The 57500-nt window shown below is 74.3% G+C and carries 50 protein-coding genes and 1 pseudogene (2 of these 51 running past the window's edge); 26 read left to right on the top strand and 25 right to left on the bottom strand.

Going from position 1 to position 57500, the window contains the following annotated elements; translation table 11 throughout:
- From ACIQG9_RS08390 to ACIQG9_RS08355, 8 genes are all read right to left on the bottom strand, one after another.
- Positions 1-1679: the 5' portion of an acetyl/propionyl/methylcrotonyl-CoA carboxylase subunit alpha gene (locus tag ACIQG9_RS08390; protein ID WP_400399220.1), read on the bottom strand. The gene continues 364 nt to the left of window position 1, outside the view; only the first 1679 of its 2043 coding nucleotides appear in the window; it begins with the start codon at positions 1677-1679; the stop codon falls past the left edge of the window.
- 11 nt (positions 1680-1690) lie between these two features.
- Positions 1691-3292 carry an acyl-CoA carboxylase subunit beta gene (locus tag ACIQG9_RS08385; protein ID WP_400399219.1) on the bottom strand — a complete coding sequence of 534 codons (1602 nt, stop codon included), beginning with the start codon at positions 3290-3292 and terminating at the stop codon, positions 1691-1693.
- 52 nt (positions 3293-3344) lie between these two features.
- Positions 3345-4541 (bottom strand): acyl-CoA dehydrogenase family protein, encoded by a 1197-nt coding sequence (locus ACIQG9_RS08380; protein WP_400399218.1) that lies wholly within the window; start codon positions 4539-4541, stop codon positions 3345-3347.
- Positions 4538-6211: an acyclic terpene utilization AtuA family protein gene (locus ACIQG9_RS08375; RefSeq protein WP_400399311.1), complete on the bottom strand. Its 1674-nt coding sequence runs from the start codon at positions 6209-6211 to the stop codon at positions 4538-4540. Before ACIQG9_RS08375 ends, ACIQG9_RS08380 begins: the two co-directional genes overlap by 4 nt.
- A 65-nt stretch (positions 6212-6276) precedes the next feature.
- Positions 6277-7068, bottom strand: coding sequence for a TIGR03084 family metal-binding protein (locus ACIQG9_RS08370; RefSeq protein WP_400399217.1), 792 nt, complete (start codon positions 7066-7068; stop codon positions 6277-6279).
- A 25-nt stretch (positions 7069-7093) separates the two neighbouring features.
- Entirely contained in the window at positions 7094-7774 is a 681-nt protein-coding gene (locus ACIQG9_RS08365; protein ID WP_400399216.1) for a TetR/AcrR family transcriptional regulator, read from the bottom strand.
- 182 nt (positions 7775-7956) lie between these two features.
- Positions 7957-8700 (bottom strand): metallophosphoesterase family protein, encoded by a 744-nt coding sequence (locus tag ACIQG9_RS08360; protein ID WP_400399215.1) that lies wholly within the window; start codon positions 8698-8700, stop codon positions 7957-7959.
- Between the two features lie 280 nt (positions 8701-8980).
- Positions 8981-9658, bottom strand: a complete 678-nt coding sequence (locus ACIQG9_RS08355; protein WP_067306583.1) for a Crp/Fnr family transcriptional regulator — start codon at positions 9656-9658, stop codon at positions 8981-8983.
- Between the two features lie 218 nt (positions 9659-9876).
- Between ACIQG9_RS08355 and ACIQG9_RS08350 the strand changes: the two genes are divergently transcribed.
- The 6 genes from ACIQG9_RS08350 (at position 9877) to ACIQG9_RS08325 (ending at position 15337) form a co-directional block, all read left to right on the top strand.
- Positions 9877-10548 (top strand): adenosylcobinamide amidohydrolase, encoded by a 672-nt coding sequence (locus tag ACIQG9_RS08350; protein ID WP_400399214.1) that lies wholly within the window; start codon positions 9877-9879, stop codon positions 10546-10548.
- A gap of 56 nt (positions 10549-10604) precedes the next feature.
- Positions 10605-11765, top strand: coding sequence for a CapA family protein (locus tag ACIQG9_RS08345; protein WP_400399213.1), 1161 nt, complete (start codon positions 10605-10607; stop codon positions 11763-11765).
- 78 nt (positions 11766-11843) lie between these two features.
- Positions 11844-12632, top strand: coding sequence for an endonuclease III (nth, locus tag ACIQG9_RS08340; RefSeq protein WP_400399212.1), 789 nt, complete (start codon positions 11844-11846; stop codon positions 12630-12632).
- Positions 12629-13372 carry a TlpA family protein disulfide reductase gene (locus tag ACIQG9_RS08335; protein ID WP_400399211.1) on the top strand — a complete coding sequence of 248 codons (744 nt, stop codon included), beginning with the start codon at positions 12629-12631 and terminating at the stop codon, positions 13370-13372. The genes nth and ACIQG9_RS08335 overlap by 4 nt, the downstream gene beginning before the upstream one ends.
- A 29-nt stretch (positions 13373-13401) precedes the next feature.
- Positions 13402-14100, top strand: a complete 699-nt coding sequence (locus ACIQG9_RS08330) for an NUDIX hydrolase (protein WP_400399210.1) — start codon at positions 13402-13404, stop codon at positions 14098-14100.
- 58 nt (positions 14101-14158) lie between these two features.
- Positions 14159-15337 (top strand): MarP family serine protease, encoded by a 1179-nt coding sequence (locus ACIQG9_RS08325; RefSeq protein ID WP_400399209.1) that lies wholly within the window; start codon positions 14159-14161, stop codon positions 15335-15337.
- 77 nt (positions 15338-15414) lie between these two features.
- Here ACIQG9_RS08325 and ACIQG9_RS08320 read toward each other — a convergent pair whose 3' ends face one another.
- The 3 genes from ACIQG9_RS08320 to eccCa all read right to left on the bottom strand — a co-directional run bounded on the left by ACIQG9_RS08320 (position 15415) and on the right by eccCa (position 21566).
- Complete coding sequence (locus tag ACIQG9_RS08320; RefSeq protein ID WP_400399208.1) at positions 15415-16149, bottom strand: phosphatase PAP2 family protein; 735 nt, start codon at positions 16147-16149, stop codon at positions 15415-15417.
- 40 nt (positions 16150-16189) lie between these two features.
- Complete coding sequence (gene mycP, locus ACIQG9_RS08315; protein WP_400399207.1) at positions 16190-17548, bottom strand: type VII secretion-associated serine protease mycosin; 1359 nt, start codon at positions 17546-17548, stop codon at positions 16190-16192.
- 73 nt (positions 17549-17621) lie between these two features.
- Positions 17622-21566, bottom strand: a complete 3945-nt coding sequence (gene eccCa, locus ACIQG9_RS08310) for a type VII secretion protein EccCa (protein ID WP_400399206.1) — start codon at positions 21564-21566, stop codon at positions 17622-17624.
- 102 nt (positions 21567-21668) lie between these two features.
- Here eccCa and eccD point away from each other — a divergent pair, with 102 nt between their 5' ends.
- On the top strand, positions 21669-23069 hold the full coding sequence (gene eccD, locus ACIQG9_RS08305; protein WP_400399205.1) for a type VII secretion integral membrane protein EccD: 1401 nt from the start codon (positions 21669-21671) through the stop codon (positions 23067-23069).
- A gap of 70 nt (positions 23070-23139) precedes the next feature.
- On the opposite strand, the gene ACIQG9_RS08300 is transcribed toward eccD, so the two are convergent.
- Positions 23140-23646 carry an inorganic diphosphatase gene (locus ACIQG9_RS08300; RefSeq protein WP_400399204.1) on the bottom strand — a complete coding sequence of 169 codons (507 nt, stop codon included), beginning with the start codon at positions 23644-23646 and terminating at the stop codon, positions 23140-23142.
- Between the two features lie 626 nt (positions 23647-24272).
- Here ACIQG9_RS08300 and dacB point away from each other — a divergent pair.
- Genes dacB through tilS form a run of 3 tightly spaced genes read left to right on the top strand, consistent with a single transcriptional unit; the run spans position 24273 to position 27985 of the window.
- Positions 24273-25739, top strand: a complete 1467-nt coding sequence (dacB, locus tag ACIQG9_RS08295) for a D-alanyl-D-alanine carboxypeptidase/D-alanyl-D-alanine-endopeptidase (RefSeq protein WP_400399309.1) — start codon at positions 24273-24275, stop codon at positions 25737-25739.
- A gap of 55 nt (positions 25740-25794) precedes the next feature.
- Positions 25795-26862, top strand: coding sequence for a zinc-dependent metalloprotease (locus tag ACIQG9_RS08290; protein ID WP_400399203.1), 1068 nt, complete (start codon positions 25795-25797; stop codon positions 26860-26862).
- A gap of 10 nt (positions 26863-26872) precedes the next feature.
- Positions 26873-27985 carry a tRNA lysidine(34) synthetase TilS gene (tilS, locus tag ACIQG9_RS08285; protein WP_400399202.1) on the top strand — a complete coding sequence of 371 codons (1113 nt, stop codon included), beginning with the start codon at positions 26873-26875 and terminating at the stop codon, positions 27983-27985.
- A gap of 151 nt (positions 27986-28136) precedes the next feature.
- On the opposite strand, the gene ACIQG9_RS08280 is transcribed toward tilS, so the two are convergent.
- Entirely contained in the window at positions 28137-29099 is a 963-nt protein-coding gene (locus tag ACIQG9_RS08280) for a GlxA family transcriptional regulator (protein WP_400399201.1), read from the bottom strand.
- Positions 29100-29249: 150 nt separating this feature from the next.
- Between ACIQG9_RS08280 and ACIQG9_RS08275 the strand changes: the two genes are divergently transcribed.
- From ACIQG9_RS08275 to folE, 4 genes are all read left to right on the top strand, one after another.
- Positions 29250-29387: a hypothetical protein gene (locus tag ACIQG9_RS08275; protein WP_400399200.1), complete on the top strand. Its 138-nt coding sequence runs from the start codon at positions 29250-29252 to the stop codon at positions 29385-29387.
- Positions 29388-29488: 101 nt separating this feature from the next.
- Positions 29489-30064, top strand: coding sequence for a hypoxanthine phosphoribosyltransferase (gene hpt / locus ACIQG9_RS08270; RefSeq protein WP_400399199.1), 576 nt, complete (start codon positions 29489-29491; stop codon positions 30062-30064).
- Between the two features lie 397 nt (positions 30065-30461).
- Positions 30462-32468 (top strand): ATP-dependent zinc metalloprotease FtsH, encoded by a 2007-nt coding sequence (ftsH, locus tag ACIQG9_RS08265; RefSeq protein ID WP_400399198.1) that lies wholly within the window; start codon positions 30462-30464, stop codon positions 32466-32468.
- 35 nt (positions 32469-32503) lie between these two features.
- Positions 32504-33166: a GTP cyclohydrolase I FolE gene (gene folE, locus ACIQG9_RS08260; protein WP_400399307.1), complete on the top strand. Its 663-nt coding sequence runs from the start codon at positions 32504-32506 to the stop codon at positions 33164-33166.
- Positions 33167-33170: 4 nt separating this feature from the next.
- Here folE and ACIQG9_RS08255 read toward each other — a convergent pair whose 3' ends face one another.
- Genes ACIQG9_RS08255 through ACIQG9_RS08245 form a run of 3 tightly spaced genes read right to left on the bottom strand, consistent with a single transcriptional unit; the run spans position 33171 to position 36576 of the window.
- The gene (locus ACIQG9_RS08255; RefSeq protein ID WP_400399305.1) at positions 33171-33866 is read right to left on the bottom strand and encodes a hypothetical protein; all 696 of its coding nucleotides are present in this window, start codon (positions 33864-33866) and stop codon (positions 33171-33173) included.
- 2 nt (positions 33867-33868) lie between these two features.
- Positions 33869-34012, bottom strand: a complete 144-nt coding sequence (locus ACIQG9_RS08250) for a hypothetical protein (RefSeq protein ID WP_400399197.1) — start codon at positions 34010-34012, stop codon at positions 33869-33871.
- Positions 34009-36576, bottom strand: coding sequence for an FtsK/SpoIIIE domain-containing protein (locus tag ACIQG9_RS08245; protein WP_400399196.1), 2568 nt, complete (start codon positions 36574-36576; stop codon positions 34009-34011). The genes ACIQG9_RS08250 and ACIQG9_RS08245 overlap by 4 nt, the downstream gene beginning before the upstream one ends.
- 203 nt (positions 36577-36779) lie before the next feature.
- Here ACIQG9_RS08245 and ACIQG9_RS08240 point away from each other — a divergent pair, with 203 nt between their 5' ends.
- The gene (locus ACIQG9_RS08240; RefSeq protein ID WP_400399304.1) at positions 36780-37340 is read left to right on the top strand and encodes a hypothetical protein; all 561 of its coding nucleotides are present in this window, start codon (positions 36780-36782) and stop codon (positions 37338-37340) included.
- Between the two features lie 3 nt (positions 37341-37343).
- On the opposite strand, the gene ACIQG9_RS08235 is transcribed toward ACIQG9_RS08240, so the two are convergent.
- The 7 genes and pseudogenes from ACIQG9_RS08235 to ACIQG9_RS08205 form a co-directional block, all read right to left on the bottom strand.
- Positions 37344-37949, bottom strand: a complete 606-nt coding sequence (locus ACIQG9_RS08235) for a hypothetical protein (protein WP_400399195.1) — start codon at positions 37947-37949, stop codon at positions 37344-37346.
- A gap of 13 nt (positions 37950-37962) precedes the next feature.
- The gene (locus ACIQG9_RS08230) at positions 37963-39129 is read right to left on the bottom strand and encodes a M23 family metallopeptidase (protein ID WP_400399302.1); all 1167 of its coding nucleotides are present in this window, start codon (positions 39127-39129) and stop codon (positions 37963-37965) included.
- Between the two features lie 8 nt (positions 39130-39137).
- Entirely contained in the window at positions 39138-39695 is a 558-nt protein-coding gene (locus tag ACIQG9_RS08225) for a hypothetical protein (RefSeq protein WP_400399194.1), read from the bottom strand.
- Complete coding sequence (locus ACIQG9_RS08220; protein ID WP_400399193.1) at positions 39692-41638, bottom strand: MFS transporter; 1947 nt, start codon at positions 41636-41638, stop codon at positions 39692-39694. Before ACIQG9_RS08220 ends, ACIQG9_RS08225 begins: the two co-directional genes overlap by 4 nt.
- Positions 41639-41640: 2 nt before the next feature.
- Positions 41641-44226: pseudogene (locus ACIQG9_RS08215) on the bottom strand (ATP-binding protein); the annotation flags it as partial.
- Between the two features lie 1342 nt (positions 44227-45568).
- The gene (locus ACIQG9_RS08210; protein WP_400399192.1) at positions 45569-45931 is read right to left on the bottom strand and encodes a hypothetical protein; all 363 of its coding nucleotides are present in this window, start codon (positions 45929-45931) and stop codon (positions 45569-45571) included.
- A gap of 13 nt (positions 45932-45944) precedes the next feature.
- The gene (locus ACIQG9_RS08205; protein WP_400399191.1) at positions 45945-46259 is read right to left on the bottom strand and encodes a hypothetical protein; all 315 of its coding nucleotides are present in this window, start codon (positions 46257-46259) and stop codon (positions 45945-45947) included.
- A gap of 355 nt (positions 46260-46614) precedes the next feature.
- Between ACIQG9_RS08205 and folP the strand changes: the two genes are divergently transcribed.
- The 7 genes from folP (at position 46615) to ACIQG9_RS08170 (ending at position 51263) form a co-directional block, all read left to right on the top strand.
- Positions 46615-47565, top strand: a complete 951-nt coding sequence (folP, locus tag ACIQG9_RS08200; RefSeq protein WP_400399190.1) for a dihydropteroate synthase — start codon at positions 46615-46617, stop codon at positions 47563-47565.
- Positions 47562-47921 carry a dihydroneopterin aldolase gene (folB, locus tag ACIQG9_RS08195; protein ID WP_400399189.1) on the top strand — a complete coding sequence of 120 codons (360 nt, stop codon included), beginning with the start codon at positions 47562-47564 and terminating at the stop codon, positions 47919-47921. The genes folP and folB overlap by 4 nt, the downstream gene beginning before the upstream one ends.
- Positions 47918-48445, top strand: coding sequence for a 2-amino-4-hydroxy-6-hydroxymethyldihydropteridine diphosphokinase (folK, locus tag ACIQG9_RS08190; RefSeq protein ID WP_400399188.1), 528 nt, complete (start codon positions 47918-47920; stop codon positions 48443-48445). The genes folB and folK overlap by 4 nt, the downstream gene beginning before the upstream one ends.
- 19 nt (positions 48446-48464) lie before the next feature.
- A complete protein-coding gene (locus ACIQG9_RS08185; RefSeq protein WP_400399187.1) occupies positions 48465-49007 on the top strand; it encodes a DUF3180 domain-containing protein in 543 nt (180 codons plus the stop codon).
- 100 nt (positions 49008-49107) lie between these two features.
- Positions 49108-50319, top strand: a complete 1212-nt coding sequence (locus ACIQG9_RS08180) for an ABC transporter permease (protein ID WP_400399186.1) — start codon at positions 49108-49110, stop codon at positions 50317-50319.
- Between the two features lie 72 nt (positions 50320-50391).
- On the top strand, positions 50392-50697 hold the full coding sequence (locus ACIQG9_RS08175; RefSeq protein ID WP_400399185.1) for a hypothetical protein: 306 nt from the start codon (positions 50392-50394) through the stop codon (positions 50695-50697).
- A gap of 65 nt (positions 50698-50762) precedes the next feature.
- Positions 50763-51263: a hypothetical protein gene (locus ACIQG9_RS08170; RefSeq protein WP_400399184.1), complete on the top strand. Its 501-nt coding sequence runs from the start codon at positions 50763-50765 to the stop codon at positions 51261-51263.
- A gap of 12 nt (positions 51264-51275) precedes the next feature.
- Here ACIQG9_RS08170 and ACIQG9_RS08165 read toward each other — a convergent pair whose 3' ends face one another.
- Positions 51276-52271, bottom strand: a complete 996-nt coding sequence (locus ACIQG9_RS08165; protein WP_400399183.1) for an ABC transporter ATP-binding protein — start codon at positions 52269-52271, stop codon at positions 51276-51278.
- Between the two features lie 2 nt (positions 52272-52273).
- Here ACIQG9_RS08165 and ACIQG9_RS08160 point away from each other — a divergent pair, with 2 nt between their 5' ends.
- From ACIQG9_RS08160 to ACIQG9_RS08145, 4 genes are all read left to right on the top strand, one after another.
- On the top strand, positions 52274-52960 hold the full coding sequence (locus ACIQG9_RS08160; protein WP_400399182.1) for an ABC transporter permease: 687 nt from the start codon (positions 52274-52276) through the stop codon (positions 52958-52960).
- Positions 52961-52991: 31 nt separating this feature from the next.
- Entirely contained in the window at positions 52992-53714 is a 723-nt protein-coding gene (locus tag ACIQG9_RS08155) for an ABC transporter permease (protein WP_400399181.1), read from the top strand.
- A 157-nt stretch (positions 53715-53871) separates the two neighbouring features.
- On the top strand, positions 53872-54876 hold the full coding sequence (locus ACIQG9_RS08150) for a glycine betaine ABC transporter substrate-binding protein (RefSeq protein WP_400399180.1): 1005 nt from the start codon (positions 53872-53874) through the stop codon (positions 54874-54876).
- Positions 54877-54990: 114 nt separating this feature from the next.
- Positions 54991-56541 carry a hypothetical protein gene (locus ACIQG9_RS08145; protein ID WP_400399179.1) on the top strand — a complete coding sequence of 517 codons (1551 nt, stop codon included), beginning with the start codon at positions 54991-54993 and terminating at the stop codon, positions 56539-56541.
- Positions 56542-56580: 39 nt separating this feature from the next.
- Here ACIQG9_RS08145 and ACIQG9_RS08140 read toward each other — a convergent pair whose 3' ends face one another.
- Positions 56581-57500, bottom strand: the 3' portion of a protein-coding gene (locus ACIQG9_RS08140) for an NADH-quinone oxidoreductase subunit D (RefSeq protein WP_400399178.1). The gene runs 262 nt beyond the window's last position; only the last 920 of its 1182 coding nucleotides appear in the window; the start codon falls outside the window, past its right edge; its stop codon occupies positions 56581-56583.

The raw sequence follows: 57500 nt of genomic DNA, 5'->3' as shown, positions 1-57500 counted from the left end.
GGCCCGGCGGTCACCAGCGTCACGGCCCGTCCCGGCGCTGCGGTGGTCGTGCCGGCTGTGGTCGGGGCGGCGGCCGTCGAGTCGGGCAGTGGGACGGCCACGCCCGTGGGGAGGGCCGGCGGGTCGGTGGACCAGTCGGCGAGCCCACCGGCCCGGTCCAGCCGGTAGCGCACCTCGAACTCCTCGCCGTTCGCAGCGGTGTAGCGGACGACCTGGGGAAAGGCGGGTACGTTCCGCCAGCCGGACGGGAGCCCGGCGAGCACCGACGCGCCCGCCCGACGGCCGGCGGCCCCGGCGAGCGCGGCGGCGAGCGCCGCCAGCGGCACCTGGTCGGCGGGCAGCAGCGGGGCGAACACCTCCTCGTGCCGGTCCAGGAAACCGGTGTCGATCTCCACCGTGCCGAACTCGCGGCTGCGCAGCACCCGGACCAGCAGGTCCCGGTTGGTGGCCACGCCGTGCAACTCGGCCCGGGCCAGCGCCCCGGCGAGCAGCCGGGCGGCCTCGGCCCGGGTCGGTGCCCAGGCGACCAGCTTGGCGAGCATCGAGTCGTAGTGCACGCCCACCGTCGAACCGGCCACCACCCCGGAGTCGAGCCGCAGGCCCCGCGTCGGGGTGAACTCGCCGGCCACCCCGGGCAGCGTGAACCGGTGCAGGGTGCCGGTGGCGGGCCGGAAGCCCTGCCCCGGATCCTCGGCGCAGAGCCGTACCTCGATCGCGTGGCCGTCGGCCGGCGGGGTCGCCGCCAGCGGCACCGCCCCGCCCTCGGCGACCAGCAGTTGCAGCCGGACCAGGTCGAGCCCGGTGACCGCCTCGGTGACCGGGTGCTCCACCTGGAGGCGGGTGTTCATCTCCAGGAAGAAGAACTCGCCGGTCGGAGCGAGCAGGAACTCCACGGTCCCCGCGCCCAGGTAGTCGACCGCCCGGCCGGCGGCCACCGCCGCCTCGTGCAGCCGGCGGCGCAGCTCGGCCGGGACGACCGCCGGGGCCTCCTCGACGATCTTCTGGTGCCGGCGCTGGATCGAGCAGTCCCGCTCGCCGAGGGCGACCACCGTGCCGTGGGAGTCGCCGAAGACCTGCACCTCGACGTGGCGTCCGCGCTCGACGTACCGCTCGACGAAGACCGTGCCGTCGCCGAACGCGGCGGCGGCCTCGCGGCGCGCGGAGGCCACGGCCCCGGGCAGGTCGGCGGCGTCGCGGACGATGCGCATGCCGCGCCCGCCACCTCCGGCGGACGCCTTGACCAGCACCGGGAAGTCGGTGATCTCGTCGCGGTCGGTCCAGGTGGGCAGCATCGGCACCCCGGCCTCGGCGAGCAGCGCCTTCGCCGCCATCTTGTCGCCCATCACGGCGATCGCCTTGGCACTCGGGCCGACCCAGGTCAGGCCCGCGTCGGTCACCGCCGTGGCGAAACCGGCGTTCTCGGCGAGGAAGCCGTAACCCGGGTGTACGGCGTCCGCGCCGGTCCGGCGGGCCGCGTCCAGGATCAGCTCGACCCGCAGGTACGTCTCGGCCGGCGTGTTGCCCGGCAGGCGTACGGCCTCGTCGGCCTCGGCGACGAACGGCGCGTCGGCGTCCGCGTCGGAGTGCACGGCGACCGTGGCGACGCCGAGCGTCCGGCAGGTGGCGAAGACCCGGCGGGCGATCTCCCCCCGGTTGGCGACCAGCAGTTTCCGTATCATGGACGCGCCCCCTACATCCGGAAGACGCCGAAGCCGTCGGCGCCTCTCACCGGTCCGTTGTGGATGGCCGACAGGCAGAGCCCGAGGACGGTACGGGTGTCCCGAGGGTCGATCACCCCGTCGTCGTAGAGCCGGCCGGAGAGAAACAGCGCCCCGGACTGGGACTCGATCTGCTGCTCGACCATCATCCGCATCGCGGCGTCGGACTCCTCGTCGAAGTCGTAGCCCCGGGCGGCGGCGGCCTGCCGGGCCACGATCGACAACACCCCGGCGAGCTGCGCCGGCCCCATCACCGCCGACCTGGCGTTCGGCCAGGTGAACAGAAACCTCGGCTCGTACGCCCGACCGCACATGCCGTAGTTGCCGGCCCCGTACGAGGCGCCCAGGTTGACCGTCAGGTGCGGCACCGTCGAGTTCGACACCGCGTTGATCATCAGGGCGCCGTGCTTGATGATGCCGCGCTGCTCGTAGGCGGTGCCCACCATGTACCCGGTGGTGTTCTGGAGGAAGACCAGCGGGGTGTCGGCGGCGTTGGCGAGCTGGATGAACTGGGCCGCCTTCTGCGCCTCCTCGCTGAACAGCACCCCCCGGGCGTTCGCCAGCACCCCGACCGGGTAGCCGTGCAGCTCGCCCCAGCCGGTGACCAGGGCGGCGCCGTACGCCGGTTTGAACTCGTCGAACTCGCTGCCGTCGAGCACCCGGGCCAGCACCTCACGCGGGTCGAACGGCACCTTGAGGTCGGCGCTGGTGATGCCGAGCAGCTCCTCCGGGTCGTACTTCGGGGGCGACGGCACGGGATCGCGTGGCGGCGGCCCCTGCTTGCGCCAGTTGAGCCGGCGGACGCACTGCCGGGCCAGCCGGATGCCGTCCCGCTCGTCGGCGGCGAGGAAGTCGGCCAGGCCGGACGTCGTGGCGTGCATCGCCGCCCCGCCCAGCGACTCGTCGTCGGTGACCTCGCCGGTGGCCATCCGCACCAGCGGCGGCCCGGCCAGGTACACCTGCGAGCGGTCCCGGATCATGATGGTGAAGTCGGACATCCCCGGCACGTACGCGCCACCGGCGGTGGCGTTGCCGAAGACCACGCTGAGCGTGGGGATCTTCGCCGCGGAGAGCCGGGTCAGGTCGCGGAACACCCGGCCGCCGGGGATGAAGATCTCCGCCTGGGTGGGCAGGTCCGCACCGGCGCTCTCCACCAGATTGATCATGGGAAGCCGGTTGGCCAGCGCGATCTCGCCGGCCCGCCGGGTCTTGGCCAGCGACCACGGGTTGACCGCCCCGCCGCGTACCGTCGGGTCGTTGGCGACGATCAGGCACTCCACGCCCTCGACCACGCCGATACCGGTGACCACGCTCGCCCCGACCGGGAAGTCGGTGCCGTGCCCGGCGACCGGGGACAGCTCCAGGAACGGGCTGTCCCGGTCGAGCAGCAGCTCGATCCGCTCCCGGGGCAGCAGCTTGCCCCGGCCGTGGTGCCGGGTCACGTACTTCTCGCCGCCACCGGCCCGGGCCCGGTCGAGCGCGGCGTCCAGCTCGGCCAGCCGGGCCAGCAGCGCCTCCCGGTTGGCCGTGAAGGCCGGCGAGGACGGGTCGATCGTGCTCTCCAGTGTGGTCACGGGGTTCCCTCCGATCGCGACGGGGCTGGCGGGCCCGGCTCGTGCCACGCCCTCACAGGCCCAGGCCCTTCGCGACGATCTCGTTCATGATCTCGGTGGTGCCGCCGCCGATGCCGAGGATCCGGGCGTCCCGGTAGTGCCGCTCCACCTCGGCGTCGCGCAGGTAGCCGAAGCCGCCGTGTAGCTGCAATGCCTGGTCGACGACCTGGTCGCAGGCGGCCACCGCGACGTTCTTCGCCATCGCCACCTCGGTCACCACCGGTTCGCCCGCCGCCACCCGGACGGCCACGTCGTGCACGTACGCCCGGGCGGCCTCGGCTCGGGTGTGCATCTCGGCGAGCCGGTGCCGGATCAACTGGCGGCTGGCCAACGGCCGACCGAAGGTGGACCGGTCCCGGCACCAGCGGACGGCCAGCTCCACACAGCGCTGCGCGGTCGCGTACGCCTGGGTGGCCAGCGAGAGCCGCTCGGCGGCGAAGTTCTGCATGATCGCCAGGAAGCCGGTGTCCTCCTCGCCGATCCGGTGGGTCACCGGCACCCGCACGTCGACGAAGGACAGCTCGGCGGTGTCCGAGCAGTGCCAGCCGAGCTTCTCCAGCCGGCGGCCGACGGTGAACCCGGGCGTGCCCTTGTCGATCACCAGCAGGTGCAGTGACCCGCTGCCGGGGAAGTCGCCGCAGACCGCCGTGGTGACGAAGTCGGCCCGTACCCCGCTGGTGATGTACGTCTTCGACCCGTTCACCACGTAGTGGTCGCCGTCCCGGCGGGCGGTGGTGCGGATCGAGGCGACGTCCGAACCGCCGTCCGGCTCGGTGATCGCCAGCGCGCCGATCATCGTGCCGGCGAGCGTCGGGCGGACGTACCGCTCGACCAGCGGGTCCTCGGCGGCGGCCGGGTCGGCGGCGAACATGCCCCCGAGCGTGCCGCCGGTGCGGGCGCCGGCCGCGGCGACGATGTGCGGCAGCGCGATGCCGTGCGTGAACAGCGCCGCGACCAGCCCGGACGAGCCGCCCGAGCGGATGATCTCCTCGGTGACCACGATCGAGTCGAGCAGGTTGCCGCCGCTGCCGCCGACCGCCTCGGGGAAGCCGATCCCGAGCAGGCCGAGCTTGGCGGCGATGGCGTGCAGCTCGCGGGGCACCTCGCCGGCGCGCTCCCAGTCGGCCAGGTGCGGTAGCACCTCCCGGGTCACGAAGGCCCGGGTCAGCTCCCGTAGCTGGCGCCGCTCCGGGGTGTGCGCGATGCTCATCCGGCCGCCTCCCCGATCGTGGTGGGCAGGTCGACGACGCGGGAGCGGAGCAGCTCGCCGAGCGCCTTGGCCTGCGGGTCGAACCTGGTGGAGGCGGCCACGCCCGGCCCGAGCAGCCCCCGGACCACGAAGTTGACCGCGCGCAGGTTCGGCAGCTCGTACCGCTCGACGCTCAGCGGGGCGGTCTCCGGCAGCAGCCCGGCCAGCCGGTCGACGGTCAGCCAGTCGCGCAGCCAGGCCCAGGTCGCGTCGGTGCGGGCCCAGACGCCGAGGTTGGCGTCGCCGCCCTTGTCCCCCGAGCGGGCCCCGACCAGCTCACCGAGCGGCCCGCGCCGGCTCGGCCCGGACCCGGCCGGGGCCGCCGCGTCCGTGGGGACGGTGGCTCCGGCGCCCGCGCCGGGCGGTGGTTCGGCGGGGACGGTGGCGCCGGCGCCGGCGCCGGGCGGTGGTTCGGCCACCGTGGTCGGTGCGGGCACCGCCACCCGTTCGCCGTCGGGCAGGACGGCGACGTGCGGCACCTCGGCCTGCGGCACGACGTCGGTGGTGAAGACGCCGTACGGGGTGGCGTCGCCGGGCAGGGTGGTCAGGGTGCAGCCCGGGTACGACGCCAGGGCCAGCTCCACCGCCGCCGCCGAGAAGGCCCGCCCGGCCCGCACCCGGTCGCCGTCGCGCAGGTGTACGTGCAGCAGCGCGCTCGCCGCCTCGGTGTCGGCCGCGTCGGGGTGGTCGGTGCGGGCCAGGGTGAACTCCAGCCCGTCCGCCCCGACCGCCGCCTCGACCTGGCCCCGGACCAGGGCGGCCTTGGCCGGGATGGCCAGCCCGCAGAGCACGAAGGTCATCGAGTTGCGGAAGCCGCCCAGGTTGTTGACGCCCACCTTCAGGGTGGTCGGCGGCGGGGTGCCCCGGACCCCGGAGACCCGGACCCGGTCCGGCCCGTCCTGATCCAGCCGTACCGTGTCCAGCCGGGTGACCACGTCCGGCCCGAGGTAGTCGGGGCCGCCCACCTCGTACAGCAGTTGGGCGGTGACCGTCTCCACGGTGACCGCGCCACCGGTGCCGGGGTGTTTGGTGAGCACCGACGAGCCGTCCGGGTGGATCTCGGCGATCGGGAAGCCGGGCCGGTGCCCGCCGTCGGGCAGCTCGGTGAAGAAGCTGAAGTTGCCGCCGGTGACCTGCGCGCCGCACTCGATCAGGTGGCCGGCGACGGTCGCCCCGGCCAGCGCGTCCAGGTCGTCGCGCCGCCAGCCGAACCGGGCGATCGCCGGGCCGACCGCCAGCGAGGCGTCGGTGACCCGCCCGGTCACCACCACGTCCGCCCCGGCGTCCAGGCAGGCGGCGATGCCGAACGCCCCCAGGTAAGCGTTGGCGGTGAGCGCGTCCGGCCGGGGGAGGGCGTCGCCCTCGACGTGGCCGACCCGGACGGTGAGGCCGAGCCGGTCGGCGAGGGCGCCGATCGCGGCGGCCAGCCCGGCCGGGTTCAGCCCACCGGCGTTCGTCACGATCCGTACGCCCCGGTCCAGCGCGGTGCCGAGGCACCCATCGAGCTGGCGGAGGAAGGTCTTCGCGTAGCCGAGGTCGGGGTCGCGCAGCCGGTCCCGGCCGAGGATCAGCATGGTCAACTCGGCCAGGTAGTCGCCGGTCAGCACGTCCAGCTCACCGCCGTCGAGCATCTCCCGCCAGGCGGTGGACCGGTCGCCGTAGAAGCCGGAGGCGTTGCCGACCCGCAGCACCTCGCTCACGCCGTCGCCCCGGCGCGCGGTTCCCGGCCGGCACCGGGCGGGCCGGCGAACGCCTGGGCCACGTCGAGCCAGGCGTCGGCGGTCGGCCCGTCGGCGACCAGGGCGAGGTCGGCGCGGTGCCGACGCTGGGTCACCAGCAGGCAGAAGTCGACGGCCGGGCCGGTGACCCGGTCTGCCGCGTCGGCCGGCCCGAAGGCCCAGGTCGATCCGTCGGGCGCGGTGAGTTCGACCCGTACCGGGGCGGTGGGCAGCGCGCGGCCGTGGGCGGCGAAGCCGTGCCCGAGGGTACGGAAGCCGAGGTGCGCGACGTGCCGTAGCCGGGCCGTCGGGGTACGCGCGACGCCGAGCGCCTCGGCGACGTCCTCGCCGTGCGCCCAGGTCTCCATGATCCGGGCGGTGGCCATCGAGGCGGCCGACATCCGGGTGCCGTACCAGGGCAGCCGGTCCCCGGCCGGGACGGCGGCGAGGGCGGCGGCGAGCGCGGCCCGGCCGGTACGCCACCGGTCGAGCAGGTCGGCCGGCGGGGCCAGGAACTCCTCCGCGCCGTCGTCGACCAGCCGGCTCGGGTCGGGTGCCGACGTGACCGAGGCGTAGAACGACGTCGGGTCGGTGGCGGCGAGCGCGGCCACGTGGTCGGTCCAGGCGAGGTGGGCGATCTGGTGGGCGATCGTCCACCCGGCGGCGGGTGTCGGTCGGGTCCACGCCGCAGGCGGCAGCCCGGTGACGAGGGCGTCGAGCTGGTCGGACTCGCCGGTCAGGTCGGCGAGCAGTGCGGTCAGGTCGACCATGGTGCCTCCGGGCGGGGTGGGCCGGTCAGGGTCGGGCGGGTGTCGTGCCTCCGGTCGCCGGAGCGCCCGGTGCCGGCGGCGTCTTCCGGTCGGGCGGGCGTTGTTCCGGGGTGAGCAGGGTGGCGAGCTGGCGTTTCCAGGTGTGCAGCAGGGCGGTGCGCCGGGCCGAGTCGTCGCTGAGCAGGTTGGCCACGCCGAGCCCGCGCAGCAGGTCGAGGGTGGCCTGTACCGCCTCGCGGACGCCGGGTCGTCGCTCGTCGACGTCGAGCAGCGCGACGGTGAGCCGGTGCATCTCCCGGCCCACCCGGGCCTCCAGCGGCACCAGGGCACCGCGTAGCTCCGCGTCGGTGCGGGCGGCCACCCACAGCTCCAGCGCGGCGACGAAGAGCGGCCCGGTGAAGGCCGCGCCGAGCAGGTCGATCACCCGGTCGAGCCGCTGCGGGCCCGGGGGCAGCGCCTCGGCCTCGGTGCGCAGCTCCTCGGCGCGTCGTTCGGCGAGGTGGGCGACGGCGGCGGTGACCAGGGCGGCCTTGGTCGGGTAGTGGTGCAACTGGGCGCCCCGCGAGACACCGGCCCGGGTCGCGACCACGGTGGTGGTGGTGCCGGACCAGCCGTGCCGCACCAGGCAGTCCACCGTCGCCTCCAGCAGTCGGGTCCGGGTGGCGCGGCTGCGTTCCTGTTGCGGGACGCGGGTCGATGCGGGCACGGCACCAGCGTGCCGCCGCCCAAACAAACAGTCAAGCCTGACTTTTTCCGGTCCGGGGCGGGCTCCGACGGCGTCGGGTGCGAACCAGGCGGCATGCAGGTCCCGGCCCCGGCGTAGGTCGTCGGCCGGGCGTCGGTGCGAGCCCGAAGGCGACAGTGGAGCCCGGTGGCGAGGGTGCGACCTCAGCGGCCGTCGCGCGGGGCGAAGGCGGCGAGCGCGTCGGTGTCGCTGTGTCGGGAGCGGAGGTACTCGTCGGCCCAGGCGACGGCGTCCGGAAAGCCCGACTCCGCCGTGACCCGGGCGCAGGCCGCGTCGACGTCGAAGGCCGTCCGGCGCAACTGCACCCCCGGGCCGAGCAACGCCCAGTACGCCCCCGGCCCGCCGTACGGCATGCCGACACTGCCCGGGTTGACCACCAGGCGGCGGTCGACCAGCCGGGTGAACGGCATGTGGGTGTGTCCGCAGACGACGGTGCGAACCTCCTCGGGCAGCCCGGCGAACACCTCCGCCCAGCGGGCCGGCCGGGAGTCGACCAGCACGACCTCCTCGTCGTCGCGGGGCGTGGCGTGGCAGAAGAGCACCGGGCCGAGGCCGGCGACCGGGAGGGTGATCGTCAGCGGCAGCGCGGCCAGCAGGGCGAGCTGGTCCGGGCGGAGTTGCGCCGCCGCCCAGTTCGCGACGTCGTGCCCGGACGGCCGGCCGGCGCGGGCCTCGACCAGTTCCCGGTCGGCGTTGCCGCGTACCCAGCGCACCCGCTCGCCGAGTGCGGTCAGCCGGTCCAGCACCTCGACCGGCTGCGGGCCGGCGGCGACGTCACCGGTCAACACGATCAGGTCGGCGGTGGCCACCTCCGGCTCGGCCAGCACGGCCTCCAGCGGGGGCAGCGCGCCGTGGACGTCGGACAGCACCGCGACACGTTGCAGCATCCGCCCACCGTGCCGGAAGCCGGCCGCGGTGGTCGAGGAATTCTGCGGCGGGCAGATCCGCACCCCTGTCGCCGGTCCAGGCGTGCCGGGCGGGGTGGCAGGGAACGCCAAGTAGCCAGGCTCGCCGGGTGGGTGGTGGGGAACACGGAAAGATCCAGATCCGCCGGCTGGGGTGGCGGGGAACGCGGAGAGATCCAGGGCCGCCGGGCGGGGGCGGCGGGGACGCGAAAGAGCCAGGGCCGCCCGGTGGACGGCCCTGGCTCAGTTGCCCGGTGCCGGATCAGACCCGCGCGCGACGGGCCAGGCGCTCCGGGTCGAGGATGATGATGCTCTTGCCGTCCAGCCGCAGCCAGCCGCGCGAGGCGAAGTCGGCGAGCGCCTTGTTGACGGTCTCCCGGGAGGCGCCGACGAGCTGGGCGATCTCCTCCTGGGTCAGGTCGTGGGTCACCCGCAGCACGCCGCCGTCGCGGGTGCCGAACCGGCCGGCCATCTGGAGCAGGTTCTTGGCGACCCGGCCCGGCACGTCGGTGAAGATCAGGTCGGCCAGCGAGTCGTTGGTCCGGCGGAGCCGGCGGGCCAGCACCCGCAGCAACTGCTCGGCGATCTCGGGCCGGTTGTTCAGCCAGGGCCGCAGCGCCTGCTTGCGCAGCCGTACCAGCCGGGTGTCGGTCACCGCGGTGGCCGTGGCCGTACGCGGACCCGGGTCGAAGAGCGACAGCTCGCCGACCATGTCCGACGGGCCCATCACCGCGATGAGGTTCTGCCGGCCGTCGGCCGCCCGACGGCCGACCTTGATCTTGCCTGACAGGAGGATGTAGAGACTGTCGCCGGGCTCGCCCTCGTTGAAGACGATCTCGCCCTTGCGGACGTCGATCGTCTCCATCTCCTTGGCGAGCGCCTCGGCAGCCTCCGGGTCGACACCCTGGAAGATCCCGCTGCGGGCCAGTACCTCGTCCATCGCGCACCTCCGGTTGCGCGTGCCGTCCCTCGGCCGGGTCCGCCGTCCGCTGATCCCTCGCGCGCCGCCAAGTCTAGGCGCACGTGAGCACGAATCAGAGCTGCACCCCTGGAAACTTGATCGTTGGGCGTAACCTTCCTGACCTGGCCGGGCGCTATGATCGCCCGCCGTCCCGGGCGGTCACCGGTGGTCGTTGCCGCTGGTCGTAGGGTGACCGGGTGCTGAGCGACCCCCTGCTGACCAGCCGCCCCGAGGACGGGTGGGACATTCCGCTACTCGTGTGGCGTGCCGGGACGCCGCTGCGGGCGGTCAGCTCCGGCCCGCTCGGCGGCGGCGTCGGCGTACGGAACTGGGTGGTCAACGCGACCGTGCCGATGTCGTACCACCGGGACGACCCGGCGGCGCACCTGGCCGCCCTCGCCGACCGGCTCGGCCTCGACGGACCCGGGGTCGGCCTGCTCACCGGGGTGGACGTCGCGGAGGTGGTGGCGCGGGCCGACACCGGCGTGCGGGCCTGGGCCACCGTCGGCCTGGGCACCCCGGTCTGGGCCGCCGGCCCGGCCCACGCCCCGACCCAGCGGGTCGGCACGGTCAACGTCGTGGTGTACGTCCCGGCGGCGCTCGGCGACGCCGCCCTGGTCAACGCCGTGGCCACCGCGACCGAGGCGAAGTGCCAGGCGATCTGGGAGCTGGGCCTGCCGGCCACCGGCACACCCACCGACTCGGTCACCGTGCTCTGCCCGGTCGGAGACCCGGCAGGCGGCCCCGCCGAGCCCTACGGCGGTCCCCGGTCCACCTGGGGCGCCCCGCTCGCCCGGGCCGTGCGCGCGGCCGTCCGGGACGGTGGCGCGGTGCCCTGCGTCCCGTGGTCGGACCGGCGGCCGGGCTGAACTTCCGTCCGATCGGCCGTCGTCGGGGTGTTACCCACCCGGTACCGTCGCGGGCGATGTATGCTGCCGCGCTCCCCATGCCCCGTCCCCGCCGCCGCGCCGCGCTCGCCGCTGGCGCGCTGCTCGCCGTGCTCCTCGCCGGCTGCGCCCAGCCCGACGCCGACCCCCCGGTCTGGCAACCGGGTGGCGGCGCCGGCACCACCGGTTCGCCGGTGCCGAGCCGCTCGACGACGGCGGCGGCGGGCGGCGATGCCGTCACCCTCTCGGCGACCGGCGACATCGTGATGGGGATGGCCCCGTCCCGGCTGCCCGCCAACGGCGGCGAGGGCTTCTTCGACGAGGTCAAGGGCGCGCTCAAGGCCGACCTGGTGATGGGCAACCTGGAGGAGCCGCTCACCACGGACACCGGCACCGGCAAGTGCGGCGCGGACTCCACCAACTGCTTCCAGTTCCGGGTCCCGCCGGAGTACGCCGGCCACCTCAAGGACGCCGGGTTCCAACTGCTCAACCAGGCCAACAACCACGGCTACGACTTCGGCCCCCGGGGGTACGAGAACACCCAGAAGGCGCTGGAGGCGCAGGGACTGAAGCACACCGGCGCGCCCGACCAGATCACCGTGGTCGAGGTCGGCGGGGTGAAGATCGCGGTGGCCGGCTTCTCGTCGTACGTCTGGTCCAACAGCCTGGTCGACATCGACGCCGCCAAGAAGGTGGTCGAGAAGGCCGCCACCCTGGCCGACCTGGTGGTGGTGCAGGTGCACATGGGGGGCGAGGGGTCGGACAAGACCCGGGTCCGCCCCGGCACCGAGATGTTCCTCGGCGAGAACCGGGGCGACCCGGTCAAGTTCTCCCACGCCATGATCGACGCCGGGGCCGACCTGATCGTCGGGCACGGCCCGCACGTGCTGCGGGGCATGGAGTTCTACCAGGGCCGGCTGATCGCGTACAGCCTCGGCAACTTCGCCGGCGGCGCCCGCTCACTGAACCCGACCGGCCGGCTCGGCTGGGGTGGGGTCCTGAAGGTCTCCCTCAAGCCGGACGGCAGCTTCGCCGGCGGCTCGTTCACCTCCACCCGGATGAACTCGGTGGGCAAGCCGACGATGGACTCCGCCGACCAGGGGCTCGGCCTGGTCAAGCAGCTCAGCGGCAGCGACTTCCCACGGACCGGGGCGCGCTTCGACGGCACCGGCAAGATCAGCCCGCCCGAGGCCGGCTGACCGGTCCCGGCGGCGGGTCGCCGGGCCGGGCGCGGCCGTCCCGGCGGCTGCCCGGCCCGGCGACGTAGGCTGGCCGGCGTGACCATCAGCTCTCCCGGCCGGGTCGAGACGGACCTCGGCCGCACCCGGCGTGCCCGGCGGATCGGCCGGGCGCTGACCGAGGCGCACCCCGACGCGCACTGTGAACTCGACCACTCCAACCCGCTGGAGCTGGCCGTGGCGACGATCCTCTCCGCGCAGTGCACCGACAAGAAGGTCAACGAGGTCACCCCGAAGCTCTTCGCCCGCTACCCGAGCGCCGCCGACTACGCCGGGGCGGACCGGGCCGAGCTGGAGGAGCTGATCCGGCCGACCGGCTTCTACCGCAACAAGACCGACTCACTGATCAAGCTGGGGCAGGCCCTCGTCGAGCGGTACGACGGCCGGGTACCCGGGCGGCTGGCGGACCTGGTGACGCTGCCCGGCATCGGCCGCAAGACCGCCAACGTCATCCTCGGCAACGCCTTCGACGTTCCCGGGATCACCGTCGACACCCACTTCCAGCGGCTGGTGCAGCGGTGGCGGCTGACCGCCCAGACCGACCCGGTGAAGATCGAGCACGAGATCGGCGCGCGCTACCCGAAGCGGGAGTGGACCATGCTCTCGCACCGGATCATCTTCCACGGCCGGCGGGTCTGCCACGCCCGCAAGCCCGCGTGCGGGGCGTGCACCCTGGCGAAGCTCTGCCCGTCGTACGGCACCGGCCCGACCGAGCCGGCCGCCGCCGCGAAGCTGCTCAAGGGCCCCCGCGCCCGGGATCTCGCGGTCGCCGCCGGGGTCGACCCGGACCTGGTGCCCGCGCCGGCCGTCGTCGCGGAGGCACCGTGAAGCGTCGGCTCGCCGCGCTGCTCGTCCCGGTGCTGCTCACGGTCGCCGGCTGCACCGCCGCCGAGGAGCGGGAGCGGTCCGGCCCGAACGCCGGCCGGGCGCAGCGCCCGTCGCCGTTCGCCGACTGCGCCACCCTGACCACCGCACCCACCGGCTCCGCACCCACCGGCTCCGCACCCACCGGCTCCGCACCCACCGGGTCCGCCGGACCGACCGAATCCACCGGACCGACCGGGTCCGTCGCGCCGACCGGGTCCGTCGGGTCCGGGGTCGCCGGGGGTACGGTCGTCAGCCCGGTGCCGGCGCCGGCCGCCGGCAGCCTGCTGCCCGAGCTGACCCTCTCCTGCTTCACCGGGGGTGACCCGGTGGCCCTGCGGGACGTCCGGGGGCCGGCCGTGGTCAACGTCTGGGCCTCCTGGTGCCCGCCCTGCCGCAAGGAGTTGCCGGCCTTCCAGCGGCTCAGCGTCCGCGCGGGCGGACAACTCCAGGTGATCGGGGTGAACAGCCGGGACAGCCGGGACAGCGCGCAGTCCATCGGCGAGGACTTCGGCATCCGCTTCCCGATGCTGTTCGACCAGGGTGAGTCGCTGCAACGGGAGCTGCGCCGCAACGTCTTCCCGCTCACCCTGCTCGTCGACGCCCAGGGGCGGATCCGGCACACCGACACCTCCGGTGCCCTCGACGACGCCCGCCTCGCCGAGCTGGTCCGTCGGTACCTCGACCTGGAGGTGCCCGCGTGACGCCGGCCGGCCCGTACGAGGGTGGCCCGGTGACCCGTCGCCCGCCGTCCTGGTTCGACCCGCTGCTGGGCCGGCTCGGCACCGCCCGCGCCGAGGACTTCACCCGGCTGACCACCCCCGAGGAGGGTGGCCGGGAGAGCGCGGTGCTGGTGCTGCTCGGCGAGGAGCCGGGCGTCGGCCCCGACGTGCTGGTCCTCCAGCGGGCCGCCACCCTGCGCAACCACGCCGGTCAGCCGGCCTTCCCCGGCGGCGCGGCCGACCCGGAGGACGCCGACGTGTCGGCCACCGCGCTGCGCGAGGCGAACGAGGAGGTCGACCTCGACCCGGCCAGCGTGACCGTCCTCGCCGAACTGCCGAAGCTCTGGATCCCGGTCAGCGACTTCCTGGTCACCCCGGTGCTGGCCTGGTGGCACACCCCGCACCCGGTACGCCCCCGGGAACCGGCCGAGGTCGCGCACGTCGCCCGGCTGCCCGTCGACGAGCTGGTCGACCCGGCCAACCGGATGCGGGTCCGCCACCCGAGCGGCTGGATCGGCCCGGCCTTCTCCGTCCGGGGCATGCTGGTCTGGGGGTTCACCGCCGGGGTGCTGTCCACCCTGCTGGAGATGGGCGGCTGGGCCCGGCCGTGGCCCCGGTCCAGGGTGGTCGACCTGCCGCCCACCGCTGCCACCCCGGCTCCCTCGGCCGGCACCGACGAGGTCGACGAGCTGGCCGGACCGCTGACCTGACCGTCACGTTCCGCATGCGCAGCGCCCCCGGAGTGTCCGCTGCCCGTACCCTTGACCCGTGTCCGCCGTTGATCTCGTTCTGCTCCTGCTCATGCTCGTGTTCGCGATCAGCGGATACCGTCAGGGCTTCGTCATCGGGGCGCTGTCGTTCTCCGGGTTCTTCCTGGGCGCGCTCATCGGGCTCCAACTCGGACCACTGCTGGCCCGCCAGTTCGTCGACAGCGGGACCCGGGTGCTGGTCTCCCTGGTCGCCGTCTTCGGGCTCGCCGTGCTCGGCCAGGCGCTGGCCGGGTGGCTCGGCTCCCACCTGCGCCGCACGATCACCAACGACGTCGCCCGGCGCGCCGACGACGTGGGCGGCGCGTTCGTCTCCATCCTCGCGGTGCTGCTGGTGGCCTGGCTGGTCGCGGTGCCGCTGGGCTCCTCGTCGCTGCCCTGGCTGGCCGCCTCGGTCAAGAACAGCGCGTTGCTGACCGTCGTGGACCGGATCCTGCCGGACCGGGCCCAGGAGCTGTCCACCGCGCTGCGGGACACCGTCGACACCAACGGCTTCCCGGACGTCTTCAACGGCCTCGGCCGTACCTCGGCGCGGCAGGTCGCCCCGCCGGACCCGGCGCTGGCCGGCTCCCAGGTGGTGGCGAACAGCCAGCGGGCGGTGGTGAAGGTGCTCGGTTCCGCCCCGAGCTGCTCCCGCCGGATCGAGGGCTCCGGCTTCGTCTACGCCGACGACCGGGTGATGACCAACGCGCACGTGGTCGCCGGCACCCGCTCGGTCGCGGTCGAGCTGCGCGGCGAACGGTACGACGGCGACGTGGTCGTCTACGACCCGGACCGGGACCTCGCCGTGCTGCACGTGCCGGGGCTGCCCGGGCCGTCCCTGCGCTTCGCCGCCGGGCAGGCCGGCAGCGGCGCGGACGCGATCGTGCTGGGCTTCCCGCTCGACGGCCCGTACGACGCCCGCCCGGCCCGGATCCGTGACGTGGACCGGATCGAGGGCCCGGACATCTACAACTCCGCGAAGGTGAACCGGGAGATCTACACGATCCGGGCGCTGGTCCGCAGCGGCAACTCCGGCGGCCCGCTGGTCTCCTCCAACGGTCTCGTGCTCGGCGTGATCTTCGCGGCGGCGGCGGACGACCCGAACACCGGCTTCGCGGTGACCGCCGAGGAGGCCCGGCCGGTGGCGCTGGCCGGCGCGGAGCGTACCCGTGGGGTGGGCACCGGCGACTGCACCTGAGCCGGCCGACGGCGACCGCCCGGCGGGCTGCCCCGGGGCCGCGCCGGCCCGGCGGTGCCCGGCCCGGCACCTCCGGGTCAACGCCGGCCGGTCCGCACCCGCCAGACGCGGAGGGCCGCCGCGGTGGCCGCCACCACCGCCACGCCGAGCAGCCAGCCGCCGAGCACGTCGCTGATCCAGTGCACGCCCAGCGCCACCCGGCTCAGCCCGGTCAGCACGGCGAGCAGCACGGCGGCCGTCCAGAGTGCCCCGCTGGCCGTCGGACGGCCCCGGGTGTACGGCAGGAACACCACCAGCAGCACCCCGGCCGCGAGGGTCGCGTTCAGCGCGTGCCCGGACGGGAAGGAGAACCCGGCGGCCCGGGCCACCGGATCGAGCAGGTCCGGCCGGCTCCGGCCGACCAGCAGCTTCAGCAGCGCGCCGAGCAGCCCGCCGACGGCCATCGTGGCGGCCACCCACAGTGCCAGCCGCCGCGCCCGGCGGCTCCACAGCCACCCCACCAAGGCCAGCGCGGCGACCCGGAGCGGGCCGGGGGAGAAGACGTTCGTCCACACCACCGTCACCCGCACCCAGGCCGGATGGTCGACGGCGTACCGGTGCAGGGCGTCGGTCACCGTCGCGTCCAGCCCGTGCAGTGGCGGCCAGGCCCCGACCACCAGCGCCGCCAGCACCGCGAACGGCACCAGCACCAGGAACGTGGCCGCCGACGCCAGGGTCAGCCGCAGGCCGAGGGGGTGCTCCCGGTCCAGGCGGCGGGCCCGCCAGGACCGGCCCGACGGGCGTACGGAGGTGCGCGGACCGGGGAAACCCATGCGACCGCCCTACCCGTTCGGAACCAGGATCAGGCGCGGCTCAACGGCCCCACTGCCGGAACCGGCGGATCACCAACGCCGCGCCGGCGACCAGGGCGGCCAGGACGGCGACGCCGGTCCACAGCCGACGCGGCGCGGTGTCGTCCGCGCCGCCGGCCGGCTGGGCCGTCCAGCGGGTGTGCTGTCGCGGGGCGGTGAAGCCCAGCGGGTCGCTGCCGGTGCCACCGGCCTGGGCGTCCCCGACCGAGCCGGGGGCCGGGCCGAAACCGACCACGCCGGGGGAGTCGTTGTCGTCCAGCGGGTTGCGGTGGATCAGCGGCACGTCGGCGGTGAGCGCGGCGACCGGGTCGACCAGGCCGTACCCGAAGCGGTCGTCCCGGCCGGTGGGGCCGATGTCCTTCGCGGTGGTCAGCAGCCGGTTGACCACGTCCCCGGCGGACATGTCGGGGTAGCGGGCGCGGACCAGGGCGGCGGTCGCCGCCACCAGCGGCGACGCGAAGCTGGTGCCCTGCACCCCCCAGTAGCTGCCGGGCGGACGGGCACCGACCAGGCCGGTCGCCGGGGCGGTCAGCGTGGTGGCGGGCCCGGTGATCGAGCCGGACCAGAGGTTCTCGCTGTCGCGTTCCAGGCCGGCCACCGCGATCACGCCCGGCTCCCGCGCCGGGTACCAGACCTTCGAGGTGGTCGAGGTGGCGACGTTGCCGGTGCAGGCCACCACCACCACGTCCCGGGCGAACGCGTAGTCCAGCGCGGCGGCCAGCGCCGGGCTGTCGCCGCTGCCGCCCAGGGACAGGTTGATCACCCGGGCGCCGTTGTCGACCGCCCAGCGCACCCCCTTGGCGACGATCATCGCGTCGTCGTAGCGGTTCTGGTCGTCGAGCACCCGCACCGGCAGGATCCGGGCGTCCGGCGCCAGCCCGACCACCCCCCGCCGGTCGTCGCCGCGCCCGGCGATCAGGCTCGCCACCGTGGTGCCGTGCCCCACCGGGTCCGGCTGCTCGCCGCCGCCGGGGGCGACCAGGTCGATGCCCGGCAGCACCTGGCCGGCGAGGTCGGGGTGGGAACCGTCCACCCCGGAGTCGATCACCGCAACGGTCACCCCGCGCCCCGTCGACGAGCGCCAGGCGGTGGCGGCGTTCAACTCGTCGAGCTGGAACTGGTCGTCGCGCACCCGGTCGACCCGGGTGGTGCCCAACGGTGCGAAGTCGGGCTCGGTCAGCGGCATCCGGGCGACCGGACCGGCCACGGTGGCCGGCCGGGACGCCACGGCGGACGCCGGCGGCGGGGCCGCGCCCACCACCGTCACGGTGGTCGCCGCGACGCCGAGCAGCGCCCGCCCGGCGAGCTGGTGCAGCGCCGTCGGGGAGCCCTGCCGAACCCTGGTCACATCCTCAGCCATTCATCGCGGGACACATGCTGATCGGAGATTACCGGTTCCCCGGGCCGGCACGGCATGTTCCCGCACACTCGGATCACGGTGGCGGCAGATGTGCGAGCTGCACGAGGCGTACGCCCTCGCGTCGGGTGACCAGCCGACCGCGTCCCGGTGGCAACGGCCCCGGGCGGACCTGACCGACCAGTTGCCCCTCGTCCGGGCTGCCGCTCATCACCAGACCGGCGGTGGCGAGTTCCCGCAGCCGCTGGACGATCGGCTCGTACTGGGCCCGGCCGGCGCCGCCGGACCGGCGGGCGAGCACCAGGTGCAGGCCGACGTCGCGGGCCTGCGGCAGGTGCTCCTCCAGCCCGCGCAGCGGGTTCGCCGGGCCGCTGGCCACCAGATCGTAGTCGTCGACCAGGACGAACAGCTCCGGTCCGGACCACCACGAGCGGTCCCGCAACTGGGCCGGGGTGACCTCCGGGCCGGGCAGCCGGCGCCGCATGTAGCCGGCCACCGACTCGACCAGTTCGGCGGTGTGCGCCGCCGCGGTGCCGTACCCGATCAGGTGTTCGGTCTCGACGGTGCCGAGCAGGCTGCGCCGGTAGTCGACCAGGATCAGCCGGGCCTGCTCGGGGGTGAACCGGGTGATGATCGAGGTGGCCAGCGCCCGGAGGAACGACGACTTGCCGCACTCGGCGTCGCCGAAGACCACGAAGTGCGGCTCGGCGGCGAAGTCGAGCACCACCGGACGCAGGTCCGCCTCCGCCACCCCGACCGGGAACGCCAGCCCGGTGCCGGCCGTGCCGTCCAGCTCGGCGTAGGGCAGTACCGGCGGGAGCAGCCGTACCCGGGGCGCGGGCGACCCCGACCAGGCTCCGGCGACCGCCTTGACCAGGTCCGCCGTCTCCCCGCCGGTGAGCTGCGGCAGGGCGGTGAGGAAGTGCAGGCTCCGCGCGGTGATGCCCCGCCCCGGCCGCTCCGGTACGCCCGCCGCCGCCGTCCGCTTCACCACCGAGTCGGACGGGTCGCCGAGGCGTAGCTCCAACCGGGAGCCGAACAGGTCCCGGATGGCCGGCCGGAAGTCCATCCAGCGCACCGCGCTCGCCACCACGTGCACCCCGTACGACAGGCCCCGGGTGGCCAGGTCGGTGATCAGCGGCTCCAGGTCGTCGTACTCGCCGCGCAGGGTGGCCCAGCCGTCGACGACGAGGAAGACGTCGCCGAACGGGTCGACGGTGGGCTGCCCGGCGGCGGCCAGCGCGCGACGGCGCTGCCGCCAGGCCGCCATCGACTCCACGCCAAGCTCGGTGAAGCGGCGTTCCCGCTCGGTGAGCAGGGTAGCGATCTCGCCCACCGTCCGGCGGACCACCGTCGGGTCGGCCCGGCCGGCGACCCCGCCGACGTGCGGCAGGTCGCGCAGCGCGGTGAGCCCGCCGCCGCCGAAGTCCAGGCAGTAGACCTGCGCCTCGGCCGGGGTGTGGGTGAGCGCCAGCGCGCAGACCAGCGTCCGCAGCGCGAGCGACTTGCCGCTCTGCGGTGCGCCGACCACGGCGACATGCCCGGCGGCGCCGTCCAGCGCCAGCCAGAGCAGGTCACGGCGCTGCTCGTACGGCTTGTCGACGACCGCCACCGGCACCTGGAGGGCACCGTGCAGCTCCGGATTGGCGAAGCCCAGGCCGCGCTGCGGGTCGACGCCGGGTGTGCCGAGCAGCTCGTCCAGGGTGGGTGCCCGGTCCAGCGGCGGCAGCCACACCTGGTGGGCCGGCGGCCCCTGCCCGGCCAGCCGACCGACCAGCGCGTCGAGCAGGCTCTCGGCCTCCTCCTCGACGGTCGGCGGGGCGACCGGGGTGGCCGGCTCCGGCACCGGCACGAGGTGGGTGGAGAAGGCGAGCAGCCGGGCCGCGCCGCCCGCCCCGCCGCCGGCCGTCCCGCCGCGTCGGCGGACCGGGCCGGAGACGTACGCGGCCTTGAACCGGACCAGCGGGTCGGTGCCGGCGCGCAGGTAGCCGTGCCCGGGGGAGCGGGGCAGCTCGTGGGCGTCCGGCACGCCGAGCACCGTGCGGGACTCCAACGCCGAGAAGGTGCGCAGCCCGATCCGGTACGACAGGTGGGTGTCGAGCCCCCGTAGCCGCCCCTCCTCCAGGCGCTGGCTGGCGAGCAGCAGGTGCACGCCGAGGGAGCGGCCGAGCCGGCCGATCTGCACGAAGAGGTCGATGAAGTCGGGCTTGGCCGACAGCAGCTCGGAGAACTCGTCGCAGATCAGCAGCAGCGACGGCAGCGGGGCGAGCGGGGTGCCGGCGGACCGGGCCCGCTCGTAGTCGCGCAGGCTGGCGAAGTTGCCGGCCCGGCGCAGCAGTTCCTGGCGGCGCATCAGCTCGCCGTTGATGGCGTCCACCATCCGGTCGACCAGGGGCAGCGCGTCGGCCAGGTTGGTGATCACGGCGGCGGTGTGCGGCAGCCGGTCGAAGGAGGCGAAGGTGGCCCCGCCCTTGAAGTCGACCAGGACGAAGTTGAGCTGTTCCGAGCTGTGCGTGGTGGCCAGCGCCAGCACCAGGGTGCGCAGCAGCTCCGACTTGCCGGAGCCGGTGGCCCCGATGAGCAGCCCGTGCGGGCCCATCCCGTCCTGCGCCGACTCCTTGAGGTCCAGTTCGATCGCGCCGCCGTCCGCGCCGACGCCGACCGGCACACGCAACCGGTCGCGGGGCGAGCGGGGCAGCCAACCCTGGTCGGCGGTGAACCCCGCCGGGTCGCCGAGCCCCAGCAGCTCGGGCAGGCCCGGCTCGGCACCGGGGGCGGCCTCCGAACCCCGGCCGGCGGCGGCGAGCCGCAGCGGGGCGAGCCGCCGGGCGACCGCCTCGGCGTCGGCGATGTCCAGCCGGTCGGCGGCCCCCACCTCGGCGTGCCCCTCGGCGGACCAGGAGTGCAGCCGGCCGGCGCGGACCTCCAGCAGCAGGGCGAAGCGGTCGAGCAGGCGGGGCGGCGGGGTGTCCAGGTCGAGCACGGTGACCGCGTCGATGCCGCCGTCCCCGGTCAGCTCGGTGGCGTCGGTGAGGTCGCCGCCGTCGAGGAGCACCAGCACGTGCGGCCCGTCGGTGGCCGGCCCGGCCGGGCTGAACCGGGAGCGGCTGGCCAGCACCTCGGCGAGCAGCCGTTCCAGCTCGACGGCCGAGCTGGTGACCAGGCGGACCGGGCCGAGCGCGTCGGTGCGGGTCGGGTGGTGGGCGTGCGGCAGCCACTTCACCCACTCCCAGTGCGCCCGCCGCTCCGGACCGGCGCAGACCGCGACCAGCAGCTCGTCCGGGGCGTGGAAGACGGCGAGCTGGGTGAGCACCGCCCGGGCCAGCGCCTGGGCGTCGGGCGAGCCGGTGCCGGTCGGTGGCCCGCCGCGGACGAAGACCCGGGCGAAGCCGCGCAGCGAGAGCGCCACCGGCAGGTCCGGCACCACCGAGTACGCGTCGAGGAAGCGCCGCAGCGCTCCCGCGGTCATCGGCTCCAGCTCCTCCAGCGGCCGGGTGACCGGCGGGACCAGCGGGGTGGCCAGCGTCTGCGGACCGACGGCCACCCGGACCACCCCGAAGTCCGGGTCGGCGGGCCGTCGTTCCCAGACCCGGTGGCTGTCCACCGTCGACCAGAGCCGACCCGGGTCGGGGTGCCGGTAGTAGAGCCCGGCCCGCTGTTGCCGGGCGGTCTGCCGGACCCGGCGCCGCAGCGCGGTCAGGTGCCGCAGGTACTCCCGGCGGGCGGCCATCATCTCCGACTTCTTCGGCGTGCCGGCGGCGCTGCCCCAGGTGGTCATCAGCATCGCCACCGAGGAGAGCCCGAACATGCCGCCCACCACGTACGAGTAGGCGCCGCCGCCCCGGCCGAACATCATCGCCATCGCCACCGTGCCGCCCAGCATGGGCAGCACCATCAGGGCCTGCTGCCACCGGCCGCCGGTGACCGCGGGGATCTCCGGCGGGGCCTCCACGGGCAGCTCGCCGACCGGTATCTCCGGTGCGGGCCGGCGCGGTGGCCGCTTGATGACGACAGTGGACACGCCAGCCTCCCTGTGGCTCTCGGTAACCCGAGCCTGGCTCATGGTAGGTAAAGTGCGCGTGGTCCGTCAGCCACCGCTCCCGATCGATATGGAGTCCAGTCGATGACCACCGGGCTGGCCAGGGTCACCATCAGCGCCCCCGGGCGGCGCGTCGACGTGGCCCTGCCGGAGCAGGTTCCCCTGGCCGAGCTGCTGCCCGAGGTGCTACGGCACGCCGGCGAGGGGCTGGCCGACGACGGCGAGCGGCACGGCGGGTGGGTGCTCCGGCGTACCGACGGTGCGGTGCTGGCCACCGCGCAGGCCCTGCTGCCGCAGGGGGTGCGCGACGGTGAGGTGCTGCACCTGGTGCCCGCCCACGACCAGTGGCCCGAACTGGAGTACGACGACGTGGTCGAGGCCATCGCCGACGGCGCCCGCCGCCGGGGCGCCGCCTGGTCACCGGCGGCCACCCGGGCCGCCGCGCTGGCCGGTGCGGGCGTCCCGCTCGCCGTCGGGCTGCTCGCCGTCCTCGCCGCCGGGCCCGGTCAGCCCGCCGGCTGGCCCGTCGCGGGCGCGGTGGCGCTGCTGCTCGTCCTCGCCGGCACGGTCGCCTCCCGGGCGTACGGGGACGGCCCGACCGGCGCGACGCTCGGCGGCTACGCCCTGCCGTACGCCACCGCGGCGGGCGCCCTCGCGGTCAGCTCCGGCGACCCGGTGGGGGCGTTCCGCCCGCTGCCCTGGCTCGGCGCTGCCGAACTGCTCGCCGGTGCGGTGGCGCTGCTGCTGGCCGCCGTGCTGGGGCTGCTCGGCACCGCCACCCGGCTGCGGGTCTTCGTGGCCGGCGCGACGGTCGGCGCGGTGGGCGCCGCGGCCGGTCTCGGCGGGCTGCTGCTCGACCCGGCCGACACCGCCGCCGTGCTGCTCTGCGTGCTGGTCTTCGCCCTCGGGGCGCTGCCGCTGCTGGCGATCCGGCTGGGCAAGGTGCCGCTGCCGCCGATCACCCTGCCGGCCGGCCCGACCGGCGGCCCGGACGGCGTGCGGGACCTGCCCGACCGGGAGCGGGTGCACGCGGCGGTGGCCCGCACCGAGGAGATGCTGACCGGGATGCTGCTCGGGCACGCGCTGCTGGCGGTGGCCGCCGCCGGGGTGCTCGCCGTGGCCGGCGGCGTCGCCGGGCGGCTGCTGGTGGCGGTGGGCTCGGCGGTGCTGCTGCTACGGTCCCGGCTCTTCGTGGCGGTCCGTCACCGGGTGCCGCCGGTGGCGGCCGGGCTCGCCGGGTTCGCGGTGCTCGGCGGGGTGCTCGCCGGCCGGGCCGGCACCCCCGGGATGCTGGCGCTGGCCGGGGGCGGGCTGGCCGTCGCGCTGGTCGCCGTCGCCGCCGGTACGACGTACGCCCGGCGGCCGGTCTCACCGTACGTCGGCCGGGTGGCGGACCTGACCGACACCGCGCTGGTGGTCTCGGTGGTCCCGGTGGCCTGCGCGGTGCTGGATCTCTACGAGGCGGCGCGGGGCCTGCTGGGCTGACCCACGACGGGTGCCCGACCCACGACGAAGGCCCGGGCGGGTGTGCCCGGGCCTTCGTCGACGTGACTGCTCAGTGCGCGTGCTCGCCGCGCTCCTCGGCCTCCTTGGCCCGCCGGTACGACGCGTGGATCTCGGCCTCGGCCTCGACCCGGCCCACCCAGGTGGCGCCCTCGACCGACTTGCCCGGCTCCAGGTCCTTGTAGACCTCGAAGAAGTGCTGGATCTCCAGCCGGTCGAACTCGCCGAGGTGGTGGATGTCGCGCAGGTGCTCCTGGCGCGGGTCCTCGTAGGGCACGCAGAGGACCTTGTCGTCGCCGCCCTTCTCGTCGGTCATCCGGAACATGCCGATGGTGCGGCAGCGGATCAGGCAGCCCGGGAAGGTCGGCTCGGGGACCAGCACCAGCGCGTCCAGCGGGTCGCCGTCCTCGCCGAGGGTGCCCTCGATGAACCCGTAGTCGGCCGGGTACTGGGTCGATGTGAAGAGGGTGCGGTCCAGCCGGATCCGGCCGGTCACGTGGTCCACCTCGTACTTGTTGCGGTGACCCTTCGGGATCTCAACCGTGACGTCGAAATCCATCTCCCACGCTCCCTCGTCTGCCCACGCTGGCTGAACGGAACCACTGACGTCCCCGGTACGGGTGAATGACCACCCGTCGGCTCCGGACGCCGCATAGTCTTCGGACCGAAGTAGTGTCACCCAGGCGGGTTCGGCCGCGGGAGGAGGGGGTCGTGGGGAGGGAAGATTCACACTACCGCCCGGACGGGGTTGACGGACGCGGATCCGGCCGATCCGGGAGCGGCGGTGCCACCGGCCGGGTGCCGGTGCCGGACGCGAGCGTTCTGCGCCGTCCCGAGGCGACCCCTGAACCGCCCTCGGCGTTCGGCCGCTCACCCGAACACCCACCGCCCCCGGCCTGGCGTCCGCCGTCCGCCGACGGCCCGGCCGCGTCCGGTTCCGCCCGGTTGACGCCGTCCGCCGGGGCCGCGCCCGGGCGCCCGACCCCCGGTGTCCCGCCCGTTCCCGGCCCGCCCGGACGTCCGGTCTTCGGCTCGGTGCCCGTTCCGCAGCCGGCCTGGGGCCCGCCGTCCGGCGAGCCGGTGGCCGGGGCCGTGCCGGTGTCGCCGTCCCCGCACGCCGGCTCCGCCCCGGTCTCCCCGCCACCGGCGGGTCCCGGTCCGTTGCCGCCGGGGGCCGGTGGGGCGCTGCCGCCCGTCGCCGCGCCCCGCCGTCGGCGGCGGTTGCCCGTCCTGCTGGCGACCGTGCTGCTGCTGGCCCTCGCCGGGGTCGCGGTGGTGGTCCGGCCCGGCCCGGTCGCCGGGTGGCTGGGGGAGCAGCCGGCCGCCCCGACGGCCCCGTCGCAGGCCCCCGAGCCCGATCCGTCCCCGGTGCTCGCCGGCCCGGACGCCAACGCGCCGGAGCCGACCGCCGCCGGGATCCGCGCCGCGGTCGAACCGCTGACCGCCGCCGCCGCACTGGGCAGCCGGGTCAACGTGTCGGTCGCCGACGTGGTCACCGGCGAGTCGCTGTACGCCAAGGGCGGCGACGACGGCACCGTCCCCGCCTCGGTCACCAAGCTGGCGACCGGGGTGACCGTGCTGGAGGCACGCGGCCCCGGCTACCGGATCCCGACCCGTGCCGTCGCCGGGGCGAAACCCGGTGAGGTGGTGCTGGTCGGTGGCGGCGACCCGACCCTGGCGGTCGACAAGAGCGGCTTCTACCCCGGCGCGGCCCGCCTCGACGCGCTGGCCGCACAGGTGAAGCAGGCGCTCGGTGGCACCGCGCCGACCAGGGTCGTGGTCGACTCCACGCTCTTCCCCGGGCCGGTCCACGGCCCCGGCTGGGACGCCGACATCCCGACCGGCGGCTTCGGCGCGTCGATCACCGCGCTGATGACCGACGGGGCCCGCCGCGACCCGGTCGGGGCGAAGAAGACCTTCGACGACAGCCACGGCGCGGCCGAGCGGTACGCCCAGCCCGACCTGGCCGCCGGCCGCTCCTTCGCCAGACTGCTCGGACTGCCCGCCGGCACCGAGGTGGTCAAGGGCACCGCCCCGGCCGCCGCCGGTACGGCCGGCACCGGCGCCCCGACGCCCGGCACCGAGCTGGGCAAGGTCGAGTCGCTGCCGATGATCCGGCTGGTCGACATCATGATCAGCGACAGCGACAACGTGATCGCCGAGGCGCTGGCCCGGCAGGTCGCGCTGGCCCGCAACCAGCAGGCCTCCTTCACCGGCGGGGCGGCGGCGATGGACGAGGTGATCGGCGAGCTGGGGCTGCCGGCCGACGAACTCAGCCTCGCCGACGGCAGCGGGCTGTCCCGCCGCAACCGGATCAGCCCCTCCCTGCTCACCGACCTGATCACGCTCGCCGGCAACGGCACCCACCCGGAGTTGGCCGCCATCTTCGGCGGCCTCCCGGTCGCCGCCTGGTCGGGCACCCTGGACACCCGTTACCAGGCGTCGGCGACCGCCGCCGGAGCCGGCGTGGTCCGGGCCAAGACCGGGACGCTGACCCGGGTGCACGCCATCGCCGGGCTGGTCACCACCAGCGACGGCCGGCTGCTCACCTTCGCCGTGCTCACCGACCAGGCCCCGCCGGACGGCCTGGACACCACCCGGCAGGCGCTCGACCGGATCGCCGGCGCGCTGGCCGGCTGCGGCTGCCGCTGAGCCGGCCGCCCGCACGACCCGACCGGGGTGTTCCGGCGCGGGTACGGTGGGTGGCATGGCGCAGTTCGTGGACTGGGATCTGGCCGCCGCCACCGCTGGGGCGCTGAGCAAGTCCGGCCCCCGCGTGTCGTACGCGGAGGCCACCGAGGTGGTCGGCGACCTGCGCCGGCTCACCGAGGAGGCGGCCGGGCACGTGGCCGACTACACCGGGCTGCGCTCTCAGGTGAGCCATCCGCCGGTGCGGGTGGTGGACCGGCGGGACTGGGCGGCCACCAACATCGCCGGCCTGCGTGAGGTGATCACGCCGCTGGTCAGCCGGCTCTCCGGCGACAAGCAGCCGGGCCCGCTCACCGAGGCGGTCGGTTCCCGGCTCACCGGCGTACAGGCCGGCACCGTGCTGGCGTACCTCTCCGGCCGGGTCCTCGGCCAGTACGAGGTCTTCTCCGCCGACCCCGGTCAACTGCTGCTGGTGGCGCCGAACATCGTCGAGGTGGAGCGGAAGCTGGGGGCCGACCCGCGCGACTTCCGGCTCTGGGTCTGCCTGCACGAGGTCACCCACCGCACCCAGTTCACCGCCGTGCCGTGGATGCGGGCCTACTTCCTCGGCGAGGTGCAGGCGTTCGTCGACGCCTCGCAGGGCAGCGAGCACCTGGTCGAGCGGCTGCGTCGGGGGGTGGCCACGCTCTCCGACGCGGTGAAGGACCCGGAGAGCCGCACCAGCGTGCTGGACATCGTGCAGACCCCGGCGCAGCGGGCCGTGCTGGACCGGCTCACCGCGCTGATGACCCTGCTGGAGGGGCACGCCGAGTTCGTGATGGACGGCGTCGGGCCGCAGGTCATTCCCAGCGTGGAGCGGATCCGGGCGGCGTTCAACCGGCGGCGCGAGTCGGGCAACCCGCTGGAGAAGGCGATCCGCCGGCTGCTCGGTGTGGACGTCAAGATGCGCCAGTACGCCGAGGGCCGCACGTTCGTGCACGGCGTGGTCGAGCGGGTCGGCATGGCCGGCTTCAACAAGATCTTCGGCTCTCCGCTGACCCTGCCCCGGCTGGAGGAGCTGGGTGACCCGGACGCCTGGGTGGCCCGGGTGCACGGGCCGGCCGGGACCATCCCGACCGCCGGCTGAGCCGCCGGACGTGGCCGCCCTCCCCCCACCGGTAGCCGCGATCCGGCTCGCGGTGCGCCGCGCGCTGGCCGGGCTGCCGCCCGGCGGTCCGGTGCTGGTGGCCTGCTCGGGTGGGGCGGACTCGCTCGCCCTCGCCGCCGCCACCGCGTTCGTCGCGTCCCGGCTCGGCCGGCGGGCCGGTCTGGTCACCGTCGACCACGGTCTGCAGGCCGGCTCCGCCGACCGGGCCGCCGGGGTCGCCGACTGGGCCCGTCGGGTCGGGCTGGACCCGGTCGAGGCGGTGCCGGTCAGGGTGGCCGGGCGTCCCGGTGGGCCGGAGGCCGCCGCCCGGGAGGCCCGCTACCAGGCGTTGGTCGCGGCGGCCCGGCGGTACGCGGCGACCGCCCTGCTGATCGGGCACACCCGCGACGACCAGGCCGAGACGGTGCTGTTGGCGCTCGCCCGGGGGGCCGGCCCGCGCGGGCTGGCCGGGATGCCCGAGCGGCGGGACCTGGACGGGGTGCCGCTGCTGCGTCCGCTGCTCGACGTCACCCGGGCGGAGACCCGCAAGGCGTGCGCCGCGTCGGGGCTTACCCCGTGGGAGGACCCGCACAACACCGACCCGTCGTACGCCCGGGCCCGGGTTCGCGCCGACGTGCTGCCGGTGCTGGTCGCGGCGCTCGGCGAGGGGGTGCTGGCCAATCTGGCCCGGACGGCCCGACTGGTCGCCGCCGACACGGCCGCGCTCGACGACCTGGCCGCCGCCGCCCTCGCCGGCCCGCCGGTGCGGCCGGCTGGGCCTCCGGTGCCCGGACCGTCGGTGGCGGGGGAACCGCCCGGTGTGGTGGCCCGGCCGGACTCGGTCGAGGTGCTCCCCGGGGTGCGGGACGGTGGCGGCGGACTCTCCGTCGTGGCGCTGGCCGGGCTGCCCAGCGCGGTCCGAACCCGGGTGCTGCACGCCTGGGCGCGGGAGTTGGGCGCTCCGCCCGCCGCGCTCTCCCACCGGCACGTCGACGCGTTGGACGCCCTGGTCACCGACTGGCGCGGGCAGGGCGCGACCGCCCTGCCGGGCGGGCTGCGGGTGCGCCGCCGGGACGGCCGGCTGCTGCCCGTCGACGGAACTCCCGGCGGGGTGCTCCGGTGACTGGCGCGACGCGGTGCCGGCTGCGCCGGCCCCATGGCCGGGTCGCGTTGCACGGCGGATCTGCCGCCGCGAGCACGCTGACCGTGGTGCCGCCACCCCTTGGCCCGGGTCGACGGCGCGGCCCTGGGTTCTCCGAGCCCCGGTGGTCGGCTCAGCGGACGGGCGTCCGGTCGCGGAAGGTGGTGCGGTAGCCCTGCGGGGTGGTGCCGACCCGCCGGGCGAAGTGGTGACGCAGCGCGGCGGCGTCGGGGAAACCGGCCCGGTCGGCGATGGTCTCCACGCTGAGTCGGGTCTCCTCCAGCAGCCGGCGGGCCAGCAGCACCCGTTGGTTGGTCAGCCAGTCGTGCGGGGTGGTGCCGGTCTCGGCGCGGAACCGGCGGGCGAAGGTACGGGGTGACATGCCGGCCCGGGCGGCCAGCTCGTCGACCGTGGCCGGCTGGTCCAGGTGGCCCATCAGCCAGCTCAGCACCGGTTCCAGGGTGGGCGCGTCGGGAGTGGCGGGGATCGGCGCCTCGACGTACTGGGACTGGCCGCCGTCGCGGTGCGGCGGGACGACCATCCGACGGGCCAGCCGGGTGGCGATGGCCGAGCCGTGCTCCTGGCGTACCAGGTGCAGGCAGGCGTCGATGCCGGCGGCGGTGCCGGCGCTGGTGAGGACGGGGCCGTCGGCGACGTACAGGCTGTTGCACCGGACCCGGGCCGCCGGGTGGCGGCGTTGCAGCTCGTCGACGTACCGCCAGTGGGTGGTGCACTCCCGGCCGTCGAGCAGCCCGGCGGCGCCGAGCACGAACGCCCCGGAGCAGACGCTGAACACGTACGCGCCCCGGTCGACGGCGCGGCGCAGCGCGTCCAGCACCGGCGTCGGGACCTGGTAGCCCTGGGCGTGCGCGGGGACGGCCACCAGGTCGGCCTCGTCGACCGGGCCGAGGTCGGCGTGGGGGGTGATGCCGAAGCCGGAGGCGGCGCGGACCGGGCCGCCGTCGGCCGTGCAGACGGTGAACCGGTAGCCGGGGAAACCGTCGTCGGTGCGGTCCGTGCCGAACACCTCGGTGAGCACGCCGAGCTCGAAGACGGCGACCCGGTCCAGCGCGACGACGGCGACCGATCTGAGCATGTGACGAGGGTAACCGCAGTGTTGGCAGAAAATCGAGGGGCAATGGCATTCCTGCCACTGTCCGGGTCGGGGCGGCGGGCGGAAACTGGTCTCAGTCCGGTGCGCACCGGCGGCGAAACCCACTCAGACCACGCGAAAGTGAGCGCCGCCATGGAGTTCCTCCTGTTCCTGCTCTTCCTCGTCGGCCTGGCCGTCGCCTCGGCGTTCGGCCTCCCCACCGACAGCCGCGACTCGGCCGACTGGAAGCCCACCGACGACGGCCGCCGCTGGCGGTCCCGCCCCTGCTGAGGCGATTGGCCCCGAGATGCCGAAAAAATCCATGGCGGGACCGCGCCAAAAGGGGCGGCCCCGCCGACGGGGGCCATCCGGCGTACGGCAGGCTAGGAGTCATGGCTGACGGCTCCTGGTACGACGCCGACATCGATCACGTGATCATCTCCGAGGCGCAGATCCGCGAGAAGACCGCGGAACTCGCCAAGCAGGTCTCGGCGGACTACGCCGGAGTCGAGGACGGGCTGCTGCTCGTCTGCGTGCTCAAGGGCGCGGTCATGTTCATGGCCGACTTCGCCCGCGCGCTGGGTCGGCAGGGCCCCCCGGCCGAGCTGGACTTCATGGCCATCTCCTCGTACGGCCAGGGCACCACCTCCTCCGGCGTGGTCCGCATCCTCAAGGACCTGGACCGGGACATCGCCGGCCGGCACGTCGTGGTGGTCGAGGACATCGTCGACTCCGGCCTGACCCTGTCCTGGCTGCTGCGTTACCTGGAGTCCCGCTCGGCGGCCAGCGTCGAGGTGGTCGCCCTGTTCCGCAAGCCGGACGCGGTGAAGGTCCAGGTCCCGGTGAAGTACGTCGGCTTCGACATCCCCACCGAGTTCGTGGTCGGCTACGGCCTCGACTTCGGCGAGCGCTACCGCGAACTGCCGTACGTCGGCGTGCTCAAGCCCGAGGTCTACGCCCGGGCCTGAGCGGTCCGGCGGCCATCCCGGGCCGCTCGTATCGGTGTCCATCGAGCGGACGTTCAGCGGGCTCCCAGTGAATCCGTCTACGGTAGGTGTCGGTGGCGTGGGAGGCAGTACCCGCGTCCGGCCTCTCGACCCGCGTGACCGGGCGGTCGACGGGGCCGGTCGCTTCTCCCCGCCACGCCGGCTGAAACCTGGTTCGCCGTCGGCGTAAGTGCCGGGCTCGCAAGCTCATATCTGGCACCAACGGTGTACCGTCGAATGACCGCGGCGCGGCAGTTCGCGCGCCTCGGGGTCGAGGCCGGCCCGCACGGCGGCTCGACGCCGCCACCGGCGGCGACACCATTCAGACGGTCAGGACGTCGATCAGGAGGATGCGGGCGCCTCGGCGCTCGACAACAGTATGGAACGTACGCGTTTCTTCCGCCGACCGGTGGTCTGGATCATCCTGGTCATCCTCGGCGCCGTTGTGCTCAGTCAGCTGTTCACCGCTGGTCCCAGCTACCACCGGGTGGACACTTCCGTTGCGCTCGACCAACTGCACACCGCCAAGATCGACAAGGTCGTGTTCCAGGACAAGGAGCAGACGCTCCAGCTCAACCTGGCCGAGAAGACCAAGTTCGGCGACACCACGACCAACCGGATCGAGGCCCAGTTCCCGTACCAGACCGGCGAGCAGGTCTGGAACGAGGTCCTCGCGGCCAAGGCGGCCAACCGGGTCACCGGCCCGGCCGACGCCAAGGTGTCGTCCGACAGCATCTGGGTGAGCCTGCTGGTCAACCTGCTGCCCATCGCTCTGCTCGTGCTCCTGCTGCTCTTCTTCATGTCGCAGATGCAGGGCGGCGGCTCCCGGGTGCTCAACTTCGGCAAGTCCAAGGCCAAGATGATCACCAAGGACACGCCGAAGACCACCTTCGCGGACGTGGCCGGGGCCGAGGAGGCCGTCGAGGAGCTGCACGAGATCAAGGACTTCCTCCAGAACCCGGCGAAGTACCAGGCCCTGGGGGCCAAGATCCCGAAGGGTGTGCTGCTCTTCGGCCCGCCCGGAACCGGTAAGACGCTGCTCGCCCGCGCCGTCGCCGGCGAGGCCGGGGTGCCGTTCTACTCGATCTCCGGCTCCGACTTCGTGGAGATGTTCGTCGGTGTCGGCGCGAGCCGGGTCCGCGACCTCTTCGAGCAGGCCAAGGCGAACGCCCCGGCGATCGTCTTCGTCGACGAGATCGACGCCGTCGGGCGGCACCGTGGCGCCGGCATGGGCGGCGGTCACGACGAGCGCGAGCAGACCCTCAACCAGTTGCTCGTCGAGATGGACGGCTTCGACACCAAGGGCGGGGTCATCCTGATCGCCGCCACCAACCGGCCGGACATCCTCGACCCGGCGTTGCTGCGGCCGGGCCGGTTCGACCGGCAGATCCCGGTCGACGCCCCCGACATGGAGGGCCGCAAGGCGATCCTGCGGGTGCACGCCAAGGGCAAGCCGTTCACCCCCGACGTCGACCTCGACGCGGTCGCCCGGCGTACCCCCGGCTTCTCCGGCGCCGACCTGGCCAACGTGATCAACGAGTCCGCGCTGCTCACCGCCCGCAAGGAACAGCGGGCGATCAGCAACGACTCGCTGGAGGAGTCGATCGACCGGGTGATTGCCGGCCCGCAGCGCCGCACCCGGGTGATGAGCGACCAGGAGAAGAAGATCACCGCGTACCACGAGGGTGGGCACGCGCTGGTCGCCTGGGCGCTGCCGCACGCCGCGCCGGTGCACAAGGTGACGATCCTGTCCCGGGGACGCTCGTTGGGGCACACCCTGGTCCTGCCGACCGAGGACAAGTACACCCAGACCCGGGCCGAGATGATCGACACCCTGGCGTACGCGCTGGGTGGCCGGGCCGCCGAGGAACTCGTCTTCCACGAGCCCACCACCGGTGCCGGCAACGACATCGAGAAGGCCACCGGGTTGGCCCGCGCCATGATCACCCAGTACGGCATGAGCTCCAAGCTCGGCGCGATCAAGTACGGCACCAGCGGGGACGAGCCGTTCCTCGGCCGCAACATGGGCCACGAGCGGGACTACTCCGACGTGGTGGCCGCCGAGATCGACGGCGAGATGCGGGCCCTGATCGAGCTGGCCCACGACGAGGCCTGGGAGATCCTGGTGGAATACCGGGACATCCTGGACAACATGGTCCTGGAGCTGATGGAGAAGGAGACCCTCTCCACCGCCGACATGGCCCGGATCTGCGCCCGGGTGGTGAAGCGCCCGCCGATGGCCCCGTACAACGGCTTCGGCAAGCGTCAGCCCTCCACCGAGCCGCCGGTGCTCACCCCCGCCGAGAAGGAGAAGCTCAAGGCGCAGGCGACGGCCGACGGCATCTCCGTCGGCGGCTCGTCGAACAACTCGGACGGTACGCACTGAACACCGACGCCGCGGCCAGTCCCGAACCCTCGGGGCTGGCCGCCTCGTCCACCGAGCCCGGAGACGAGACGCTCGACTACGTCGCCGCCCGGTTGATCAGCGGCAAGCTCACCGGCCGACCGGTCGAGGACACCATGGACCTCGGCCGGATCGAGAAGGCCGTCCGCGAGATCCTCATCGCCGTCGGGGAGGACCCCGACCGGGACGGTCTCCAGCAGACCCCGGCCCGGGTCGCCCGCGCGTACGCCGAACTCTTCGCCGGCCTCCGGGTCGACCCGGCCCAGGTGCTCAGCACCACCTTCGAGGCCAACCACGAGGAGTTGGTGCTCGTCCGGGACATCGACGTGATGAGCCTCTGCGAGCACCACCTGCTCCCGTTCCGGGGCAGCGCCCACATCGGCTACATCCCCGGCCCCGACGGCCGGATCACCGGCCTGTCCAAGCTGGCCCGGCTGGTCGAGGTCTTCGCCCGCCGGCCGCAGGTGCAGGAACGACTCACCTCGCAGATCGCCGACCTGCTGATGAGCAAGCTGCAACCGCGGGGCGTCATCGTGATACTCGAATGCGAGCACATGTGCATGGCGATGCGCGGCATCCAGAAGAGCGGCGCCAAGACCATCACCTCGGCCGTCCGCGGCACGCTCCAGCACGACGCGAAATCCCGCGCCGAGGCGATGTCACTGATCATCCCCCGCTGAGCGGTCAACCGGCCAGCATCGCCAGCATGATCCCGGCGGCGGTCAGCACCGCCGGGACCAGGCAGGTCAGCAGCCCCAGCCGGGGGGTGCGATCCCACCGCCCGTCCGGCCCCGGCGGGAACAGCCGTCCCACCCCGTGCCAGCCGGCCGCGAACGCCGCCGCCGGCAGCGGCAACCCCAGCAGCAGCGCGGCGACGCTGACCGGCCCGGTGCCGGTGGCCAGGAACAGGACCAGCTCCACCAGCGGTACGACCAGCGCCAGCGGGCCGTACACCAGCAGGTTGCGCCACCGGGGCGGCCAGGCCGCCGGGCTCAGCGACCCGTGCGCCGCGAGCGCCCCGTCGGCACCCTCCACCCAGCCCCGCGCCGCCCGCAACGCGGCCAGCACCGCCGCCGGACCACCCACCATCACCCGGGTCGCCTCGGCCAGCTCCGGGGGCGTCGGGTCCAGCGCGATCGCCGGTACGCCCAGCTCCCGCAGCCGGGCCTGCTGCGGCGCCAACCGGGCGTGCACCTCGGTCAACTCCGCGCGGGCCGCCTCCACCGCACGGGCCTGCGCGGCGGCGGCCGTCGCCGCGCCCCGGCGTACCCCGTCGAGCTGGCGGGCCGCGGCCAGGTAGTCGGTCCAGGCAGTGGCCGTCGGGACCGGCCCGTCGCCGGCCCGCTGCCGGACCGGCGCCGCCGTCGCGACGTCGTCGATGCTCACGCCCAGTCCTCCCCGTGGTCGGCCACGTCGGTACCCCGTCGCCCGGCCACGTCGGTCCCCCGTCGCCCGGCCAGCGGCCGGCGGACCAGCTCGCGGTGCCGGCCGCCGCTTCCGCCCGGCGGGCCGGTGCGCCCGGTCACGCCGCGTTCTCCTCGTCACCGAACGGCACCAGCACCGTGCCGTGGTCGTCGGGGCCGTCCCAGAGCACCGCCCGGCCCGGCCTGGGCCGCCACTGCACCGGACGGCCGAAGACCGTCGTCAGCGCGGCACCCGGCAGGTCCACCACGGCGACCGCGGCCAGCTTCCCGACCTCGCCCTCCGGCTCCAGCAGCGCCGCGAACGGGGCGACGGTCCGCCACCAGCCCAACAGGTGCGTACCCGCCGGCGGCCCCTCGCGCAACAGCGCGCGCAACCGGTCCGGCGGCAACTCCACCGCCGACGGCCCGTCGACCCCGAACACCACCAGGTACGTCGGGTCGTCGCCGACCGGCAGGGCCAGCAGGCCCGGGCCGTCCACGGTCGACACCCGCTGGTGTTCGGCCAGCTCGGTGGCGAGCGCGGCGGCCAGCGGGGCGGCGTCCTCGGCCAGCGGGGCCAGCACGAACCGAACGGTGCCCGGCGGATGATGGGCGGCGGTGCTCCGCGCCGCCGTCGCCAGCAGCCGGGCGGCCTCCGCACCCGGACCGAGGACGGCCAGGTTGCGGCCCGCCACCGGACCCATTGGCACCGCCACCGTCGTCCGGGCCACGTTCACCGCCCGGCCCAGCAGCGCCGCCGGCCCGCCCGCCCGGCCCGCCACGGCGGCCCGCAGCCGCGGATCGTTGCGCAGCAGCGGCCGGGCCCAACCGGCGAAGACCACCGGGGGGACGGACCCCTCGGGTCGCGCCGCGAAGAGCCGGTGCCGCAGCCGCTCGACCGCCTCCGGCGCGTCGTGCGGATCCGGAAAGCGGACCAACCGCTCGTGGCCCCGGGTGGCGTTCCGCGGCCCGCCCAACCCGCCGGCGGTGTTGACCACCGCGCTACCCACCGCCAGGCCGGCGGCGGCGTCGTTCGTCGGCATCAGCACCGCGCCACCACCGGAGAGGGCCACCCGCACCGGGAACTGCCCCAACACCGAGTCCCGGGGCGCCGGGCCCGCGCCGATGCCCAGGTCGCCCGCCCCGGCCAGGACCAGGTGGACGCCGTACCCCCGGCCCGACCGGGTTAGCCCGTCCAACCGGGCCAGCACGTCGGCGGCCACCGGATCCCGGTCCGACAGCAACAGCGGAAAGTTGTCGATCACACAGACGATCCGGGGCAGCGCCTGGTGCCCGCGCAACTCGGCGAAGCGCTGACCACCCGCCCGCGCCGCCGCCTCCTCCCGCCGGCGGATCTCCGCCGCCAACTGGTCGAACAGGTCCCGCACGTACTCCGGGTCGGCGGCCATCGCCGCCGCGCGTACCTGCGGCACCCAGGACCGGTCCCGTTCGGTCTGGAGGAACTCGACGAAGGACTCGCCGTGGCCCAGGTCCACCAGATGCAGGGCCAGTTCGTCCGGGCCGTACCGGGCGGCGAGGCCGAGCAGGGCATTGGTCAGGAACGCCGACCGACCCGCGTCCGACCGACCGCTGACCAGCCAGTGCGGGGTCAACTCGGTGAAACCCACGCTGACCGGCCGGCCGGTGGCGTCCCCGACGGTGGTGGCGAGCCCGTCGGCCGACGTCGCCGTCCACAGCTCGTCCCCGGCCGGCGGCAGCAGCTCGGTCAGGCTCAGCCGGGAACCCGCCTCCACCTGCTCCGCCAGCCGCCGGCAGACCGTACCGATCAACTCCGGCCCGGGATCCTCGTCGACGAAGACGGGAGAGTTCAGCCCACCCGGCGAGTCGGTGCCCGGCCCGCTGAACGGGCTGCCCGGCGGATCACCCAGCAGCGCGTACGCGGTGCGCAGCGCCACCGGGGTGGCCCGCGGCAACGACGGGCGGGCAGCGGACGGGCCGGGCGCGGGCCAGCCGGCGACCACCAGGTGCAGGCCGGCCGCCCCGCCCCGCTCGGCCAACGCCTCGATCCGGTCCAGGTCGCTCGGGCCGGTCGCCTCGGGCAGGCCGGCGACCACCAGCAGCAGCGTCCGGTCGTGCCGACGGGGCCGGCCGGCGCCGGGCGAGACCCACTGCTCGGCCTCGGTCAGCACCGCCCGCAGCCCGGTCACGTCGACCGCCGGGGGCGGCAGCAGACCCGCGTCGCCCAGCGCGGCGAACGGCGCGAAGGTGCCGCCCGCGCCGACGCCGTCGACCGCCCGCACCAGCAGACAGCCCGCCGGCGTGGCCGCCAGCAGGCGCAGCAGCACGGCCCGGAGCAGGCCCGCCACCCGGGGATCCCGGACGTCCGAGTCGAGCGTGAGATGCCCGGAACCGAGCAACGGTACGAGAGCGGGAAAGCGCGCGTCGTCCAGCGGTGCCGCCGTGCCGACCCGGACGAGGGGCGGACTGTCCTCACCGCACGGGGTGTCCGGCGGCAGCGTCTCCAAGGCGGCCCCGGCCCAACCCGGGGCGAGCAGGGCGGCGGCGGTCCGGAGCCGGTCCGCCAGCTCGTACTGGCGACGCTGGTCGGCCGGGGCCGGCCGGATCTCGTCGAGGACCGCGGTGGCGGCGACGGCGGTGGCGGCTGCGCGCCGGTGCAGGGCGGCGGCGCGGTTCGTACGTGCCTTCGGACCGGCCACCGCGTCCACCCCTCTTTCCGAGGTTGGAAACCTCCCCGAGTGCAGACCGTATCCCAGGTGGAGCCGCCCGCCCGGGAAGCGCGGCGGTGCTGCGCCGGGCTTGTCGCGAATGGGGGTGAAGGCTCACCTCCCGGGGTTGTCCTGTCACGATCAGCAGCTTCCGGGGCATTGGGTACGAGGCGCCCAGCCGATAGCCTCAAGGGGTGGAATCAGTGCAGCCCCCCGCCGGTTCCCAGGTCTCCCGCGTACCGGCGCAGCGGACCCCGCCGGAGCAGTTGGCGCCCCCTGCGCCCACCCCGGTACCCCCGCGCCCGCGCCGTCGGATCCGTACCGTCCTCACCGTCGTCGCCGGGGTGCTGGCGCTGCTCTGCGTGGCGGGCGCGGCGGTCGGCTACGTGCTGTACGACCGGGCGACAACCCCTGACCGCAGCGCACCGGACGTCGTGGTGGACAACTACCTGCGTGAGTTCCTCGTCACCGAGAACGACACCAGAGCCGACATGCTCACCTGTAGTGGAAGTGTATCGGGTTTGTCGGAACTCCGGACACTTCGTGACGACCTGCGCGCCAGGGAGCAGCGATTTGCAGCAACGGTGACCGTGAGCTGGGGCGCACTTCAGGTGCAGCGGCAGGGGAGCGGTGCCTATGTGGAGACCGACCTCATTCTCTCCGCGTCGGTCGATGGGATTTCTCAGAGTGACCGTCAGCGTTGGCGATTTCAAACACGGCTAGACGACCATTGGCGAGTTTGCGGAGCGGCGCGGGCCGCTTAAGTCCTACTCGATCCACAAGAGGTGGACTGGGACCTCCAGGGTGGTGGGTGGTTGTCCACGCCAGGCCCAGCGATACCACTCCAGTTCCGGGGTCACCCGGACGCAGATGTCGCCCTCCGCGCCCGAGTAGGACTCGGTCACCGCGCGCAGGTCCCGGTGTTCGACGGAGTCCTCGACGTGCACCACCCGCCGGCCGCCGACCGCGTCCGCCTCGAAGACCGGGGTGGGTACCCGGTGTGTCGGCCCGTCAAGGGAGACCAGCCGAATGCCCTGTTCGCGCCCGGGACTGGGCGGCGGCCCGGAGCGGCTTCCCAGGGTCTCCACCCAGACCCGCTCCACGGGAACGAGCGGTGCGAAGACCTCCACCTGGTCGGACTCCGCCCGGTACCACTCGTGCTCGGGAATGACCGGCACGTAGGTGCGGCTGCCCTGCACCACCCGTTCGTCGGCGCGTAGGTCGCCCCGCCAGCCGAGACCGGGAAGCCCGACGAGGACCCGGCGGCCGCGTAGCTCGACCCGGCCGGTGGCGGGGAGGATCTCGATCGGGCGCGGCGGCAGCGGTGTCCAGTCGGGCTGCCCGGCGAAGGGATCCGGCAGCGGGCCGCTCATCGTCCTGGCGACCTCATGCCGAGCCGTCCAACGGTGCGCCCCGCTGCCGCATGAACGGCACCGGATTGACGCCGCCGGCGTAGCTGCGGTCCCCGTCCACGTGGATCTCGAAGTGCAGATGCGGCCCGGATGAGTTGCCGCTACTGCCCACCAGCCCGATGACCTCGCCAGCCTTTACGAGTTGTCCGGGCGTCACCCGAGGCTTTTCGATCATGTGGCAGTAGCGGCTGACATAGCCGCCGGCATGCAGGATGTCGACGAACCAGCCGCAGCCGCCCTTGCCCGGGAAACCGTCGACGTCGCAGGTGCGTCCGCCGCTGTGGTCCGGATCGCACCGGGCGACCAACACCCGTCCGGTCGCCGCGGCGTGGATCTCGGTCCGCTTGCGGGCACCGATGTCGACCCCGTTGTGCCGGGGCCGGCTCGTGCTGCGGAAGCCGGAGCCGACCCCGCCGTCGATCGGCGCGGTCCAGCCAGACGCGGCGATGGTCCGGGCGGAGGCCTGGTCGCAGAACGTCCGATCGGCGATCTGCACCGTTCGGGCGGCGCCGCCGGCCAGCGCGTTGACGATCTGACTGGCGATGTCCTCATGCTTGGCGTACGCGTCGGGATACGCGCTGATCTGAACCTTCTGGGCGGCGCGGGTCAGCGACAGTCGTTCCCAGTCGTCCACCTTGAGCAGCTTCTCGTAGAACTTTCGGGCCGCGTAGTCGGGGCTCATCCGCTGCGCGACGCTGCCCCAGCCCGCCCGCTGTTGAAAAAGACCGACGGAATCGTGGTCCGAGCCGACACCCTCATTCGGAATGTCGCGCGAACCGGCGACTGTGCTGTTGCCCAGGTTCCGCAGGGCCGACTCCTGCATCGCGGTCGCCACGGCGATCACCCAACCCCGGGGCGGCACCCTCATGTCCTGACCGACCTTGATGATGATCGCCGCGTTGCGCATCTGGCTGTCGCCGTAGTCGGACATTCGAGGCATGGAGCCGGTGACGTTGACCCGATGGTCGTCATCACATCGTTGTTCGTTGGAGACCAGGCTCTCCTGGTCGCCACCGAGGTTTGTCAGGAAGAACGCCGCACTGCCACCACCGCAGCAGAGTAGCGCGAGGGTGCCCGTCAGCGCGGCGGCGACGGCACCGATCCGGAGTCGACGACGGGGTGGCTCGCCCACCCCCGGCAGTTCGGCAGTCATTCCCGCTCCCAGTCCACGGCATCCACCAACCAGCGTCCGTCAGGTGCCACCAGTTCCAGCCGTAGGCGTCCGGTCTCCAACGGGACCAGCACCTCGGTGAAGTCTTCGGTCCGTGGCCGGAGGGTCGGCTCACCGGTGACCTTCTCGGCCGGTACGCCCGCAGGGTCGGCACCGGTTAGCTTCTCGGTGAGGGCGGGTGTCGAGAGCGGCCGGAGGGCCCCCTGCCACCGTTCAGCGGTGGTGGTGGGTCCACCGAGCCAGGCGGTGGCGAATCGGGAGGCCGTCTGCTCCGGGGTCAACTCGCCGGGGCGGGTGCGTGGGGACTGCGCGACGGGGGTTGAGATGACTCCGTCGTCGCCCTCCTCTGGATCCACCGTGGTGATGGGTTCCCGAGGCCGGCTGCTCAGCCCGGCGGTGAGGTCACTCGGGCCGGACACCAGGCGGGCCGCTCCGATAACACCGAGAATCAGCACGGCGATACCGAGGGCGATGCCGAAGCGAGATCGGAGAACCCGGGTGAACAGGAATTCAAGTGCCCGTCGCATCGCCGTCACCGAGCCTCGGACCGTATCCGGGGGCTGGGCTTGACCGGGGTCCGCTCGGCCGAGTCGGGGCGGTAGACCACGAAGGACGGAGCCTCCTCCGGCACGTCCGGCTCGGTCCATGTCGCCGGCTGCCGGCGGGGCCGAGGCGCGGTCGTCGAGCGGCTGCCCCTGCCTGGTACAGGTGTCAACTCTGTCTCGTCGGCGCCTTCCCGTCCGTCCGGCCGGTCCCGCTGGGCTGGCGTGCTGACCGTGGACTGCGACGGGTCCTCCCGCCGGGCCTCGGGTCGTAGGCTCGTCGGTTCCACCGCTAGCCCGCGTCGCCGGGCGGTCGTCGGCTCGGTGGTCCCGCCTGGCTCGGACACGTCGAGCCGGGCGGCGATCCGCATGTCGCGGAAGAACCGCCGGTGCCACGACCCGGCCGAGCTGACCGCCTCGCTGCTGTCCTTGCCGCCCAACTGCGTGATCCGCCGGTACGGACGCAGCAGCAACCACCCCACCACCCCGCAGAGCCAGACCAGGACCACCTGGAGCCAACCTGGCAGGGTGGGCGTGCTCATGATCAGGTCCACGGCGAAGAGGTAGATCGCCGCCCCGGTGCCGAAGATGGCGATGTTGAAGACAGCGGCGACCACAGCGTTTGCCAGTCGGCGTAGCCCGGCGCTCGCCGGACGGAGCAGCCCGACCGTGCCCAGGATCGGTGCCGCGATCACCGCCCACCGGAAGATCATGAAGCCGAGCAGTACCAGCAGCGAGGCGGTGAGGTCGAACATGGCGAAGAGCAGCGAGGCCAGCACGGCGATGAAACCGGAACCGATCCGGTCCATGTCCCGGCTGCCCTGAAGGTATTCGTAGGCTTCCGGATCCTCCGTCTTGATTTGCTCGGCCACCGTCATCCATTGCTGCTGCTTGGCCTTGATGGTTGCCTCGCGGGTGGCGGGGTTCTGCCGAAGCTTTTCCGCCTCCTCCCAGGAGATCGACTTGGCGTCGTAGAGAGCTGCCCCGTACTTCTTCGCGGTCTCACTGTCGGCAGAGCCGAGGACTCCACGCAGCCAGTTGCGGTAGAGCATCGACTCGGTCGCAGTGTCGCTTGCGCGGACTGCGGGAGGTCGCTTGTCCACGCAGGCTTCGGGATTCGGCAGGACGCAGCGGTCCGGCGGAATGTCTCGTGACGCGGGACCAACCGCATCATGGACGACGCCCAACGAGGTGATAAGGGTACCGTCGGCGACGTTCGCGGACTTGACGGGCCAAGCGGCCAAGGCAGTCACCGCGACCATCACCAGCAAAGCCCAACCGGCCGTGGTCATCGCATTGCTCATGTCCGATTGGCGGGATCGCCAGAGTAGATAGAGCCCTACCACGCAGAGCGTCACGATGCCGAAGACGCTGAACACCTTTTGGTAGACGGCCTTAGTCGCCTTGTCGACCAACGGGTCGGCCCAGTTCCACATCGACCGGGGGTCCCACGCACGTTCGCGGAGTGCGTTTGAGGCACCGACAACTGCGGTGGCCATCATGAACTCGCCGTTGGCAACCGTGGTGGTGAATTTGTAGTCCGGGTGGAGGACAGTGGACGCGCAACCACCCTCCACGTCGTAGGTGTTGAAGCTGTAGCCCCCATAGCCGTAGTCGCTGTAGAGCCCCTTCGGTCCGGGGAGCTTTGATGCATCGGGACGCGAAGCGAACCATCCGGCGAGGCCGGAGTCCGGCGCGGAGGGGACCGGTGGCTTGCGGCAGTCCACCTCGGCTTCGCTGACCTGCTTCAGTTTGCCGACGCAGGTGCGGAAGTCGGCCTGCCACTCTTTGGTCGTACAGAGGTCGGCGGCTCGGGCGGAGGCGGGCGGGGCAGCGTACGCCGGTGTGGCCGCCACCACCGGCCAGGCGATCGTGGCACCGGCGAGTACGCCGAGCGCGAGGAGGAGCGCCGTGATCCGTGCCCGGGCCCTCGCCATTGTCACGCCTCCAGATCAGCCAGGACGGTCGGCAGTATTCCGGCGGCCTGGGCGACCGCGGCAGGGGTGGTGTCGAGGTGGTCCAGCAGCCCCTCGACGTACGACACGTCGACCCGGACCTTCTGCACCCGGCCGTCCACGTCGCGCATGACGAACTCGCGGAACCCGAGCCGGGTGGCCGAGGCGGTGTCCACGGCGGAGAGGGAGGCCAGGGTCGCCTCGTAACCGTCGTCGACCGGTACCCGGAGCAGCCGCAACGCCTCGGAGGCGATCTCGGTGTCCTCGGCGATCCGACCCACGAAGACGGTGGAGACGAGGTTCTGCACGTCGAGGCCGAGGATGTCCTTCGGGTTCTGCGAGGCGACCAGGGCGGCGAGGTTCCATTTGCGGGAGTCGCGGGCGAGCCGGACCAGGAAGGACCGGCCGGAGCGCCAGCCCTCCATGAAGTGCGCCTCGTCCAGGCCGACCAGTTTGCGCGACGACATCGACCCGCCGTAGCAGCGGCGGACGGCGAGCCGGTGGGCGGTGTGCAGCATGGGCAGGGCCAGCGCCTCCTCGGCCGACCAGTACTCACGCTCGATCTTGAGGTCGGGCAGCCGCAGGCCGGCCATGGTGATCACGGTGAGGGCGGCGTCGGCGCCGAGCAGCCCCTCCGGCGGACGGCCGAAGAAGAGCATCGCCAGCGGCATCTCGGCGGTGTCCAGCAGCAGGTTGGCCAGTTCCCGCCCGGCGTCGTCGTCGAGCCCCTGGAGGCAGGCGACCACGTCGTCCAGGGTGGACGTCTCCTCGGCCGGCACCTGCCGGACGGCGTGCCGGAACAGGGTGGCGGTGGAGGCCTCCCGCGCCACCTGCGGTGGCACCAGCATCATGCAGATGTCCTGCACGAGCATCCGCCGCTCGGCCCGGGCGTTGGAGACCGCGATCTCGAACTCGCGGTCGCCGGCCGCGCCGGCACCGAACTCGGTGCGCAGCGGGGTGGGGATCAGCGAGTACGGCGCCAGCGTCCCGGGTTCCGATCCGGTCAGGTTGAGCACCCGCGCGTACGGCTGGAGTTCGGGCATCGCGCACAGCCGGGCGAGCGGACCGGACGGGTCGAGCAGGGTGACCTGGACGCCCCGTCGGGCGGCCAGGTAGCCGAGCGCGCCGAGCAGGGTCGACTTGCCACCGCCCGGTTCGGCGACGAAGACGGCGAGCCCGGAGCGCTCGCGTACCTCCATCGGGAAGTGCAGGTCGAGGAAGACGGGCCGGCGGCAGGTCCCGGCGGTACGCCCGATCAGGTCGCCCCGCCGGTCGCCCACGGTGGACGCGGCCTGGGGCAGGGCGGCGGCCAGCAGCGGGACCGGCATCCGCCGGACGTAGCCGGTGTTGGCGATCGGCTCGCCGGGGATGAACTCCCGGGCCAGCCAGTCCTGGTTCTTCGGGTGTTGCAGCGAGATCCGTAGTTCGCGTGAGTAGAGCTGGATGAGCCGCCGGGCCCGTTCCATGCACTCCTCGCGGGTCCGCCCGCCGACGGCGATCCGGTGCCAGCCGTGGGCCCGCGCGGAGTCCACCGGCAGGCCGGTGGTCATCTCGTCGCCGATCACCAGGGCCCGCTTGGCCAGCCGTTCCAGCTCGGGTGGGGCGTCGATGCCGTGCTCGGCGTAGTCGAGCTGCTGGGAGCGGATCATCCGCAGCCGGTGTTCGAGGTTTCGGAAGGAGTCCCCGGAGCCGAGGATGTCGACCCGGGTGGAGATCTCCATCGGCCAGGGCAGCCGCTCGTGGAAGTGCAGCCAGGGCTCGTGCCGTTCGGGGATCTCCAGCGGCTCCATCCGGCCGACGGCGAGCACGGCGACGTGCCGTTCCTCGCCGGTCATCCGGTTGACCAGCTTGACGGTGGTGCCGTACGGGGTGCGGTAGCGCTCGACCTGCTCGGTGAGGGCGAGCAGGTCACCCCGCTCCCATCGGCCGTTGGTCACCGGGGAGAGGGTGCCGGGCGGGGCCATGCAGAGGGCGACCGAGCGGTAGAGCAGCCACTCCAACTCCTGCGCGGTGACCCGCCGGCCGCGCATGCCGAAGCTGCCCAGCACCTCGTCGAACTGTTCGACGGTGCGGCCCAGCTTGCGGCGTTCCCCGTCGGCGGTGCCCCGGCCGAAGGTGCGCAGCAGCCGTTCGGTGAGCGAGTCGCCGAGCGAGCGCCGGGCGAAGGTGACGCCCAGGTAGGTCTGCCCCTCGGCGTGGTTGACCGACATCAGGTGCCGCTGGGCGGCCACCAGATGGTCGGCCCAGCCGGCCGTGCCGGGGACGTCGGGCAGCGGCGACGCGGTGTGCGCGTCGATGGTGCGGGCCCACTCGTCGGCCGGGAACGGCCGGGTGGTGCGGCGCAGGTGCAGCCGGAACCCGGCCAGGCCGGCGTACTGCTCGGAGATCGCGGAGAGCAGGGCCTCGCGTTCGGCGTCCGGGCGGAACGCCCAGCGCACCTCGGGGAGCCAGTACCAGGCGGTGACCGTGTTGGGGGTGAAGGTCAGGTGTCCGGCGATCTCCGTGATCGCCAGGTCGATCGCGGGGTCCCGGTCCCCGAACTTGATCTTCGGTGGGCGTACCCGGACGGGCTTGACCGGGGCGTTCCGCCGGCTCGCCGCGCGTTCCCTCGGCGTGGCCAGTTCCCGGGAGCGGCGTTCCGCCGGCTCCTGCGGGCGGGACTCGGCCAGTTCGTGCCGGGCTGGTTCGGCGGCCACCGCGCCCACCGGGGCGGCCAGGGCCTCCGTGCGGACCGGCTCGACCGGCTCCGGCCAGGCCGGCTCGACGTGCTCGGGCCAGCCCGTCGCCCCGGTCTCCGCCGGCACCGGCACTGGCTGCGGGCGGGGCACCGGGACCGGCTCCCGCCGGGACCGCTCGGCGCTCTCCCGTCGAGCCCTCTCGGCCTCGCGTCGAGCCTGCTCGGCGGCTTCCCGTCGGGCCTGTTCGGCGACCTCACGTCGGGCCTGCTCGGCGGCCTCACGTCGGGCCTGTTCGGCGGCTTCCCGCCGGGTCTGTTCGGCCGCTTCGCGCCGGGCTTGCTCGGCGGCTTCGCGCCGGGTCTGTTCGGCGGCCTCGCGTCGGGCTTGCTCGGCGGCTTCCCGCCGGGTCTGTTCGGCCGCTTCGCGTCGGGCCTGTTCGGCCACCTCGCGCCTGGTCTGTTCGGCGGCTTCCCGGCGGGCCCGCTCGGCCGCCTCCCGCCGGCCGCGGTCGGTGGCCTCCCGGGCCCGCTCGGTGGCCTCCCGCCGGGCCCGTTCGGCCGCCTCCCGCGCGGTGAGCGGCTCGCCGGTCTCCCGGGGGAACGGCTCGGCCGGGAGCCGGCGCGGTGCCCGCAGCGGCGGCGCGTCGACCGGCCGGTCGGCCGCCAGGGCCTCCGCCGCCGGGTGGGCCGCCGGCAGCCGGTCGCCCGGCTGGTGCGGGACGCGGGTACGGGCGTGCCGATCGGTGGGGGGAGCCGCCTCGATCGCCGCCGCAGGGGCCTGGGCCTCGATGGCTGCCGGTGGGGCCGCCGGGGCGGCCGGCTGGTGCGGGATGGGCGGGTGGTCCCGGCCGGTGCCGCGTCGCGCCGGGCCGCCGGGCGTCGGGGTGGCGCCGGGGTGCGGCCCGCCGCCGAACAGGTCGAGGAAGGGGGAGTCGATGTCGGTGCCGTCGCCGACCAGCATCGGCGCGGCGGAGGGCGGCTCGACCGGCGGCGTGCCTCGCCCGGGGCTGGGTCGAGGTGCCTGGAAGACGCCCACCCCGCCCTGACCCGGGCCGGTGAGCAGGGCCGGGTCGTACGGCTCGTCGTCCCGCAACTCCTCCTGGGGGTAGTCGAACGACCGCGCACGGTTACCGTGTGGGGCGCTGTGTCGTCCGGCCGGGAAACCCGGCGTGGAAGAGCGACTCATTCGACCGCCTCACCCGCGTGGTCCGACTGTCCGATCCGCGTACGCCCGGTCATGCCAGTTCCTCCCGGATCCTGATCCGGCTGCCGATCAGGCGGGGATCCCGCAGCTCGGCGGCCGGTTCCCGGGTACGTCGCCAGTCGGTGAGCGCGGTGCGGATGACCATCCGCGCCGGCCGGTCCGGGTCGACGTACCGGAAGATGAACGAGGTGCTCACGATGGCGAGCGCGATCTCCCAGGCGGGGAAGAGCTCGACCTGCAGCGTGAACAGCCAGTGGATGAACATGAAGAGGGGTACGAGCAGCATGAACAGGCCGTACTGGGCGTACGGCAGGTGGACCGGAAGGGTGTAGCCGGGCGGCCCGAGGTAGACCAGGCGGGCCCGGTAGATGTCGTCGTCGGTGCGCAGCCGCATCTGAAGCCCGCGCCTATTCGAAGATCAGCTTGATCAGGTAGTCGCCGACGAAGAAGAGTGTGGCCGCGCCGGCGATGAAGGCCAGGCCGACGATGGCGATGGCCGAGCTGGTCAGCACCTTGGAGATCTCGCCGCGGCTGGCCCGGCCGATGAAGATGACCCCGAGCACGGCGAGCAGGATGGGTGCGATCTTGCTGGCGAAGAAGGTGACGATGCCGCTGGTGTCGATGCCCTTCGGAGCCGGCTCGGCGAGTGGCGCCGACGCCAGCGTGTGCAGCGCCTGCGCGACGCCGGACGACGCTGTCTCCATGAGCTCGAAGGCGATCACTGGAACCTCCCCATAACGCGGCCGGCGGTGCCGCGGCGGTGCAGTAGGCAAGCCTGGCGGGAATGTGCTCACGCTGCGCAGCGTCGGCGACGCTACGTTCGTCACCCACCACGGAGAGTGGCGAGTTTTGGGGTGATTTTTCCCGCTTCGGCCCTCCCTCCGGGCTTCGCCGTCTCGATGCTGGGCAATTCCACAGCGTACGGGCCGCCCCCCTTTGCGACAAGCCGCGAAGAGTGGGCCCGATTCCGCCCGGACGACCGATCGTACACCTGTTCCAATTGGCACGTCAGGGTCGTTGCGGGCGGTGCCGGCAGGGGCCGCCGGACCACACCGGGACGACCGGTACCGTCTAGTCGTGACCGATCTGGTACGGGCGCGGAACCCGGTGGTGATGGGCGTCCTCAACGTCACGCCCGACTCCTTCTCCGACGGCGGCCGGTACGCGGATCTCGACGCCGCCGTCGCACACGGAGTGCGACTGCGGGACGAGGGCGCGGACCTGGTGGACGTCGGCGGCGAGTCGACCCGGCCGGGGGCCGACCGGGTCGACCCGGAGACCGAGGCGGCCCGGGTCCTTCCGGTGGTCCGCGAACTCAGCGCCGCCGGGGTGTCGGTCAGCATCGACACCACCCGGGCATCGGTCGCCGAGGCGGCTGTCGCCGCCGGTGCCGCCGTGGTCAACGACGTCTCCGGTGGGCTCGCCGACCCCGACATGGCCCGGGTGGTCCGGGACGCCGGCTGCCCGTGGGTGCTGATGCACTGGCGGGGCCACTCGCGCGGGATGCGCGAACTGGCCGACTACGCCGAGGTGGTCGCCGACGTGCGGGCCGAGCTGGCCCGGCGCGTCGACGAGGCGCTGGCCGCCGGGGTGGCCGCCGACCGGATCGTCGTCGACCCCGGGCTCGGCTTCGCCAAGACCGCCGCGCACAACTGGGAACTCAGCGCCCGCCTGCCGGAGCTGCTCGACCTCGGCTTCCCACTGCTGTTCGGGGCGAGCCGCAAGTCGTACCTGGGTCGGCTGCTCGCCGACCCGGACGGCACCCCCCGCTCCACCGCCGGCCGGGCGGCCGCCACCGTCGCCACCAGCCTGCTCGCCGTCGCCGCCGGCGCCTGGGGGGTACGCGTGCACGACGTCCGGGACACCGCCGACGCGCTCGCCGTCTGGGCCGCCACCGGCCGTCCCCGGCTCACCGCCGCCTCCCGTACCGGCCGGGGCGACCGGACCGGATGCGCCGGCCAGGCCGGGCCGGCGGACGCCGGTCGGAGCGGCACCGTCCACGCCGGCCGGGGAGAGGACGCACGATGACCGACCGGATCGCGCTGACCGGGCTGCGGGCGTACGGCCGGCACGGCGTCTACGACTTCGAGCGCGCCCAGGGGCAGGAGTTCGTCGTCGACGCGGTGCTCGAACTCGACCTCGCCCCGGCCGCCCGCTCCGACCAGGTGACCGACACGGTGCACTACGGCGAGCTGGCCGAACGCCTGGTCGCGGTGCTCACCGGCGAGCCGGTCAACCTGATCGAGACGCTCGCCGACCGGCTGCTCGCGGTCTGCCTGGCCGAACCGCTGGTCGCCGCCGCCACGGTCACCGTCCACAAGCCCGAGGCGCCGATCCCGCACACCTTCACCGACGTCGCCGTGACGATGCGGCGTACCCGGTGACCCGGGCGGTGCTGTCGATCGGCAGCAACCTGGGCGATCGGCTCGACCACCTGCGCGCCGCGGTCGCCGGGCTGGGCGACGCGGTGCTGGTGGTCTCCGGCGTCTACGAGACTCCCCCCTGGGGAGACGCCGACCAGCCGGCGTACCTGAACGCGGCGGTCATGGTCGCCGACCCGGCGGCGACCCCGCGCGACTGGCTGGCCCGGGCCCACGCCGCCGAGCGGACGGCCGGGCGGGTCCGCGACCCGGGGCGCCGGTTCGGCCCGCGCACCCTCGACGTGGACGTCGTCGCCGTCTGGGACGACGCCGGCCAGCCGGTGCTCAGCGAAGACCCCGAGCTGACCCTGCCGCACCCCCGCGCCCACCTGCGCGCCTTCGTGCTCCGGCCGTGGATCGACATCGAGCCGCACGGGCGGTTGCCTGGACACGGCTGGCTCACCGACCTGCTCAACGCCGAGCCGGTCGCCGGCGACGCCCTGGAACTCGGTCCCCGGCCCGATCTGGAGTTAGAGTCGGACACATGACCCAGTGGAGCCGGCCGGCATGACGCAGTCGCAGTCCCGACCACCCCGTGGCCAGGAGCCCGACGGGTCGAGGATGGGCCCCACCCGGATCTCGACCCTGCTGGTCGCCGCGCTCGCCGCCGCCGCCCTGGCCTGGCTGCTGATCAGCAGCTTCTACTACAGCGGGATCCCCCGGCTGCCCTGGCTGCCGGTGGTCACCCTGGCCGCGCTCGCCGTGCTGGAGGCGTACGCGGCGGTCAACACCCGGGGTCGGATCGACCGCAAGCCCGGCCGGGAGCCGGTCAACCCGCTGCTGGTCGCCCGGTTCGTGGTGCTGGCCAAGGCGTCCGCGCTGGCCGGGGCGATCTTCGTCGGGTTCTACGCGGGGCTGACCGGGTGGCTCTTCGTCGAACCGACCAACGCCGCGATCGAGGACCGGCCGGTCGCCGGGGCCGGTGTGCTCGCCTCGTTCGCCCTGGTGGCCGCCGCGATCTGGCTGGAACGCTTCTGCCGGGTACCCGAGCAGGACGACGACGCCGACCGCGACGCCGACGACCGACCGGGCCGCCCGGGCCGGCGCTGACCAGGGGGTTACGTCCGGCCCTGCACGCAGGTACCGTCCCTGGCGACCGAGAACAGCCAGCCGTCACCGGGGACGGCGGGTCACCTGGGAGGCGCACCGCATGGTGTACGACGAACCGGGCCGGGCCGCGCCGGCGGAGGTGCCCGCCGCCGTGTTGGAGAACGTCTTCGACGACCCCGCGCAGGGCGAGCCCGGCCGGGACCGGATCGGCGTCCACGTGGCCTGGGAACTGGTCCTGCTGGTGGCCCTCGCGGCGCTGGCCTACCTGCTCTGGCGGGAAGACCCCGACGCGTTGCGCGGCGACGGCCTGCGCCGGTTGCTGGTCGACGCGGTCGCGCTCGGCCTGCTCGTCCTCGCCGCCGGGCTGAGCCTGCGCACCGCCGCGGTGAACCTGGCCGTCGGCCCGGTCGCCGTGGCCGCCGCGCTGCACTTCGCCGAGCAGGGTGACCGGGGCATGCCGGTGGCGCTCGTCCCGGCCCTGGTCGCCGCCGCGCTGGGTGGCCTGGCCCTGGCCTGGGCGGTGGTGGTGCTGCACGTCCCCGGGTGGGCCGCCAGTCTCGCCGCCGCGGCGGGGGTGATCGTCTGGATCGAGCGCCGGAAGCTGCCGGTGCCGGTGCAGGCCGACTACGACCCGAGGGCGAACGCCTCCTACCTCTTCGCCGGCTTCGCCGCGGTCGCCGTGCTCGCCGGGGCGTTCGGCGCGATCCGCGCGGTGCGCCGCCTGGTCGGCCGGTTCCGGCCGGTGGCCGACCCGGCCCGCCGACGCGGTGTGGTGGCCGCCCTGGTGACCGCCGGCGCGCTGATCGCGTCCACCGTGCTCGCCATGCTCGCCGGGGTGCTGGTCGCCGCCAACGCGACCGGACCGCTGGTCCCGACGTCCGGTCTGGACTGGACGGTGCTGGCGGTGGGCGTGGCCATGCTCGCCGGCACCAGCGCGTACGGCCGGCGCGGCGGGATCTTCGGCACCCTGCTCGCGGTGGGCCTGGTCGTGGTCTACCTGGCCTGGGCGGCGGAGTTCGGCGCCCCGGTCGACCGGTGGGCCGTCGGCGGGGCGGCCCTGGGCGCCGGCCTGCTGGTGACCCGGCTGGTCGAGACGTTCGGCCGGCCCCGCGCGGCCGGCGGGGAGCCGGCCGACCCGGTGCCCGTCCGGGACGGCGCGATCAGCTCCGGCTGGTCCCTGCCCCGCCCCGGCGAGACGCGCGACTGGACCCCGGCGCTGCCGGAGCGGACCCACACCGACACCCCGCCCGACCCGTGGGAGACCCCCCGCTGGGAGGCCGATCCGCCGCGCTGGGACACCGACAACCGCTGACCCGCCGGCCCCGACGGGTCCGGCCGCGTGGACGACGGGCCGGGAAGGATCTCGCCGGTTAGGCTCGCGGACATGACCGAGACTCCTTCCGCCGGCACCGGACGCACCTTCGACGAACTCGACGCCCTCTCCACCGAGGAGCTGCGGGAGCGGGCCTTCACGGTGGCCCGGGAGCGGCACGACATCGGCTTCTTCTGGTCGGTGCTGCGGCACCTGCCGAACGCCGACGAGGCCGCCGCCCTGGACGGGGCACCCAACTCGGTCGGTCCCACCGTCGACGAGGCGTCGGCGCTGTGGCGGGAACTGACCGGGCACGGCTACGAGGAGTCCGCGCCGCTGCTCCGGGCGGCGTTCATCGACTACCTGATGAAGCACTGACCGGTCGCGCCGCCGGATGGCGGGACAGGTTTGCCGGCCGTGGCGGGCCGGGAACCTCCCGCCGCATGGCCCTCACCAACCGCCCCCGGACCGTGCGCGGGTACGGCACCGCCGCCGGCACCGGCACCCTCGCCGCGCTGATCCTCGTCGCCGTCTGCGGCAGCCCCTGGTACGTCGGCTGGGCCGAGCAGCACACCGACCCGAACTCGGCCGGCGGCTGGTACCTGCGGCTGCTCGCCTGGCCGGCCTGGCGGCTCGACTCCGCCGACTCGGCGCACGGGGTGCTGGCCACCGACCTGCGGGCCGTCCTGCTGCTGGTGTTCGCCGCGGCGCTGCTCTACCTGCTGCCCGCCGGGCAGGTGGCCCGGGTGCAGGGCTCGGCCAGCCAGTTCTTCTCCGGCTGGGCCGCGTACACCCTCGCCGGGGCGGCGGCCACCCTGCTGGCGGCGCTGCTCACCTCGGACGGGTCGCTGCTCGCCGCCTTCGAGACCACCGGCACGGGCGCCGGGTACGGATTCTTCGCCGGCTGGATCATCGGGCTGGCCAGCCTGGGCGGGCGGGCCTGACCCGCCGGTCGCTCAGTCCCCGGTCTGGCCGAGGTCGAGTACCCGCGTCCGGGTGAGCGTGCCGGCCGGCCGGCCGTCGGCGGTGACCACGACCGCGTCGGTGCCGGCGGTCAGCATGGTGGCCAGCGCGTCGTACGCGGACCGGCCCAGCGGCAGCTCCGGCAGGCCGGTGTCGGCCGCCGCCGGGTCGAGCACCGCCCGGGTGACCGGGGTGACCGCCAGTCGGCGGATGCCCCGGTCGGCGCCGACGAACTCGCGGACGAACGGCGAGGCGGGCGCGCCGAGCAGGGCGGCCGGGGTGTCGTACTGCTCCAGCCGGCCGCCCTCGGAGAGCACCGCGATCCGGTCGCCCAACCGGACCGCCTCGTCCAGGTCGTGGGTGACCAGCACGATGGTCTTGCGCACCTCGGCCTGGAGCCGGAGGAACTCCTCCTGCAACCGGGTCCGTACGATCGGGTCGACGGCGGAGAACGGCTCGTCCATCAGCAGCACCACCGGGTCGGCGGCCAGCGCGCGGGCCACCCCGACCCGCTGCCGCTGCCCGCCGGACAGCTCGTGCGGGTAGCGACCGCCGAACTGGGCCGGGTCCAGCCCGACCAGTTCCAGCAGCTCACCGCTGCGCTGCCGGATCCGCTCCTTCGACCAGCCGAGCAGCCGGGGCACGGTGCCGACGTTGGTGGCCACCGTCTGGTGCGGGAAGAGACCGACGTTCTGGATCACGTAGCCGATCCGGCGGCGCAGCCGCACCGGGTCGACCCGGGTGATGTCCTCGTCGCCGAGCAGGATCCGGCCGCCGGTCGGCTCGATCAGTCGGTTGACCATCCGCAGCACGGTGGACTTGCCGCAGCCCGACGGGCCGATCAGCACCACCAGCTCGCCGGCCCGCACCTCCAGACTCAGCTCCCGGACCGCCTCGGTGCCGTCCGGGTAACGCTTGCGGATGCCGGCCAAGGTGATCGAGGCAGCGCTGTGCCCGGCGTCGCCGGTGCCCCCCGGGGTAACGTCCACGTGTGTCCTTCCACCTGAGCTACCCGGCCGCACCGGGTAACCCGTGGTTCTCCTGGCAGTACGTGCGGGACAACTCTGACACGATCCTCGCCGCGCTGCGCGAGCACGCCTCGCTGACCGGCCGGGCGGTGCTGATCGCCGCGCTGGTCGCCCTGCCGCTGGCGGTGCTGGCGTACTGGTACCAGCGCCTGGCCGGGCCGATTCTCGCACTGACCGGGGTGCTGTACACGATCCCCTCGCTGGCCCTGTTCGCGTTCATCGCCCCGTACCTGGGCATCGGCGCGGTCACCGTGCTGACCGTGGTGGTGCTGTACGCGCTGCTGGTGATCGTCCGCAACGCGGTGGCCGGGCTGAACCAGGTGCCCGCGGAGGTGCGCGACGCCGCCGAGGGCATGGGGTACGGCCGGTGGGCGCGACTGTTCCGCATCGACCTGCCGCTGGCCCTGCCCGGCATCCTCACCGGCGTCCGGCTGGCCACCGTCTCCACCGTGGCCCTGGTCACCGTCGGGGTGGTGGTGGGCCGGGGCGGTCTGGGCCAGCTCATCTTCGCCGGCTTCCAGAACAACTTCTACAAGGCCCAGATCATGACCGGCACGCTGCTCTGCGTCCTGCTGGCGCTGGTGCTCGACCTGATCCTGGCCGGAACGGGCCGGCTGCTCACCCCGTGGCTGCGGGGCCGGGCCCGGTGAGCGGGGCGGTCGGCTACGGAGGGGGAACCCGGTGAACCCGGTGCAGCAGGCGGTGGTCTGGCTCAACGATCCGCTGAACTGGACCAACCCCGGTGGCGTCCTGGACCGGATGGGCGAGCACCTGAGCATGTCCGCCGCCGCCGTGCTGCTGGGCTGCCTGGTGGCCTGGCCGATCGGGCTCTGGCTGGGGCACTCGGGGCGCGGCGGTGGTGCGGTGGTGCTGATCTCCAACCTGACCCTGTCCATCCCCACCCTGGCGTTGCTGACCATCCTGCCGTTGACCTTCCTCGGCTTCGGCCGGCCGGCGGTGGTGGTCGCGCTGGCGGTCTTCGCGGTGCCGCCGCTGCTGGCGAACGCGTACACCGGGGTGCGGCAGGCCGACCCGGAGGCCCGGGACGCGGCGCGCGGGATGGGGCTGTCCGGCTGGCAGGTGCTACGCCGGGTGGAGCTGCCGCTGGCGGTGCCGTACCTGGCCGCCGGCTTCCGGACCGCCGCGGTGCAGGTGGTCGCCACGGCCGCGCTCGCCTCGTTCGTCAACGGCGGCGGGCTGGGGCAGATCATCCGGGCCGGCTTCGGACTGGACATCGCGGCCGGCGGCGGCCAGATCATCGCCGGCGGGGTGCTGGTGGCCGGGCTGGCGCTGCTCGTCGAGGGGCTGTTGGCGCTGGTGGAGCGGGCGGTCACCCCGAGGCCGCTGCGGCGTACCCGGCGGGCGGCGAACCGGCGGGCGGCGGACGCGACGGCCGGGAGCTGACCCGACCTCGTGACGATCCGATGACGAAACTCGCTCAGAGTTTGTCGGTCGGCCCAGGAGGATATTGGCTGGAAGCCAGCGGGCGGCTGATCTGATCGCCCGTCGGACACGCGGCCGGCCCAAACGGGGCCGCGCCGGGACACGGAAGGCGGGCACGATGCGCGTACGGACACGGCTGGCAGTCGGCGCGGTGGGCGCCCTGACCGCGGCGGGTCTGCTCACCGGGTGCGGGGACGCCGGCTCGTCGGGCACCGACGCGCCGGAGCAGGGCGCCAGCGGCGCGGGCTGCGCCCCGGTCGCCGGCGACCAGTTGGTCGTCCTGACCGACGACAAGAAGCTCCAGAACACCGACAACATCATCCCGGCGGTCCACGCCGACGTGGCGAACCCGGAGCTTCTCGCGGCGCTGGACAAGGTCTCCGCGGCGCTGGACACGCCGAAGCTGATCGCCCTCAACAAGGCGGTCGACGTGGACCGCAAGACGCCGAAGGCGGCCGCCGAGGAGTTCGCCTCGACCAACGGCCTGACCGCCGGCATCGCCAAGGGCCCGGGCGGCCGGATCGTCGTCGGGGCGGGCAACTTCTCCGAGAGCCAGACCCTCGCCGAGCTCTACAACATCGCCCTCACCGCGGCCGGCTACCAGGTCAAGGTGCAGCAGATCGGCAACCGGGAGCTCTACGAGCCGAGCCTGGAGAAGGGCGAGATCCAGGTCGTCCCCGAGTACGCGGCGACCATGGCCGAGTTCCTCAACACCAAGGCCAACGGCAAGGACGCCACCCCGGTCTCCTCGCCGGAGCTGGACAAGACGGTCGCTGCGCTGAAGGCCGGGGGCGACAAGGTGGGCATCACCTTCGGCACCCCGTCCGCCGCCCAGGACCAGAACGCCTTCGCCGTCACCAAGGCGTTCGCCGACAAGTACGGCCTGAAGAACCTCTCCGACCTGGCGGCCAAGTGCTCCGGCAAGGACACCGTGCTGGCCGGCCCGCCGGAGTGCCCGCAGCGGCCGAAGTGCCAGGCCGGTCTGGTCGAGGTGTACGACTTCAAGGCCGGCTCGTTCGGCTCGCTGGACGCCGGCGGCCCGCAGACCAAGAACGCGCTGAAGACCGGCACCGCCAGCGTCGGCCTGGTCTTCTCGTCCGACGGGGCGCTCGCCACCAGCTGAGCGTCGCCCGGTCGCGGTCGGTTTCCGGCCGCGACCGGGCCTTCCCGGAGCGAACGCCGCGAGCCTGCCCAGGGCCGTTCCCACCCCGGACGGATCTCGGTAGGCTGCACAGCCATGCCCTCCCCGGTCGACTCCGAGAAGCGCAGTCCGCAGCTACTGACCGTCCTGTTCTGGATCGGGGTGGCGCTCGCGCCGCTGGCCGCGCTGATCCTGCTCGTCGCCGACGGCAACGGCCCGCTGCGGTTCGCCGCGGTGCTCGCCATCACCGCCGTGGTGCTGATCGGCCTCTCCATCGCGCTGCGCGCCGACGGCGGCGGGCGGGTGGACGGCGACGAACTGTTCGACGAGTTGGAGCAGCTACGTCGTGAGCTGCGCGGTGAGATCGTCGCCGCCGCCCAGCGCGGCAACCAGGCGCTGGACCAGTCCCAGCGGGTCGAGGAACAGGTCACCGCGATGCGCCGCCGGCTGGACGCGGCGGCGGCGGGGATCGCCGCCGCGGCCGGGATCAGCACGCCGGCCGTCGACGAGCGGGCGGGTGCCGGCCCGGCCCGCGTCCCGGTGGCCGACGAGCGGGCCGGTGCCGGGCGGGCCCGCGTTCCGGTCGCCGCCGAGCAGCCCGAGGACCCCCCGGCGGGGCGCCGCCGGGCGGCCACGCCCGAGGATTCCCCGACCGGCTGGGGCCGGGCTGCCCCGGACCGGGACGCCGACGAGCCGGTGGGCCGCCGGTACGCCCCGGAGCAGCCGGCCGCCGGCCAGGCCGGGGTGTACGGCGCGGCCCCCCGCGAGCCGCGCGGCGCCGGGCCCGCTCCGGAGCCCACGTCCCGCCCGCTCGGCGTGGTGCGGCACACCGAGACCGTGCACGTGACCACCCGGCACACCGTCGTCGACGGCGCCGACCCGGCGGGCGGTGTCTACGGCGGCGGGTACGCCGGCCGTTGGTCGCCCGCAGCGGAGGAGCCGTCCTGGGCCGGCGGCGAGCCGGAGCGTCCCTGGTCGGGTCAGGCCGAGCCGGCGGACCGGGTCTGGTCGGCCCCGCCGGAGGAGCGTCCCCGGGGCGGCCGGCCGACCCAGCGCGACGAGCGGGCCTGGTCGGCCGGCCCGGAGCGGGGCCGGGGCGGCCCGGCCGACGACCGGCCCGAGCCGGCGCGGTCGGCGCGGTCCCACGCCGCCGAGGAGTCCGATTCCTGGACCGCTGCGCGGGCCGGGGACCGGTGGGCCGAGGTCCGCGACGACGGGCCGGCCCGGGAGGTGCGGGCCGGAGACCGGTGGGCCGAGGTCCGGGACGACGGACACGCCCGTGAGCTGCGGGTCGGGGAGCGCCGGGCGGAGTTGCACGCCGACGGTTCCCAGTACCGCTACGCCGACCGTTGGGCCTCGGTCCGGCAGGAGGAGCAGCGCCGGGACGAGCCGCGCCGGGAGCCGGACCGGGCCGGTGGGCAGTGGGGTGGCGGCTGGTCGGAGCCCGACGACCGGCCGGCGCGGGCCCCCGAGGAGCGGTGGGGCCGGCCGCCGGCGGAGCAGCGGCGGGACCGGGAGCCGGTGGTGTCGTGGCGCAACCCGGAGCCGGAGCCGGAACCGCGCGGCAGGCAGCAGTGGGACGGCGGGGAGCGGTACGGCTACCCGCCGCAGGACGACACCCCCCGCGCCGGCGGCCACTGGCGCTGACCGCCGCCCGCGCCGCCGGTCACCCGGGGCCGTCCCGGCTCACTTGTCGATGTCGCCGACCACGAAGAACATCGAGCCGAGGATGGCGATCAGGTCGGGCACCAGGCAGCCGGGGAGCAGGGTGGCCAGCGCCTGCACGTTGGCGTACGACGCGGTGCGCAGCTTGAGCCGCCACGGCGTCTTCTCCCCCCGGGACACCAGGTAGTAGCCGTTGATCCCGAGCGGGTTCTCCGTCCAGGCGTAGGTGTGCCCCTCGGGGGCCTTGACCACCTTGGGCAGCCGGGTGTTCACCGGCCCGGTGAGCCGGTCGACCCGGTCGAGGCACTGCTCGGCGAGGTCGAGCGAGACGTACACCTGGTCGAGCAGCACCTCGAAGCGGGCGTGGCAGTCCCCGGAGGTGCGGGTGACCACCGGGACGTCGAGCTGGTCGTAGGCCAGGTAGGGGTCGTCGCGGCGCAGGTCCAGGTCGAGCCCGGAGGCCCGGGCGACCGGCCCGGACGCCCCGAACGCGGCGGCGTCGGCGGCCGACAGCACCCCCACCCCGACGGTGCGGGCCAGGAAGATCTCGTTACGCCGGATGAGGTTGTCCAGGTCGGGCAGTCGCCGCCGGACCTCGCCGATGGCCGCCCGGGCGCGGGTGGTCCAGCCGGCCGGCACCTCCTCCTTGAGGCCGCCGACCCGGTTGAACATGTAGTGGATCCGCCCGCCGGAGACCTCCTCCAGCACCGTCTGGATGGTCTCCCGTTCCCGGAAGGCGTAGAAGACCGGGGTGATCGCGCCGATCTCCAGCGGGTACGAGCCGAGGAACATCAGGTGGTTGAGTACCCGGTTCAGCTCGGCCAGCGCCATCCGCAGCCAGGTGGCCCGCTCCGGCACCTCCATGCCCATCAGCCGTTCGACGGCGAGCACCACGCCCAGCTCGTTGGAGAACGCCGACAGCCAGTCGTGCCGGTTGGCCA

The organism is Micromonospora sp. NPDC092111, assembly GCF_044755745.1.
In the GTDB taxonomy this organism is placed as follows: domain Bacteria; phylum Actinomycetota; class Actinomycetes; order Mycobacteriales; family Micromonosporaceae; genus Micromonospora.
The sequence above is the reverse complement of the archived record's forward strand: the minus strand, read 5'-3'. Positions and strand labels throughout refer to the sequence as shown.

Bases quoted from the DNA above. Each gene is read 5' to 3' on its own strand.
- ACIQG9_RS08380 (WP_400399218.1), bottom strand. From the start codon at position 4,541: ATGAGCATCGCGCACACCCCGGAGCGGCGCCAGCTACGGGAGCTGACC.
- ACIQG9_RS08375 (WP_400399311.1), bottom strand. From the start codon at position 6,211: ATGCTCGACGGCGGTGAGCTGGACGTGCTGACCGGCGACTACCTGGCC.
- ACIQG9_RS08370 (WP_400399217.1), bottom strand. From the start codon at position 7,068: ATGGTCGACCTGACCGCACTGCTCGCCGACCTGACCGGCGAGTCCGAC.
- ACIQG9_RS08360 (WP_400399215.1), bottom strand. From the start codon at position 8,700: ATGCTGCAACGTGTCGCGGTGCTGTCCGACGTCCACGGCGCGCTGCCC.
- ACIQG9_RS08355 (WP_067306583.1), bottom strand. From the start codon at position 9,658: ATGGACGAGGTACTGGCCCGCAGCGGGATCTTCCAGGGTGTCGACCCG.
- ACIQG9_RS08345 (WP_400399213.1), top strand. From the start codon at position 10,605: ATGTATGCTGCCGCGCTCCCCATGCCCCGTCCCCGCCGCCGCGCCGCG.
- ACIQG9_RS08320 (WP_400399208.1), bottom strand. From the start codon at position 16,149: ATGGGTTTCCCCGGTCCGCGCACCTCCGTACGCCCGTCGGGCCGGTCC.
- mycP (WP_400399207.1), bottom strand. From the start codon at position 17,548: ATGGCTGAGGATGTGACCAGGGTTCGGCAGGGCTCCCCGACGGCGCTG.
- eccD (WP_400399205.1), top strand. From the start codon at position 21,669: ATGACCACCGGGCTGGCCAGGGTCACCATCAGCGCCCCCGGGCGGCGC.
- ACIQG9_RS08300 (WP_400399204.1), bottom strand. From the start codon at position 23,646: ATGGATTTCGACGTCACGGTTGAGATCCCGAAGGGTCACCGCAACAAG.
- ACIQG9_RS08290 (WP_400399203.1), top strand. From the start codon at position 25,795: ATGGCGCAGTTCGTGGACTGGGATCTGGCCGCCGCCACCGCTGGGGCG.
- ACIQG9_RS08280 (WP_400399201.1), bottom strand. From the start codon at position 29,099: ATGCTCAGATCGGTCGCCGTCGTCGCGCTGGACCGGGTCGCCGTCTTC.
- ACIQG9_RS08275 (WP_400399200.1), top strand. From the start codon at position 29,250: ATGGAGTTCCTCCTGTTCCTGCTCTTCCTCGTCGGCCTGGCCGTCGCC.
- hpt (WP_400399199.1), top strand. From the start codon at position 29,489: ATGGCTGACGGCTCCTGGTACGACGCCGACATCGATCACGTGATCATC.
- ftsH (WP_400399198.1), top strand. From the start codon at position 30,462: ATGGAACGTACGCGTTTCTTCCGCCGACCGGTGGTCTGGATCATCCTG.
- ACIQG9_RS08235 (WP_400399195.1), bottom strand. From the start codon at position 37,949: ATGAGCGGCCCGCTGCCGGATCCCTTCGCCGGGCAGCCCGACTGGACA.
- ACIQG9_RS08220 (WP_400399193.1), bottom strand. From the start codon at position 41,638: ATGGCGAGGGCCCGGGCACGGATCACGGCGCTCCTCCTCGCGCTCGGC.
- ACIQG9_RS08210 (WP_400399192.1), bottom strand. From the start codon at position 45,931: ATGCGGCTGCGCACCGACGACGACATCTACCGGGCCCGCCTGGTCTAC.
- folB (WP_400399189.1), top strand. From the start codon at position 47,562: ATGACCGACCGGATCGCGCTGACCGGGCTGCGGGCGTACGGCCGGCAC.
- ACIQG9_RS08185 (WP_400399187.1), top strand. From the start codon at position 48,465: ATGACGCAGTCGCAGTCCCGACCACCCCGTGGCCAGGAGCCCGACGGG.
- ACIQG9_RS08180 (WP_400399186.1), top strand. From the start codon at position 49,108: ATGGTGTACGACGAACCGGGCCGGGCCGCGCCGGCGGAGGTGCCCGCC.
- ACIQG9_RS08175 (WP_400399185.1), top strand. From the start codon at position 50,392: ATGACCGAGACTCCTTCCGCCGGCACCGGACGCACCTTCGACGAACTC.
- ACIQG9_RS08170 (WP_400399184.1), top strand. From the start codon at position 50,763: ATGGCCCTCACCAACCGCCCCCGGACCGTGCGCGGGTACGGCACCGCC.
- ACIQG9_RS08150 (WP_400399180.1), top strand. From the start codon at position 53,872: ATGCGCGTACGGACACGGCTGGCAGTCGGCGCGGTGGGCGCCCTGACC.
- ACIQG9_RS08145 (WP_400399179.1), top strand. From the start codon at position 54,991: ATGCCCTCCCCGGTCGACTCCGAGAAGCGCAGTCCGCAGCTACTGACC.